The sequence below is a fragment of the Sphingobium sp. B2 genome, assembly GCF_007693735.1.
In the GTDB taxonomy this organism is placed as follows: Bacteria; Pseudomonadota; Alphaproteobacteria; order Sphingomonadales; family Sphingomonadaceae; genus Sphingobium; species Sphingobium xenophagum.
In genome coordinates this window covers 2,888,523-2,944,593 of record NZ_VDBZ01000001.1, presented here as the reverse complement: position 1 = coordinate 2,944,593, position 56,071 = coordinate 2,888,523, and the positions used below count along the sequence as shown (strand labels likewise).

Here is a 56,071-nt window from a genome sequence, read left to right as displayed (position 1 = left end):
TTCGCCCGCTCGACGCTTTCGCTTTCGGTATAGCAACGTAGTTCCGGCGCATTGCCGCTCGGCCGCAGGTGGATGATGTCGCCACTCGCAAAATGAATGCGCAACCCGTCGGTCCGGTCGATGCCATCGGCCTCTCCCACCAATGCGCCAAACAGGCCCGTCAGCCGCGCCAGGATCGCCGCTTCCTCGCCTTCGTCCAGATGCGCGATCAGCGCCCGGCTCTGTGCCGTGGGATAATTCTGCAATCGCTCACTGAACGTATAGCGTTCGGGCAATTGCGCTTGCAGCGCCGACAGTGTCGCGCCGCGCCGCTTCGCATCGACGAGCACCGACAGGATCGGCAGCACCGCGTCCCGCGTTGGCAGCGCGCCCAATGTCCGCGCATTGACTTGGACCGGTGTCGCCAGCAGGAAGCCACCATTAGCCTCATAGCCGCACACGCTTCCCTGCCCTTCAGCCACCAGCACATTCATCGCTTCGATCACGAAGGGCGACCCGATCCGCGTCCGCCGCACGGCGCTGAACAGCCCCGACAGCTCGACCGCGCTATTGCAGCTAACCGGCGTCGCGATCGCCGCAATGCCGAGCGCGCGCGCGCTCAAAATGCCCAATACGTCGCCACGCATCCAAACGCCATGCTCGTCGGCCAACAGTGGACGATCGCTATCCCCGTCAGTGGACAAGATCGCATCCAGTTTGAGGTCCACCGCCCATTGCCGCGCCAGCACCTGATCCTCAGCCCGAACCGCCTCAGTATCGACGGGGATAAACTGATCGGATCGACTCAGCGACACGGCCGTGCCGCCCAAGGCCTCGACCAGCGCGACCAATATGTCACGCCCAACCGCCGAATGTTCGTACACGCCCAGCTTCAGGCCCGCCAGCGCCTGCGTTCTAAAGAAATCGACATAGCGCGAGATATATGCGGTAGAGACATCCACCAGCGGTTCGGCGGGGACCGCGTCGTTCAGCATGTCCTCCGCGTCGAACAGGTCGGGCAGGGCCACGTCCTGCGCCCGGATGGCCAGTTCGTCAGGTTTTAGCACCTCGCCATCGATGCGGTTGAACTTGATGCCGTTGCGATCGTCGGGAATGTGGCTTCCTGTCACCATCAGCGACGGGATGCGCCTGTCGAATCCATAGGCCGCCACGGCGGGCGACGGCACAAACCCGCAATATTCGACCACTCCCCCCATATGCCGCACCGCCGCGGCGCAGGCTGCCATGATGCGCGGACTGGACGAGCGCAAATCGCCCGCGATCGCCACATGGGCGCCGGAGGGAAACTGGCCGATATTGGCCAAATGCTGCAGGAAGGCGGCGGTATAAGCGAAGCAGATCCTATCCGTCATCGCGCTGACCAGCCCGCGCGCACCACTAGTGCCGAACGCAACGCCCGATTTCGCCATCAGGTCGGCAATGGTAACGAATTGAGTCATAAATCTCCGGCGATACAATTGTGTGAACTCTCTACCCGAAGCCGCCGTACTCATAAAGCCGCTCGTCCCACCAACCGGCTCCCGCAATTTATGGCTAATCCCGTTGTATCAGGATGCGCCGGGTTGATCAGGATATTCCGCTCCACCTGTGCCACCATCGACGGAACCAATAATATCGCGCTGCGCTGTTCCTCATACCATGCCTGCTCGAACGCCTTGCAGAGCCGTTCATCCTTTCCGTCCCATTCCAGACGCACAGCAGTCTGGAAGAATTCGTGGCTGGTGACATTGGCGATGGTGATGCGGACATGATGCTGGCTGGGGTGGCAGCACGCTGTTTGCATTAACCAGCTTTTCCAGCATCGCAGTAGAATAATGTTCCGACGTGTAGATGATCGGGCTGGCCAGCACATTCCACCGCCCAAAATCGGGTGGACACCATCGGCGCCACCGATGCGATAGGCCGTTACTATCCGGCGGGTCCGCCCCCCCTGTCACAGGCCCCTGCCATAAGCGACGCGGCCGAGCAGATTGATGACCAGATCCGCGCCCCGACTGGTCGCCAGCGCGAGGTCCAGCGGCGCTTTCCCGTCCAGCATCGGACGCGGGCGGCCCAGAAAATACGCGGGCGCGCTCTGGCACCTTATAGATGTCGAGCGCAAAGCTAAACACCTTGACCAAGCGCGCCAGACGATCGCCCTCCTCGCTCGTCAGCCGCTTAGTGGCGGATTTGCGCCGTCGTTCCAGCGCCTCCTTGGAGATCAGGCGGAATTTGAAGCGCGCATCGCCCGGCGCCACACTGTCGGCCAGATGGTCGAGCGCCGCCACGGGCAACCCGCTCTCGATCTAGGCGGGCAGCGCTAAACGCGACGCGTGAGTCCCGGCCTTCACACCCAGCAGAGCCTCTACCGACGCTGAAACGCGCCGGATGGCAGGGCCGATATATTGGCGCGGACGTCGTTCAGGAACTGATCGACCAATTGGCCCGGCAATGTCCGGGCTATGATATCGTTCTCAACGTCAAGCCTCGGATCGTCGCGCCCGACGCATCGCTGGACGTGATATTTAACTGGTCGGTCTTCACCCATCTCTATCCCGGTGAATTCTATCTCTACACCGTCAATACCTTTCGCGCGTTGAAGCCCGGCGGCAAGATGATCTTCTCCTTCCTCGAACTGGAGGAGCCGGAACATGACCGGGTGTGGAACGCCAATCTAGAGCATTAGGCACAGGCCACCCCGCTAAGCATCTGGACGCCCTTCTGCACCGCGACTGGATTCGCCGTTTCGCTCGCGATGCAGGTTTTGCCGTGCCGCGCTTCACCGACGGGCAGGACGGCATGGATCATCCACCTTTCTGGCAAAGCTTGACAGTACTGGAAAAGCCGGCCTGATCCGCGTCAGTGCAGCATCGGCAGACTCACTCGCTGCAACGCTTCGTCTATATAGCGCATAAACGCCGGGGTGCGCCTAGAGCATCACGCTTGAAATAGGAATCGAGGGATTCCCAGAAGGTCTGGAATGTGATTCACCGTTGTTGGAGGTGGATCATGGGAAAGTCCTATTCAACCGATCTTCGGGATCGGATCGCGGATCACATTGCATCGGGGCAATCGCGCCGCTCAGCTTCCCGTCATTTTGGGGTAAGCCCCAGTTGTGCGGTGAAACTGGCGCAGCGCGTGGCGAGGACGGGATCGGCGGCGCCTGCCCGGCAAGGACGGCCGCCCGGTGAGGGCAAGCTGGCGCCCCACATGACGGTTTTGGTCAGGTGGGTTGATGCCGAGCCGGATATAACCATGCCTGAACTGTCGGCCCGGCTTGCCGCGGCCACCGGTGTTCGGGCGCACCCTGCCTCGCTGTCGCGCGCCTTGCTCAAGGCCGGCTACAGCTTCAAAAAAAACGCTGCTGGCATCGGAATGCGGACGCGATGATGTGGTCCAGGCGCGCCGGGCCTGGCGCGTCTATCGGCAGCCCGCCTTGCGCAAGGAGCCGCATCGGCTGGTGTTTATCGACGAGACCGCAACCACCACGAAGATGACGCGGCTACGGGGACGAGCGCGCCGTGACCAGCGCCTCAAAGCGCGTGCGCCCTTTGGCCATTGGAAAACCCAGACCTTCATCGCAGCCCTGCGCTGCGATGGACTGACCGCGCCATGGGTCATCGACTGCCCCATGAACCGCACGACTTTCGAGACCTATGTCGAAACGCAACTCGCCCCGACGCTTCAACCCGGCGACGTGGTCATCCTCGACAATCTCTCCAGCCATAAAAGCGAGAAAGCCAAGGCGATCCTGAAAGCGCGCGGCGCGTGGTTCCTCTTCACACCGCCCTACAGTCCCGACCTCAATCCGATCGAAATGGCCTTCTCCAAACTCAAGGCACATCTTCGCCGAACAGGAGCCAGAACCATCGATGCCCTCTGGAAGGCTATCGGAAATATCTGCGACATCTACACCCCTGACGAATGCCGAAACTTCCTCAAAGCCGCTGGATATGCGTCCGATTAAAGGCTCGATGCTCTAGCGTCGGGCGCGCGCTGCCAAGCCAGCGCCCCGACGGGGCGCCATCGTTCAATTTCCTGCGCCGTCACGGAATTCGATCCCAGATAGCTTTTGTGCAAACGCCCTACGGGCCAATCGCGCACAGATTTGTTGCCCAGTCGGTCGGCCCAATGCCAAAGCGCATCAGCATTTCCGATAGCACTGCGTCGGCCGTCGGATGCCCCGCCGCCGCCTTTGACCAGTCAATTACCATCATCCCCGGCGATGTCACCAAGACATTGCCCAGATGAAAGTCGCCATGGGTCAGCGCGTCCCCCTCCGGCAGCATTTCCAGATAGGCGATGGCCGCCTGTTGCAGCGTAACCGGTGCCGGACCATAAGCGATGTCGGTCGCCAGCACCTTCTTCAACGGACGCAAGCTCCCTCCTCCGACCCGGTGCATCGCGCCGTGTATGACGCCCATCCGACTCAGCGCCTATCCAGCGCGCATCGGATTGCGATGGATCCAGTCCATCGCCGTCACTCCTTCAAGCCGGGGATAGAAGATGCCCCGCCGCCCGACCCATGTCCTCCCCCCGATCGCCGCTGCTGTCGGCGCGCCGCAGGCACCGGCATGGATGGATGCCTCGGCCTCGCGCGCGATCATCTCATCTGACACGCTGTCGCGGAACAGCTTCAGCGCCTGCCCATTGCCGATATCGAACAATTTCGCGCTCGCACCTTTGGCGACGAAAGAACAATAGGCCGTCAGGTCGTTCATCACGGCCTGTTTTCAGGCCCGGTGGCCATAGTCATGTCCGAGCATAGCGATCCTCATAACGAATGATGTCATCTTCCCCCACATAGGGGCCGGTCTGCACTTCGATGAAGATCATGGGGATGCGGCCCGGATTTTCGATTCGGTGCTGCGCGCCGAGCGGAATATAAATAGACTGATTTTCCGTCAGCACCGACGTGTTGCCGTCAAGTGTGACCTTGGCTGTCCCCTCCACGATAATCCAATGTTCCGACCTGTGGAAATGGCTTTGGAGGCTGAGCGACGCGCCGGGCAGCACGGTGATGCGCTTGACCTGAAAGCGTCCGCCAATGAGCAGGCTTTCGTGCCAGCCCCAAGGGCGATGATCTTTGGGGAAGGTCTCCGCCTGGACCGCGCCCTTGCGTTGCAGTGCTTCGACCACTTGCTTCACGTCCTGCGTGCGGGACTTGTCGACAATCAGGACCGCATCGTTCATCGCCACCGCGACGATATTGTCGAGGCCCAAGCCTATGATTTCCAACCCGTCACTTTCGGATCGCAACAATGAATTCCGGCAATCCAGTGCCGTCGCGGTGCCCGACAGGGCCACGCCCTGTTCGTCGGGCTGCATGTGGCTCCAAACCGCGTCCCAGTCCCCAAGGTCTGACCAACCCGCATCATAGGGGACCACGGACAAATTGTCGGCCCGCTCCATGATAGCAACGTCGATCGCCACATTGTCGACTCTGCTCCATGGCTCTGCCGCCAAGCGCAGGAAGCCCAGATCTGCGTCAGCCTGCTCCACTGCAAGCCGTACGGTTTCCAACATCGTGGGGGCATGGCGCTGGAATTCGGCGATGATGTCCTTGACTGCAAACATGAAAATCCCGGCATTCCACAGGTAACTACCCGTCGCCAGCATCTCTTGCGCGCGGGCGGCATCGGGCTTTTCGACGAAGCTGGTCAGGATGATCGGCTGTCCTGACCCGTCCAGTGGATCAGCGATCTGCAAATAGCCATAGCCGGTTTCCGCTCTGGTTGGCTGTATACCGAAAGTGACCAGATGGCTTCTTTCTATGGCACCCAGACCCTTGCCCACGGCGTCCTGAAAGGCGGCTATATCGGGTACAACATGGTCAGAAGGCGCTACCAGCATTATGGCGTCGGGCTGACGCGCTGCCAGATGCAAAGCGGCGGCCAATATGGCTGGCGCCGTATTGCGACCTTCCGGTTCAATTAAGATGGCATCAGGATCGATGCCTTCCTGTGCTAGTTGCTCGGCAATGATGAAGCGGAACAGTGCATTGGTCAGTACCATCGGCCTGTCTCTTATACACATCTAGATGTGTATAAGAGACAGGCATTGGTCAGTACCATCGGCCTGTCTCTTATACACATCTAGATGTGTATAAGAGACAGGATCGATGCCTTCCTGTGCTAGTTGCTCGGCAATGATGACGCGGAACAGTGCATTGGTCAGGACCATCGGCCGTGCGAAGGTGACATATTCCGTCCCACCCGACAGGCGCCGGGCTACGGACTGAAAAAGGGTTGTGTCGCCCACCAGCGGCACGAATTGTTTGGGATAGGATTTGCGGGACAACGGCCACAGCCGTGTGCCTGATCCACCCGCCAGAATGACCGGAGTAATGCGAATGTCGGAACTGATAAGTCGCGCCCGTGTCATATGATCCTTTCAATAACCCTGACGCCATTTCGTCACCACAATACACCTCTATGCAGAGATTGATTACTCCCCACAATACGCCATTGTCTTGTTCACCTGATCGAGCAATTTTTGAATCAGATCGGTTGGCCCACATTCGTGTTTTGACAGATTCCGCTAAAATTGACGTTCACTTCATCACGTCTGCATATGTTGCGTTGCGAAGGAAAAAGTCAGGTGCAACGCCAAGCGCATTTTCTCATTACCCCGCTTTTTCGATCGGCGCGATTTCAGGCTAAATCGTCCGCAAACGGGCAACGAAGGGTAGGTTCTGAGTTGATCGTGTCCCCCGCTTGCTGCCGAATGTGGACCGCCTCAGGGCATTCGACAAGAGCACGCGTAGCTACAACTATCACATCTTGAAGGCGCCAATTCCGCAAGCGAACTATCTGGCAACCTTGCGCGTTCTGCACATCGAAGGCGGACGCATCGCACGTGTAGAGTGGTCCGGCTGTTTGACCCCTCCAGCCTGTCAGAAGACGAGACCGTCGGGCTGTTCAAGGGCATTTATGACGATGGTCTGGCAGCGCTTGCGAGCAAATTAGGATAAGTAAGAAAGGAGATGGCGAACGGCGGGTTTTATAAAATCCGCCATTCACAGGAGGTCATCCGAACAACGCATTCTGGTCGCGAATTGCCGTATGGGCCGAAGCGATTAATACCAAGACTCTTTGATCAAAACCTGTGCGCCCACTGGCGCAGTTCGATGGTCATGATGCGCCATGGCTGATCGATGAGGCGGTTCCGAGCGAAGCAGCATTGATCGACAATATTGTCGTAGGACGAGAAGATGCGGTTCGAAAGCCAGTTGTCGCGCATAAACTGCCATAGATTTTTGACAGGATTCAACTACGGGCATTTGGGCGGGAACGGCGGTAATGTGCTATTGGTGGGGATCGTCAGTGCGGCGGACATATGCCGCCTAGCCTGATCGAGCATGAGGACGGCATGGGCACCCGGTGCCACCTTCTGCTGATCTCGGCCAGATGCATGCCCCATTGCCTCACTGGTGCAATGGGGCATGACAAGCCCGGCACCTTTTCCTTCAGTAGGACAGATGGCACCAAAAGTCCAGGTTGATGCCCGACGCAGATCGCGGGGTGCTATTAGTCTGGTGTCGGCGGCATCGGGCAAGGCTATGGCCTGTGACGCACTGGTTGTCCGGCCGACGCTGGCGACGCCGCCCTGCTCGGTTTAGCTGCTGGCGGGAAAACGCAGCCAGCGCGGCACCCAGCCCTCAACCTTAGCGCGTCTGTTGCTGCCGGTGAGGCAATCGCGAACGATCTGCCGCTTGGTCTTGCAGGCTTCTCTTGCATTCGCCTCGGCAAAATCCGGTCCTGTTACCTGGGTAATGATCGCGCCAATGACGGTGCGGTCGCGCAGGCCATCGAGCAGCGCGTCGTCCGCCTGCCAGACCTGCGCCATGTCGATGCCAAGCTGCATGCAAGCGGGTCGACAAGAGCTGTCATCGGTCGTGCAATTCTCCGCAAAAGTGGGCTTTGAAAATTCCCTAGTTGGTGGCCCCTTCATCTCATTCTGCCGGGGCTAGCCCCGGCAGAATGAGATGAGCCGACATTGTCCTCATCTCCTTTGCAGACGCGGAGACGGGGCCGATGATCCGACTTGGAGAATTGATGATGATCCTCGAACTACATCGGCAGGGCGTATCGATATCCGCCATTGCCCGACGCACTGGTCGCGATCCCAAGACCATCCGAAAATATATCGAACGGGGCATCGAGGCCCCGGTTTACGGCCCTCGCATGCTGGGTCGACCGAACAAACTGGCACCCTATCTGGAATTTTTGCGTGAGCGAGTGACGGCCTTTCCCGATCTGACGGCGGCGCGCCTGACGCGGGAAATCCGTGAGCTGGGATATATGGGCGCCTATACCGCGGTAAAGCGGTTCCTGGCAGCGATCCGGCCGGGAAACGGGCCTAAGCCCTTTGAGGTTCGGTTCGAGACGCCGCCTGGCGTGCAGGCACAGGTCGACTTTGCCCGGTTCGTCGTCGAATTTACCGATGAGCCCGGCGTCAGCCGGATCGTCTGGCTGTTCAGCCTGGTGCTGGGACATTCGCGCTTCCTGTTTGCGCGCTACGTCATGCATCAGGATCTCCAAAGCCTGTTGCGCTGTCATATGCAGGCCTTTGAAGCGCTCGGCGGCGTCCCGATCGAGATCCTCTACGATCGCATGAAAACCGCTGTGACCGGGGAAGATGATCAGGGCCACATCATCTACAATCGATCATTGCTGGCTCTGGCCGGGCATTATCGCTTCGTGCCGCGCGCCTGCCGTCCCTATCGGGCCAAGACCAAGGGAAAGGTCGAGCGGCCATTCAGCTATATCCGCAAGGACTTTTTCCTGGGCCGGAGCTTCCGCAATCTGGACGATCTCAATGTCCAGCTGATCGACTGGCTCGATACCGTCGCCAACGTCCGTGTCCACGGCACGACGCAGCGGATTATTGCTGAAGCCTTCGCCGCCGAGCAGCCTGAGTTGCAGCTGCTCCCGGCGGGCCGCTTTGACGCTGTTCTGAAGCTGGAGCGCCGCGTCAGCCACGATGGGATGGTCTCGGTCGGCGGCAATTACTACAGCGTTCCCGATCGCACCCGGCGCGTCGTCGAAATCCAGCAGTTGCCCGACAAGATCCGGATCGTAGACCTGGGCCAGGTCATTGCCGAGCACCCGGTTCTTGAGGGGCGCCGGCAGTACAGGATCGATCCTGCGCACCGGACAGGCAGCAGCGGCGCCAAGCGCCGTATCCATGGCAAAGAGGTAATCGCCATCGGTCGTGTAGGCGAGCATGTCACCGTGCGCTCCCTGGCCATCTATCAAGCGATCGGCAGCCAACTGGCGCGGGGAGAACGGCCATGAACCATGGGGGTGCCGCATCCCGCGTCGATAATATCCGCCGCAGCCTGGTCCATCTCAAAATGCCACGCGCCCTGGAGATGCTCGACGCCACCCTGCGCGGCATAGAGCAGGGCAAAATCGATGGCATCGAGGCCATCGACATATTGCTGAACGAAGAACTGTCGCTCCGGGAGAACCGCAGGATCAAGGCAGCCCTGCGCATGGCAAGGCTGCCGATCATCAAGACGCTGGACGGATATGACTTCTCCTTCCAGCCATCGCTCGACCGGAACCGCATCCTGGCGCTCGCTGGCCTGGACTTCATCAACCGGGCCGAGGTGGTGCATCTGCTGGGCCCGCCCGGTACCGGGAAAAGCCATATCGCCACGGCCCTTGCCGTCGAGGCCGTGAAGGCGGGCAAGAGCGTCTACTTCATCCCGCTCGCCGATCTGATCGCTTCACTGACCAAGGCTGAACGCGAGGGCACGTTGCGCGAGAAGATCCGCTTCCTATGCCGATCTTCCCTGCTCGTCGTCGACGAGATCGGGTATCTTCCCGTCACGCCCGGCGGCGGCAATCTCTTCTTCCAGCTCGTCAACGCCCGATACGAAAAGGGTGCCATGATCCTGACATCCAACCGCGGCTTCGCCGAATGGGGTGATGTCTTTGGCGATCCGGTGGTGGCCACAGCGCTGCTCGACCGCCTTCTTCACCACGCTGTGGTCGTCCAGATCGAGGGCTCCAGCTATCGCATGCGACAGCACGCCGACCTCCTGCCCGAGCATGCGCGCATAGCACCGTCCATCAACTCACCGCCCTTGCCGAAACGGCGCGGCCGCCCGCCAGCAAAGGAAAAGCCCGATCTCCATCACGGCTGATCACCGATACAAACCCTCCCGCCAAACTAGGGAATTTTAGATGCCCACTTTTGCGGAATCTTCGGTGCCCGTTGACAAGATCCCCAGGGGCGTCCAGTGTCTCATGTCACCCGAATGGGACGAGACGCGCGGCACGCGCGGCTCGGTGGCGCGCAGGGGCATAGAGCAGGCGCGCGCCAGCGGCGCGAAACGCTACCACCATAGACATAGCATTATACCCTGTGACAGCTTTCCATATCCCGTGGCGTTCATGACTGCCGCTCTACCCCCTCCGGAGCGGCCCTCCCTGAACCTTGGCCCCGCCCTTGTATCTACTCTGCCGGGGCTTCTTTTGCGACCTACATGGTCGCAGGGTATAAATGCCCGGTCCGGCACCGCCGATAGGCAGATATAGGACAAAGACTGGAACCTTTCCGAAGGTCGGCTCCGGACCGAGCTCCTTTAGTTAGCGGAATCAACTATTCTGCTTTGCGTGTCGCATCCAGCCACTGAACGCGGGCATCGAGATGACCAATATACCTAATCTGGCTGATGCGCTAACGGAGGGAGTAATGGTTATCCGGTGCAGTGCAACGAGAGTAATTCAGATCTATTCTTACCGATTTTCAGTCAGGCGCTTGCCTTAGCGCGCAACAAACGACAACGAGCTGCCGTCGCGGAATCGGGTCAAATAGCAATATGCGTTGCCACCATTTTTGTTGACGAGTTTCACCATGGTCGTTCGGATATGCCTCGCCACGAGCTTCAGAACGAAATGGAGAAGGACGACACGACGTTTGCCTCGTCGCAACGGGGCGCGAAGCCTGCGCAGTTCAACTTTTCCCTATCATGACCCTGTTGAACATCAGCCCGACGCCATCCTTCCTTGTTTTATCTTTCGCTTAGCAAGCTGCTCTCAGACGGCAAATGCGCCATTCAAATCCGCTCTGGACAAATGGAATCTGCCGTTTCAAAGTGCGCGAACGTCGATGGAAAACTATGGACGGAAGATGCGCGTGGTAAAAGATGTGGGAAGCTGGAATTAGGCTTAGAGAATTGATTTTGTTATCAAAATCTTAGGGTTGGAGTTTATAATCCCTCCGTCTCCGCCACCCTTTTTCGGACTGAACCGATGATCCGCGCCCGTTTCGGCACTTTGCGCGGCCTGGTCCGCCTGATCCTGTCCTATCCGCAACTGGCGCTGGGCTTGTCCGCCAGTCGCCCGGCTGATCCTGCGCAGGTGCGGCGGCTGGTGTTCGTGTGTCAGGGCAATATCTGCCGCAGCGCCTTTGCCGATGTCGTGGCGCGCGGGGCAGGGCTGCGGTCCGCGTCATTCGGGCTGTCGACCACCACGGGGCGGGCCGCGCATGATCCCGCCATCGCCGCCGCCCGTGCCTTGGGTCATGATCTGGCGCAGCATCGTGCGGTCGACATGGCGGATTATGTGCCGCTGGCGGGCGACCTGCTGCTGGCGATGGAGGTGCGGCAATTGCACCGGCTTGCCGCCGATCCGCGCCTCAACCATCTGCCGCGGACATTGCTTGGGCGGTGGACGGTGCCGGTGCTGCCGCATCTGCACGATCCCTATGGGTTGGACGACCCATATATGGCGACCTGCCTTGCCCGAATCGAGCAGGCGGTCGAGCGGCTGGTCAGCGCTTTCCCCCGCGCACGGCTTTCCTGAACATCTGCGCCAAATCCCGCATCCAGGGGCGGGGATCGGACAGCGTCAGCACATAATAGCGGGTTGCCGGATCGAAAAAGCCCAGCACATAGCCGAGCAGATCCCTGACTGGCCGCCGTTTGAAGAACGGATCGCTGATGCGTCCCGGCGCGATCCACAGGCGTATGAGACGCTTGGTTTCCGGCACCATATAGCGCGCGCGCAGATCATCGCGCGGCGGTGGCGCCGGGTCACGCTGGCCCAGAACGGTACGGCGATAGGCTTCCCAGGCGAAATGCGCGCCACAATGGCGGGCCAGCGGCAGGCTGCCCCAGAAACGGCCATTGACCTCCATCAGCCAATAGCGTCCGCTGTCCGGCTCATAGCGATATTCGACCATCGCCTGCCCGTCCCAGTCGAGCGCGCGCAACAATTGTTCGGACAGCGCCATCTGATCGCCATGCAGGTCCGCCGGTTCGGCCCGGCACAGCGTGGATACGCCTCCTTCGGGGGGCCATTCGTGCAGGCGGCGATGCTGGAAGCGCAACGTTGCCTGTCCCTGTTCCATGTAGAGCATCTGCCCCAGGCCGACGCCCCGGCAATATTGCTGGATCAACGGCCAAAGGCCTACAGGCGCGTAGCGGTCCAGCAGTGCGACCAGCTCTTGCGGCGTGTGGACATATTCGGTCTTGAGCCATTCGAGCCCGGCCTGCTCCAAGATTGGCATTATCGCGGGCGGATTGGCCCATTTGGCGACCAGCGGATAATGCATCGTCGCGACACGGGCGGCAAAATCCTCGCCGATCTGCGGTTGCCAGGTCTGCGGCACGCGCAGGCCAGCCTTGTCGGCAATGTCCAGCGTTCGGAATTTGTCGATGACCTTGGCCAGCCGGTCGGGTCGGGGCACCAATATGTGGCAATCGCCGATCGTTGGGGGCAGCTCCGCCAGTTCCAGCAGGTCCGATTCGGACACGGCCAGCACCGCGCCCGCGCCGGTGCGGGCGATCAGGTCCGGCAACCAGAGCGCGGCAGGGCCGTCGGGGCGCAAATGCGACCGGGTGCAGTGGCGAGAGGCCGCGCCCACGCTGTCCGCATCGCCCGCGACGCCGTGCACGGGCACGCCATGCTCGCCCAGTTCACGCACGACCGTCAGGCCGATGGCGTTTTCCAGACCCAGGACGATGGCGCCGGGCAGGGCTGTCACGCAGGCACCAGCCGATGTTCGTAGCGCCATGTCGACCAGGCCTGCTGGGCAATCCGCAACCCGGTGCGCAGACGACTGGGCGGCACGCGGGTCAGGCTGCGGCCAGCGCGATCGGCCAGATCGTCGGGCAGGTCGTGGAAGCCTGCGCCACGGATCTGCGGCAGGCGGGCCGCCTCCCGGCATAGCGCGACGAACCGCGCCTTGACCGCGCCATTGGGGCGTTGCCGGTCGCGGGACAGCATTTCGAAACTATGGGTGACAATGACGAAGGCATCATGGCCTTCCTGCGCGGCATGGCGCAGCCCCGCGCGCATTTCGGCGGCGGACATGGCGCAGATTTGCGCCGGACGAAAGCGGCCGGGCCGGTCGGATATGCCCGATACCGGCAATTCACTGATACCGTGCAGGCGGCTTGCGCCTATCTCGCCCGGATCGGCATCGATATGGCAGTCATGGCCCAGATAGGCGGGATTGACGCTGCTGTCCCAGGACAGGCCGATTGCCGCAAGGGCGCGCAGCGTGTCGTCATTGGCCCCGAAATTACCCGCGCGAAAGGCGGTGATGGCGGGAGCCCCAGCCTGTTCCAGCAGCTGCCTGGCCAGGCCCAGCAGGACGATCTGGTCCGCCAGCGTGAAATCGCCGATGTTGCGGCCCTGTCGTCCACCGACCGGCGATTCCTTCGCCCAGGCGAGCCATTCGGTGTGGATGTGCATCTGCACTTCATGGCCGCGCTCCACGATCGCGGTGACGATCGGGGCCAGGAAATCGGCGCCGTGGACCAGCGCGGGCAGGGGATCGAGGAAGAACACGCCTTTCAGGCCATGGCGGTCGAGCATGTCCATCTGCCAGCCTATGCCATGCGCCTGCCCCTGCGCTTCGGCCCAGATCGAACGGCGGATATTGTCATCCAGGTCGACGCCGCGCTGCTGGAGCGAGGCGGACAGTGCCGTATCGACGGTGATGAGCAGCGCGGTCATGGGCGATCCGGTCGTGGGGGGAGGCAATTGGACAGCAATAGGGATCAGGAGTTAAGGACCGGTGATATGTCCCCAATATGTCCTCTGGTCCACATATTGGAAAGATAGCATCGGGCCGTCAATCCGCCGCCATCCCTATCCTACGCTGCGACAATGACCACCCCGTCACGCGAGCAGCGAAAATTCCCCGTAATTGCCCTGAAAGAACAGCAAGGGGCTTTCAGGCCGGTCGACTTCCAGCGCGATGACCTTGCCCAGCACGATATAATGGTCCCCTGCCTCGTGGACCGCGTCCAGCGTGCAGTCGATCCAGGCGACGACATTGTCCAATATCGGTGATCCATTGGCCGATACACGGTGCGAGACGCCGGCAAACTTGTCCTCGCCGCGCCCGGACAACTGGCGGCACAGCGCCTGCTGGTCGCTGGCCAGCACATTAACGCAGAATTTGCCGACCGCAGCCAGGCGTGGCCAGCTTTGCGATGTTTTGGCGGGGAAGAAGGCGACCAGCGGCGGATCAAGCGAGACCGAGGTGAAGGAGCCGACTACCATGCCGACGGGCGCGCCCTCCGCCTCTACGGCGGTGACGACGCATACGCCGGTGGGATAATGGCCCAGCACCCGGCGGAAGGTTGCGCTGTCGAAACTGATCACGTCATTCATGCGGACTCTCCCCTGCACCCCATCATGTTTCCTTGCTGCCACAGGATGGGGTGCGATTTTATGTCGATCAAAGCGCAATCCCGCCCGCCGCCAGCACTGCCAGCGTCAGCAGTTCCGATGCATTGGACGCCATCGTCGCAATCTGTACCGATTTTTCCATGCCCACCAGCACCGGGCCGATCATCGACGTGCCGCCCAGTTCGCGCAGCAGCTTGGCCGAGATATTGGCCGATTGCAGGCCGGGCATCACCAGCACATTGGCGGGGCCGGACAGGCGGCTGAACGGATAGCTCTTCATGACCGCCGGGTTGAGCGCCACATCGGCGGTCATTTCGCCTTCATATTCGAAATCGACGCCGCGTTCGTCGAGCAATTTCACCGCGCCGCGCACATTTTCCAGAAACGCGCCGGGTGGGTTGCCGAAATTGGAGTAGGAGAGGAAGGCGACGCGCGGGTCATGGCCCATGCGACGGGCCACGGCGACGGTGCCTTCTGCTATGTCGGCCAGTTCGTTCGCCGTCGGGCGCTCGTTGACGGTGGTGTCGGCCAGGAACACGGTCTTGTCCTTGGCCACCATGACATGGATGCCGAACGGGGTGCGTCCTGCCGCCGGGTCCATCACCCGCTTCACCTCCCGCAATGTCTGCGCATAGGGACGAGTCATGCCGGTGATCATCGCATCGGCCACGCCCATCCTGACCAGCAATGTGCCGAAAATGTTGCGATCGCGGTTCACCATCCGCTCGCAATCGCGGCGCAGATAGCCGCGCCGTTGCAGGCGCGCATAGAGCAGGTCGACCATTTGCGGGACCAGCGGCGAGTTGACGCTGTTGTGCAGTTCGAAACTGTCGGGATCGCGCACGCCCAGCGCCTTGAGCTTGTCGACCACATCGCCGCGACCGACCAGCCCCGGGATGCCATAGCCCAGGTCGCGGAACTGGATCGCCGCGCGCAACACCACTTCCTCTTCCGCTTCGGCAAAGACGACGCGCTTGGGATTGGCCTTGGCCACTTCATAGGCCGTGGTCAGGACCGATGTGGTCGGGTTCAGCCGGCCCTTCAAGGACTGGCGATAGGCGGCCATGTCGGCGATCGGCTTTTGCGCCACGCCGCTGTCCATTGCCGCCTGCGCGACAGCGGACGGCACCACTTCCATCAGGCGCGGGTCGAACGGGGCGGGGATAATATAGTCAGGCCCGAAACTGTGCGAACGGCCATAGGCCTTGGCCACTTCCTCCGGCACCTGTTCGCGTGCCAGTTCGGCGATGGCATGGGCGGCGGCGACCTTCATCGCTTCGTTGATCGTCGTCGCCCGCACGTCCAGCGCGCCGCGGAAGATGAAGGGGAAGCCGATGACATTGTTGACCTGGTTGGGATAGTCCGACCGGCCCGTCGCCACGATCGCTTCGGGGCGCACCGCCTTCGCATCGGGCGGGGTGATTTCCGGGTCGGGATTGGCCATCGCAAAGATGATCGGCTTTTCGCCCATATCCTTGACCATATCCGGCGTCACCGCGCCCTTGACCGACAGACCAAGGAATACGTCCGCGCCCTTCATCGCTTCCTTCAGCGTGCGCGCGTCGGTCCTGACCGCATGGGCCGATTTCCACTGGTTCATGCCTTCGGTGCGACCCTGGTAGATCACGCCCTTGCTGTCGCACATGATGACATTGTCACCCGCCACGCCCAGCGCCTTGATCAGCTCGGTGCAGGCGATCGATGCCGCGCCCGCGCCATTGACCACGACTTTCAGGTCTTTCAATTCGCGCCCGGTCAGCATCGCGGCGTTGATGACGCCTGCGGCCGCGATGATCGCGGTGCCATGCTGGTCGTCATGAAATACCGGAATGTTCATCCGCTCCTTGAGCGCCTGTTCGATGATGAAACATTCAGGCGCCTTGATATCCTCAAGGTTGATGCCGCCGAATGTCGGCTCCATCAGTTCCACCGCCTCGATGAAGCGGTCGACATCCTCGGTCTTGAGCTCAATGTCGATGCTGTCCACGTCGGCAAAGCGCTTGAAGAGCACCGCCTTGCCCTCCATCACCGGCTTGGATGCGAGCGCGCCGAGATTGCCAAGGCCCAGAATCGCCGTGCCGTTGGTGATGACGGCGACCAGATTGCCCTTGGCGGTATAATCATAGGCGGTGGCGGCGTCTGCAGCGATGGCCAGCACGGGCACCGCAACGCCGGGGGAATAGGCCAGCGACAGGTCGCGCTGGGTCGCCATGGGTTTGGATGCGATGATCTCGATCTTGCCGGGGCGTCCGGTCGAATGGAAAAACAGCGCCTCGCGCTCGGAAAATTCCACACTCGACTTGTCGGTCATCACTCATCCGCCCTTTGCTGTCCGTTGCGTCGGCCCTAGCGGCAAGCGCGCCTTGTGGGCAAGTGCGAGAAGGCTTCTTTCCTGCTGTGCAGCTTGGCGCTATCCGGGCTTCATGCCCAGCGCCCCGAACGACATCGCGATCCAGCCCGCCCCCACGCCCATGATGGCGCAATATCTGGCGCTCAAGGCTCAGGCGAATGACTGCCTGCTCTTCTACCGCATGGGGGATTTCTTCGAACTATTCTTCGACGATGCGAAGGCAGCGGCCGCGACGCTCGACATTGCGCTGACCAGTCGGGGCGAACATGGCGGGGTGCCGATTCCGATGTGCGGCGTGCCGGTGCACAGCGCGGAAGGCTATCTTGCCCGGTTGATCAAGGCGGGCCACCGGGTCGCCATCGCCGAACAGACCGAAACGCCGGCGCAGGCCAAGGCGCGGGGCGGCAAGACGCTCGTGGCGCGCGACATCGTCCGCTATGTGACGGCGGGCACGCTGACCGAGGAAACATTGCTCGATTCCCGTCGCGACAACATGCTGGTCGCGCTGGCGCAGGTGGGCGGAGAGGGCGAGGTCGGCCTGGCCGCCGCCGACATCTCGACCGGCCGGTTCGAAACGATGACCTGCCGGCCCGCCGATCTGCCCGCCGAACTCGCCCGCCTGCGCCCCAGCGAGACAGCGGTGGCGGAAGGGGCGACGCTCGACATAGCCGACGCGCATATGTTTGATCGCGCCGCCTTTTCCAGCAGCCGCGCCGAAACCGCGCTCAAACGGCTGTTCGGGGTCGCGACGCTGGACGGGTTCGGGCAGTTCAGCCGCGCCGAACTGGCGGCGATGGGCGGGTTGATCGGCTATCTCGACCATGCGGGCAAGGGGACATTGCCCTTCCTTGCGCCACCCCTGCGCCAGACGAGCGGCGGCCATGTCGCCATCGATGCGGCGACGCGCGAGAGCCTGGAAATTGTCGCGACGATGAATGGCGCGCGGGCGGGCAGCCTGCTGGGCGCGGTCGATCGCACCGTGACGGGGGCGGGGGCGCGGCTGTTGGCGCAGGATCTGTCCGCGCCACTGATGGATATGGGCCTGATCGATGCGCGGCTGGGACTGGTGCAATTGTTCCATGACGATGCGGGGCTGCGCGACCAGTTGCGTGGCGCTTTGCGCGCGCTGCCGGACATTGGCCGGGCGCTGGGCCGGGTCGCGGTGGGCCGGGGCAGCCCGCGCGACCTTGGCCAGTTGCGCGACGGACTTGGCGAAGCGCGCCTGTTGCGGGAGCGGCTGGGACGCTTGCCCGACCAGCCGCTGCTGCTCGCCCGCCTGCTGCCCGCGCTCGATGGCCATGGCGCGCTGGTCGACAATCTGGCGCGCGCGCTGGTGCCTGCCCCGCCTACCGAAACGGCGAGTGGCGGCTATATTGCCGATGGCTATGATCCGGCGCTGGACGAATTGCGCCGCATGGCGGGCGATGGCCGCCGGGCGATCGCCGCGCTGGAGGCGAAATATCGCGCACAAACCGGCATCTCCGCCCTCAAGATCCGCCATAATGGCGTGCTGGGCTATCATGTCGAAGTCCCCGCCCGCGCCGCCGACACGCTGATGCAACCCGACAGCGGCTTTACCCATCGCCAGACACTGGCGGGCGTCGTGCGCTTCAACTCGGTCGATCTGCATGAGGAAGCCGGGCGCGTCGCGCAGGCGGGGGGACATGCGCTGGTCGCCGAAGCGGCCCATCTGGAAGACCTGATCGCCGCCGTTCTGGATCGCAAGGCGGACATTGCGCGCGCCGCGCAGGCACTGGCCCGGCTGGATGTCGCCGCGGCGCTCGCCGAACGGGCGGCGGAGGGCGGCTGGCAGCGGCCCCATTTCGTGGTGGCGGACGGGGCCGGGCCATGCCTGGACATTGTCGGCGGTCGGCATCCGGTGGTGGAGGACGCGCTGCGGCGCGAAGGGCAACCCTTTGTCGCCAATGATTGCCGTCTGGTGCAGGACGACCGGCTATGGCTGGTCACTGGCCCCAACATGGGCGGCAAATCCACTTTCCTGCGGCAAAATGCGCTGATCGTTATATTGGCGCAGGCGGGCGCCTATGTCCCGGCGCAGGCCGCGACGCTCAGTCTGGTCGACCGGCTGTTCAGTCGGGTCGGCGCGTCCGACAATCTGGCGCGGGGCCGCTCCACTTTCATGGTCGAGATGGTGGAAACCGCCGCGATCCTGGCGCAGGCGACCGCCGACAGCTTCGTCATTCTGGACGAGGTCGGGCGCGGCACATCCACCTATGACGGGCTTGCGCTCGCATGGGCGGTGGTGGAGGCAGTGCATGAGGTCAATCGCTGCCGCTGCCTGTTTGCCACCCATTATCATGAACTGACCCGGCTGGCGGAAAGCCTGTCCTCGCTCTCGCTCCATCATGTGCGTGCGCGCGAGTGGAAGGGCGATCTGGTGCTGCTGCATGAACTGGCCGACGGGCCGGCCGATCGCAGCTATGGCCTGGCCGTCGCGCGGCTGGCGGGCCTCCCGGCTGCGGTCCTCAAGCGTGCCAAGGATGTGCTGGCCCGGCTGGAGGCGGGCAAGGCCAGGACGGGCGGCATCGCGGCGGGACTGGACGACCTGCCGCTGTTCGCCGCCGTCGCCGCCCAGCCCGAACCGCTGGTCGATCCGCTGCGCGCCGCGCTTGATGGCATTGATGCCGACGCATTGTCGCCGCGCGAAGCGCTCGATCACATATATCGGCTGAAACAACTGGCCGCGACCAGCGAGCAAGACTAGATAGCCATCATGGTCATGCAATTTCCCGCGCTGGGATCGCGCCGCGCGATCATCGATCGGCGTGCGATTTCCGACAATATTACCGCACAGGCGCAACTGCACCGGAGCGATCCGATGCTGCTGCGCGGCGTGATCGTCAAGGAATTGAAGGCAGCGCTGGACGACGGCCGCGCCGAAATCGCCCGGCGGCTGCATGCCAAGCCCACGCGCGGGCGGGAGTCGGTGACGGCCTTTGCCTTCCTGATCGACCAGATTTTGCGCCTGCTCTATGACGCGACGACGCATCATCTCTACCCGTCGGGCAATCGCAGCACGGGCGAACGGATCGCCCTGATCGCGGTTGGTGGCTATGGCCGGGGCGAAATGGCGCCGCATAGCGACGTCGACATCGGCTTCATCACCCCATGGAAACCGACCGGCTGGACCGAGCAGGTCATCGAATCCATGCTCTATTCGCTCTGGGATCTCGGTCTGAAAGTCGGGCACTCCAGCCGCTCGATTGACGAGACGATGCGGATGGCCAAGGCCGACCTTACCGTCCGCACTGCCCTGCTGGAGGCGCGCTATGTCTGGGGCGACCGGGCGCTGTATGAGGAAACATCAACCCGCTTCGACGCGGAAGTGATGCAGGGCACTGCCCGCGCCTTTGTCACCGACAAGCTGGCCGAGCGTGAAGAGCGCCACAAAAGGATGGGCGACAGCCGCTATGTCGTCGAACCCAATGTGAAGGAGGGCAAGGGCGGCCTGCGCGATCTGCACACATTGTTCTGGATCGGCAAATATGTGAACCGGGTGCGCTCGGTGGCCGAACTGGTCGATGTCGGGCTGCTGACCCAGCTGGAACTGCGCCAGTTTCAGAAGGCGGAGGATTTCCTGTGGGCGGTGCGTTGCCACCTGCACACGATCACTGGCCGGGCGGAGGATCGGCTGACCTTCGACCTCCAGCTGGAAACCGCGACGCGGATGCGCTTTACCGGGCGGCATGGCCGGTCGGGGGTGGAGCGCTTCATGCGCTATTATTTCCTGAACGCCAAGATTGTGGGCGACCTGACGGCCATGTTCCTGGCCCATCTGGACGATCAGTTGGGGGCCAGGGGGCGGCGCTACATCCCCGCCCTGTTTCGCCGACCCAAAAAGCTGGACGGCTTCGTCCTGGAACGCGGTCGGCTGTCGCTGCCCAGCGATGATTTCTTTCAGGTCGATCCGGTCCGGCTCCTGGAAATCTTCGCCGTTGCCGACCGCCATGGCCTGGCCATCCACCCCGGCGCAATCCGCGCGGCCAGCCGCGACGCCGGGCTGATCACCGCCAAGGTGCGCAAGGATCCGCGCGCCAATGCGGCCTTCATGGATGTGCTCACATCCCCGCGCGATCCCGAAACCGTGTTGCGCTGGATGAACGAATCGACCGTTTTCGGGCGCTTCATCCCCGATTTCCGCCGCGTCGTGGCGCAGATGCAGTTCGACATGTACCACCATTATACGGTGGACGAACATACGATCCGCGCCGTTGGCCTGCTGGCCCGGATCGAAAAGGGCGACCTGCCCGGCGATCATCCGCTGGCGACCGAACTGATGGGCAAGCTGTTGTCGCGCCGCGTCCTGTACGTCGCGGTGCTGCTGCATGACATTGCGAAGGGACGGGGCGGGGACCATAGTATTCTGGGCGCAGACGTCGCCAAGCAACTGTGCCCGCGGCTGGGCCTGACCCCGGCGGAGACGGAAACGGTCGCCTGGCTGGTGCGCTATCATCTGCTGATGTCGGCCACCGCCTTCAAGCGCGACCTGGCCGATTACAAGACGATCCTCGATTTCGTCGATGTCGTGCAAAGCCCGGAGCGGCTGCGCCTGCTGCTCTGCCTGACCGTGGTGGATATTCGCGCGGTCGGGCCGGGGGTGTGGAACAGCTGGAAACGGCAGTTGCTGGGCGACCTGTACGAGGCCGCCGAAGAATTGCTGCGGCTGGGTCACAAGCAGAAGGGCCGCAGCGAGCGGGTCGCGGCCAAGCAGGAAGCGACGCGGCAGGCGTTGGGGCTGCCCGATGCGGAGTTTGAACGGCTGCGTCGTCGGCTGCCCGAATCCTACTGGATCGCCGAGCCAGAGGATATTCTGATCCACAATGCGCAGCACATCCTGGCTTCTGCCGATGCGCCCCTGTCGATCGCCGCCCATTATTATCCGCAGCGCGGCGCGACGCTGGTAACGGTCTATGCCACCGACCATCCGGGGCTGTTCTATCGCATCGCGGGCGCCATCCACCTGGCGGGCGGCAACATCATCGACGCCCGCATTCACACGACGCGCGACGGCGTGGCGATCGACAATTTTCTGGTGCAGGACCCGTTCGGCGGGGCCTTTCATGATCCCGACCAGCTGACTCGCATCCGCAACGCGATCGAGGATTCGCTGTCCAACCGCCACCGGATGATCACCAAATTGTCGGCGCGCCCGCTGACCCGGACCCGCGCCGAAGCGTTCCGCATCGTCCCCAACGTGCTGATCGACAACAAGGCGTCGAACCGCTTCACCGTGGTGGAAATCAACGCTGCCGACCGGCCAGCCCTGCTGTTCAGCCTGGCCAATGCGCTGTTCCAGTCGAAGGTCACGGTCCACAGCGCCCATGTCGCCACCTATGGCGAACGCGCGGTCGACACATTCTATGTCACCGACCTGCTCGGCGGCAAGATCGAGAGCAAGGCGCGGTTGCAAACGCTTGAGCGCCGCCTGCTCGAAGCGGCAGGCGGCGAGGTGAATGAAGCGCTGGAGCGGGCTTAGGGTGCGACGCCTTCACATCAATCCGTTCGTTTCGAGCGAAGTCGAGAAACGTTAGTACGCAGTTTCTCGACTTCGCTCGAAACGAACGGAAGTTGGCGTGCGTCTACCCAACTTTAACCCGGCTGCGTCGCGAGCCAGGCCGCGACATCCGCCGCGACCTTGTTCGCCGCTGCGTTGAGCGGCACGCCGATCGTGCCTGCCTCGATCTTGGCGCCGACCGGCACGGTGGCCGTAAAGCGCTGCCGTGCGATCACGGTGCCGCTGCCCTTGGTCAATATCGCGTCATAGGTCACGACCGCGCTGTTGCCCGGCGCATCCAGGCCAAAGGCGACCAGTTCGCCCATCAGCCGCTGGCCAGCGTCGCCCGTATATTGGCCTGGGTCCAGCACGATGCGGTTGCTGGTCGCGGAAATCGTCTCCGCCAGCAGTTTCTGGAACAGGTGGCGCGGCGTGTCGGCCCATTGCACCTTGGTCACATAGGCGATCGAGGTGGGCGACAGCTTCACCGGCACCCGCACCGTATCGAGCGTCTTGGGCGCTTCGGGATCGGCCACGGTCAGGCTTGGTCCCTGCGCGCCGGTCAGCAAGCGTCCCGGCGCGACCGTCTGCGTGGCGCTCAGCGCCAGCAATTGTTCTGGCGGCTTGGCGCCGAAGGAAACGCAGCCAGCCAACAGGAAGGCTGCGGTGAGCGCAACCGTGGCGCTGCGCGTTTGGCGGTTGAACATACGCCTTGTCCCTCTCATCATGGCTTGTAATCCGGCAATTTGGGCGATCCTACCAGCGAACCAGCGCCTTGCTGGTCCAGCTTTTCGGCCACGCCGCGGAAGGCGCGCGACATTTCGCGCAGGTCGCGGACCAGCTGGTTGACCTCCGGCATGGTCTGATTGCTGAAGGCGCGCACGCCCGGCTGGGCTTCGGCAATCGTCTTGTCCAGCGTGTCGATGCTGCGCGTCGCCGACTGAACGCTCTTGCGCAGGTCGGCCATCAGCGGCTTGCCTTCGTCGGTCAGCAGCGAATCGGTCGTCGCGGCCAGCTTGCCAATCTGTTCGGCCGCAACCCCGGTGCGCTGCACCGCGATGCGCGCTTCAGCCAGCGTGGCGGAGATTTCCGGGCTGCGATCCGCCAGCGAACTCGAAATACGCTCGACATTGGCCAGTATGCCGGCGATCGACTGCTGATTCTTGTCGTTCAGCAATTCGGTCAGCCGTTCGGTGAGGGTCGACAGGCGTTCCAGCAGTTGCGGCGCATTGTTGAGCAATTCGCCCAGCGCGCCCGGCTTGGTCGGAATCACCGGCACGCCATCGGGGCAAACCGTCAACGGATTGTTGGCCGGGCAAATGATCGGCGGCGCGCCCTTGACCGCGCCATCCAGCACGATTTCGCTGACGCCGGTAAAGCCCACACCCGCGATCGTCGCGGTCGTGCCTTGCAGGACGGGGGTGCCGTCCTTCACCGAAATGCGAACCTTCACAAATCCGGGATCGCGCTTCCACAGTTCGATCTTTTCGACCTGCCCGGACGGCACGCCCGAATAATTGACGCTCGATCCCTTCGCCAGGCCGTTGACCGACTGTTTGAAGAAGATGTCATATTCCTTATTCTCGCCATCGGACAGGCGCGAAAACCAGAAGGCGGCACCGATGATCGCCGCCAGCAGCAGCAGCGTGACCGTGCCCACAAGCACATGGTTGGACCGGGTTTCCATATCCTATTGCCTTCCATCGGGCGACGTCTGGGCCACCCTATCCTGTTCGCGGTCATGTTGACGGGTAACCGCCGCCGTCGCGGCGCGGCCGCGCGGGCCGTTGAAATATTCCTGAATCCACGGATGATCGGTGGCCAGCAATTCGTCGATCGTGCCGACGGCAATCACCTTCTTGTCGGCCAGAACGGCGACACGGTCGCAGATCGAATAGAGCGTATCAAGGTCATGGGTGATCAGGAACACCGTCAACCCCAGCGTCTGTTGCAACTGGCGGGTCTGTTCGTCGAACGCAGCCGCGCCGATCGGGTCCAGCCCGGCCGTCGGCTCGTCCAGAAACAACAGGTCCGGGTCCAGCGCCAGCGCGCGCGCCAGCCCCGCCCGCTTCTTCATCCCGCCCGACAGTTCCGACGGATATTTGGGACCAGCCTCGGCAGGGAGACCAGTCATCCGGATCTTGTAGGCGGCGATTTCGTCGCGCAGTTCCGCGCCGATATTGGGATAATATTCGCGGATCGGCACTTCGACATTTTCCGCGACGGTCAGCGTGGAAAACAGCGCGCCGCCCTGAAACAGCACGCCCCAACGCTTGCGGATCGCCAGCGCCTCATCGTCGGAACGGCCGATCATCGATTCGCCAAAGACGTGGATTTCCCCCTCGTCCGGGGTCTGAAGGCCGATGATCGCCCGCATCAGCACCGATTTGCCGGTGCCGGACCCGCCGACAACGCCCATGATCTCGCCCTTGCGCACGTCCAGGTCCAGCCCGTCATGCACCACCTGATCGCCAAAACTGTTGCGGATGCCGCGCACCGAAATCGCGATGTCGCTTTGCTCCATCACGGTTTCGATCCGCTCTTCCTCGGCGACGATGTCGTCATGCTCGGCCATCAGTTCCACCCCACCCAGGTAAAGAACACGGCGAATATCGCGTCCAGAACGATGACCAGGAAGATGGCCTGCACGACCGCAGCCGTGGTGCGCAGCCCCACTTCCTCCGCATTGCCCTTGACCTGCATCCCCTGAAAACAGCCGGAAATGGCGATGATCAGGCCGAATACCGGGGCCTTGATCAGCCCCACCCACAGGTCGGTGATCGGCACGACTTCGCGCAGGCGCTGGACGAAGGTGATCGGGGGTATGTCGAGCGCGATGGCGCAGAGGAAACCGCCGCCGATAACCGCCATGATCGACGCGTAAAAGCCCAGCAGCGGCATCATGACGACGACCGCCAGCGTGCGCGGCAGCACCAGCGCCTCCATCGGCGATACGCCGATCGTGCGCATCGCATCGACTTCCTCGGTCAGCTTCATCGTGCCAAGTTGCGCGGCGAACGCGGATCCGGACCGGCCCGCGACCATGATCGCGGTCATCAGCACGCCCAGTTCACGGAAGGTCAGCCGACCGACCAGATTGATCGTCAGCATCTCCATGCCGAACTGGCGCAACTGCACCGATCCCTGCTGCGCGATGACGATGCCGATCAGGAAACTCATCAGGCCGATAATGCCCAGCGCCGACACGCCGACAACCTCGAACCGCTGGACCACGGCATTGACGCGGAACCGGCTGGGGTGGCGGATGATGTTCCAGGTCGCGACCAGCGTGCCGCCGAAAAAGCCCAGCAGGCCCAGCATGGTCGATCCCGCCATGCTGACCGCCTCGCCGATCTGGCCGACGACGCGGCGGATCGCCGGGACATGATCGGGCCGGATCGATACAGGTTCGTCCAGCGCCCCGACCGCGTCGATCAACCGCATCGTATCGTCGCGCCCGCCGGTGATCGGGGCGCTCAGTCGCCTGGCCGTGCGATGCACGGTCCATGCGCCGATCGTGTCGATATGGTCGACCTCCGACAGGTCGATCGCGCTGACAGGGCCCTGCACCGCATCCAGCCGACCGGGCAGGTCATGCAGGCAGGCAACGGCCAGCGATCCGGAAAGTCGGATCACTGTGCCGTCGTCACGCATTTCTTCGGCAAGATCGGCGGCTTTGTTCATGCGATGGGATTACTGGTCCAATATCGGTTGCGCGGCAAGCCGAAACGGCCCAACTGCAAGTCAGAACGAAGGACAAGGGCAAAAGTTTCGGACACGGCATGACGCACCGTCTGGCAATTTACGACATGGACCGCACGGTGACGTTCAGCGGCACCTATACCGGCTTCCTCATTCACATGGCGCGCGCCATGGCCCCGTGGCGACTGGCGCTGCTCCCCTGCGTCGGATTGCTGATGCTCGCTTATGTGGTCAAACTGATCACGCGCCAGCGGTTGAAGGAGCTTAATCAGGCGCTGATGATCGGCTTCAATGTCGAGCGTGCGCGGCTCATGCCGCATGTCGAAACCTATGCCGACAAGGTGGTGGCGACCAATTTGCGGCAGGGCGCGGTGGCCCAGATCGCGCAGGACCGCGCCGATGGCTATCGCCTCGTCCTCGCCACCGCATCCTACCGCCTGTATGTCGAGCCGATCGCCCGGCGACTGGGTTTCGACGCCGTGATCGCCACCGATCATCTTTCGCAGGACTTGCGCTATGTCCGTGCCAAGATTGCCGGTGAAAATTGCTATGACACGGGCAAGCTGCGGATGATCAAGGCATGGATGGCGGCCGAGGCGATCGATCGTGGCCAGGCGCATATCCGCGCCTATTCCGACCATGTCTCTGACGCGCCGATGCTGGAATTCGCCGACATCCCCTTCGCATCAAACCCGCACAGGAAGCTGGCGAAACTGGCGGCGGAGCGCGGCTGGACGCGGGTGGACTGGGTTTAATATCCCCACATCCGTTCGAAACGAACGGAAATATGTGTCTAGCGCATAGCCGTTTTGGCCAGCCCCTCGCAGTCCGCGTCGCGCGCGCGCGGCACCTTGTCACCCGCAATCGCCTTGCCGATCATCTTCAATATGCCCTTGGCCGATCGCGCCTCGGTCGGCACGCGAATATCGGGCTGCTTGATCGTCCCGCCAATCGGCACCATGCCGTTCAGCCGCAACAGGCTGCCCTGCTTGGGTTGACCGCTCGCTTCCAGCGCCATCACCTCGTCCGTCAGGCGGATCGTCCCGGCAATGCGCGTCTGGGCGCGTGACGTGTCGATCAGCACCGGGTTTGCGCGCGCTACGCCATTGCTGACGTCGAAGCGCGCCACCACGCAGCGCAGGACCGCCATCTTGTCCTTGTCCACCGTCAGCCCCTTGCCGACATCCTGTCCCATCAGCGCCGCCGTGCGCGCCGGGATCGATCCGTCGCGCCCGACCAGCGCGATGGTGCCGGACGATCGCCCCACCGCCTGCCGGATCGTGCGGCCCGGTCCATTCAGGGCAACCCGCCCGGCCAGCCCGCCATCGATCCGCGCTTCGGGGAAGAAATCCAGCAACCGCGCCGACCGCAGATTGAGCGCCAGTTCCAGACGTGGCCCACCCTGCCGCTGATCGACCGCCAGGCGGCCCGTCAATATCCCGCGCGTCAGGCCGAGCCGCAGCGGTTCGACCACCAGTCGGCTGCGTTCCAGACTCAATGTGCCGCGCAAGGAACGGAACGGGCTGGAACCGGGCCATAACAGCCTGTCGGCCCGCACATCCAGGCGTCCATCGGTTCGCGCCATGTGCGACAGGTCGATCGCCGTATCGGGGATCAGCCGTTCGCCCAGCTTCGCGCGCTTGGCCGCCGCCTTGCGCTTGCCCTCGTTGGACGACAGATCGTCGAAATCGAACCGTGCCGACGCGATCGCGCCGTCGATGCGCGTGCGGCCATCGCGTTTGCGGATGGTGGCGTGCCCTGCAATGTCGGACCGGCCGATCGTGCCTTTCAGATTTTCGATGGTCCAGTCGGGCCGGTTGCGCACGACCTGCGCCGCCAGCCGCACGGGCTGGGTGCCGGGCAGGCCCGCCTCTATGATCGCATCCAGCACGCGCAGGTCGATCGCATGGCCAGTCACCCTGCCGCGCAAATGGCCGATGTCGAGCGGCCCATCCATCGTGCCGTCGATGGTCATGCCCACGGCCTCGCCGGCAATCTCCGCCTTGAACGGCCAGCGTGCACCCGCCTGATACCCCACGATCGGCGCGCCGCTGGCGGTCACCCTAACCGGATGGCCGCGGACATCGCCCGTGCCCGACAGGCGTAATCCGCTGGCGTCGACCGTCAGCGCCGCGTCGATCGATCGACCGCGCTTGTCGTCGCGATAGGCGATCCGGCTGTCGCTGACCGTCAGGCTGCGCAGGGCAGGGCGCTGCCCCTTGTCGTCACTCGCGCGGCTGCGCTCGCCGCTCCAGCTTTCGCGTCCGTCGGCGGCGCGATAGAAGGACAGGCGCGCATGCGCCAGGTCCAGCCGTTCCAGCACCGGCCCGCCGGTCAGCAGTGCCAGCGCGGAAAAGCCGACCCGCGCCTCGCCAACCCGCGCCAGATCGGTACTGCCCGGCGCCCAGTCGGGCTGCGGCACCTTTATGTCGGTCAGGCGCACGACCGGGTGAAAGGACAGGCTATCCTCGCGCACCATGGAGCCGATCGTGACCCGCTTGCCGATCCGGTCCGACAGGCGATCCTCGATCCGGCCCTTGAACATGCCCCATGGAAATGCCGCCAGCAGCAGGATCAGCAGCCCGATCAGGACAAGCAGCCCGACGCCAATGCGGACAGCCCATCGCGATCCTGCTGTCATCCCCACGGCGCACCCCCTCCTGCAACGGCCTCATCGCCGTGCCGCGCTCAACGCACGACTTGCCGCAGGGTTCAGAGACGAACGGGGGAGGGGAGCGACTCGCCTGCGAAATGGGCGGACAGATTGGCGATCAGCATCTGCGCCATCCGCCCTACCGCCTCGTGCGTCGCCCCGCCGGTGTGCGGGGTCAGCACCACATTGGGCACATCCACCCAGCGCGCGGGGTCGGTCGGTTCGGGGTCGAACACGTCGATCGCGGCTCCCCCCAGATCCCCCGATTTCAGCGCAGCGATCAGCGCGGCTTCGTCCACCAACTGCCCGCGCGCGACATTGACCAGCAGCCCGTCCGGCCCCAGCGCATCCATGATCGCGCTGGAGATCATGCCCCGATTGCTCTCGTCCGCGCGCGCCGCGACAAGCAATATGTCGCTCTGCCGCGCCAGCGCCTCCAGACTGTCGGTACGGGGCCAGGGGAGGGCGGGCTTGTCGCGTGGCCCCCACCAGCTCACCTGCATCCGCATCGCCTGCGCCCGCTCCGCCACTGCAATGCCGATCGACCCCATGCCGATAATCCCCAGCCGCGCCCCACCCATCGACCGGGTGCGCGTCTTGGCTTCGATCGTCCACAATCCTGCTCGCAAATGCCGGTCGCCACCGACGATCCAGCGACGATGGGCGATCATCAGCCCGATTGCATGGTCGGCCACATCCTGCGCATTGGCGTCGCCCGCATGGGTGACCGCAATGCCGCGCGCCTTGGCCAGCGCCAGATCCACCCCGTCATAGCCCACGGTGAAGCAGGCGATCAGCGACAGGCGCGGCATCGCGTCGATCAGCGATCGGTCCAGCGCGAATTCGCCTGCCCATATCACCGCATCCATGCGCGCCAGTTGCGTGGCGTCGGGCTTTTCCCACAGGGGGATGACGTCATGATCGCTTGCCAGCAGTGGCAGCAAGGGGGCCAGCAAGGGCTGGCCCACCAACAGAAGCGGTCGATCCACCTTGTCGCCCATCTCAGCCGATCGCCCGCAACGCCTGAGCAAAATCGGCGATCAGATCATCGGCATCCTCGCAGCCGATCGAGATACGGACCATATTGTCGCCAATCTCCAAAGCCGCCTTGCGCGCGGCCGGCACCGACAAATGGGTCATCGCGGCGGGATGGCTCGCCAGCGTCTCGGTCCCGCCCAGGCTCACGGCCAGCTTGGCAATCTTGAGCGCGTCGAGAAAGGCGAACGCCTCCGCTTCGCCACCTTTCAGGTAAAGCGAGAAGGTCGATCCCGCCCCGCTGCAATGGCGCGCATAAATATCGCGCTGCCGTTCGCTTTCGGGAAAGCCCAGATAGACGATCTTTTCCACCTGCGGCTGGTCCTTCAGCCAGGTGCACACCTTGGCGGCATTTTCGCCCGCCCGGCTCATCCGCAATTCCAGCGTCTCCAGCGACCGCAACAGCATCCAGGCACTATGCGGGTCCAATATGGTGCCGATCGTGTTGCGCATCAGCCGGATGGTGGTGATCAGCGCATTGGACCCCAGCACCCCGCCTGCGACCAGGTCGCTATGCCCGCCGGCATATTTGGTCAGGCTGTAAATCACCAGATCCGCGCCATGGGCCAGCGGTTTCAGCCATAACGGCCCCAGAAACGTATTGTCGATCGCGATCGGCGGCACATGCGCTTCGCCGTCGAACAGGAAGTTGCGCCGCGCGACAACCGCTTCGATGTCGACCAGCACGTTGGTCGGATTCGCCGGGCTTTCCAGATAGATAAGCGCGACACGGCCAAGCCCCTTGGCCTTTTCGATCACTGCGCCAATCTCTTCCTCGGTCGCGCCAGCGGGAAAATCGAGCCACTGTACGCCGAACTTGCCCAATATCCGCCCGATCAGCGATTCGGTCGCGGCATAGAGCGGCGCTGAATGGACGATCACGTCGCCGGGCTGCACCATCGCCAGCAGGGTGGTGGCGATGGCCGACATGCCGCTGGAAAAGAGCAGGGCATCCTCCGCTTCCTCCCACACCGACAGGCGGTCTTCGGCGATTTCCTGATTGGGGCCATTGAAGCGCGAATAGACAAGGCCGTCCGATCCGCCCGGCCGGATACCCGTCACCCCCTCGAAATGCCGCTTGCCCGCCGCCGCGCTCTCGAACGCGAAAGTGGAAGTGAGGAAAATCGGTGGCTTGAGCGACCCTTCCGACAAAGTGGGGTCATAACCATGGCCCATCATCAGCGTCGCGGGTTTCAGCGGACGCCCGTCAATCTCCATGATCGGCGGCTTGGGACGGCGGCGGTTGGATTCGACACCGGTAAGGTCGGCTTCGGTTTCGCCAGACATATATAATCTCCTGCTCGATACGGCGTCTGCTGCGCCGCTCCTGATGGCGCGATGATAACGCAGGGATGGGCCGAAGGGCCAGAGGGTCGCGTAAGAATATTTCATCTTTTGGTATTTTAGTTACCGCGCAGGCGGCGATGCGGACGAAGGCGGTGACACCGGACGGGTGTCTCCCTACATCCTGTTCATGGAAATCCTCCCCCCCGTGCTGGAGCAATGGTTCGCCGCGCGCGACTGGCACCCGCGCGCCCATCAGCGCGCCATGCTCGCCGCCGCGCGCCGGGGCGATCATGCGCTGCTGGTCGCCCCCACCGGCGCGGGCAAGACGCTGGCCGGGTTTCTGCCGACGCTCACCGACCTCATCGAACAGCCGACCGATCGGCTGCACACCCTCTATGTCTCCCCGCTCAAGGCGCTGGCGGTCGATGTCCGCCGCAATCTCCTGACCCCGATCGAGGAGATGGCGCTGCCGATCCGCGTCGAAACCCGCACCGGCGACACGCCATCGGATCGCAAGGCGCGCCAGCGCATCAAGCCGCCGCACATATTGCTCACCACGCCCGAATCGCTCTCGCTATTGCTCAGCTATCCCGATGCGGCGCTGATGTTCGCGGATCTGCAAACGGTCATCGTCGACGAAGTCCATGCCTTTGCCACGCAAAAGCGCGGCGACCTGCTCAGCCTGTCGATGGCGCGGCTCCAGAGGATCAATCCCGGCCTGCGCCGCGTCGCCCTGTCCGCGACCGTCGCGGATGTCGACGCCTACCGGGCCTGGCTCGCGCCCGATGGCGATATCGACACGGTCGCCACGGTGCTGGGCGAAGCCGGCGCGGAGCCGAACGTCACCATCCTCATCCCCCAAGGGCGCGGCCCCTGGTCGGGCCATTCGGGCAAATATGCGGCCAGTCAGGTGATGGCGGAAATCGCCGCGCACCAGACGACCTTGGTATTCTGCAACACGCGTGGCCTGGCCGAACTCATCTTTCAAGAATTATGGTCGGCGAACGACGCCAATCTGCCCATCGCCATCCACCATGGCAGCCTGTCGATCGAGGCGCGGCGCAAGGTGGAAAGCGCCATGGCCGACGGCAAGCTGCGCGCGCTTGTCGCCACCGCCTCGCTCGACCTTGGCGTCGACTGGGGCAATGTCGACTGCGTGATCCAGATGGGGGCGCCCAAAGGCTCCTCCCGCCTGCTGCAACGCATCGGCCGCGCCAACCACCGGCTCGATCAGGCGAGCGAAGCCATCCTGATCCCCGGCAACCGCTTTGAATATCTCGAAGCCCGCGCGGCGCTCGACGCTGTTGAAGCGGGCGAACGCGACGCCGATGATTTTCGCGCGGGCAGCCTGGACGTGCTGGCCCAGCATGTCATGGGTCTCGCCTGCGCCGGGCCGTTCCGTGAAGCGGAGATGCTGGCCGAAATCCAGTCCGCAACGCCCTATAGCGCATTGACGCCCGACGCCTTCGCCTCCGTCCTCCATTTCATCGAAGGCGGCGGCTACGCCCTGCGCGCCTATGACCGGTTCAAGCGGCTGACGCACGATCCTGATGGCAACTGGCGCGTGTCCCACCCGCGTTTCATTCAGCAGCATCGCCTGAATGCGGGCATCATCGTCGATCAGCCAGCGCTCGCCGTCCGTTTCGCCAATGGTCGCAAGCTTGGCACGGTGGAGGAGGGGTTCGCCGCCCAGCTTACCCCCGGCGACAGCTTCTTCTTTTCCGGCATGGCGCTGGAAGTCGTCAGGATGGACACCAGCGACCTGATCGTGCGGGCGACCTCCAAACAGGCCCGCATCCCCAGTTGGGGAGGCACCCGCATGGCCATGTCCACGCGCCTTGCCGAAAGGGTCCGCACGTTTCTGGCACAGCCCGATCAATGGCACCGCTTCCCGCCGGACGTGCGCGAATGGCTCGACATGCAGAAACTGCGCTCCGTCCTGCCGCAACCGGGCCAGCTGCTCATCGAAACCTTCCCGCACGAAGGGCGTCATTATCTGCTCTGCTACAGTTTCGAAGGCTGGAATGCCCATCAGTCGCTGGGCATGTTGCTGACCCGGCGGATGGATGCCCAGGGGCTGATGCCGCTGGGCTTCGTTTCCAATGACTATGCGCTGGCCATCTATGGCCTGAAGCCTGTCACTGATCCCAAAAGCCTGTTTTCCGCCGACATTCTCGACCATGAATTTATCGACTGGGTCGAACAGTCGAGCCTGCTGAAGCGCGCTTTCCGCGACGTCGCCGTCATATCCGGCCTGATCGAGCGCCAGCATCCGGGCAAGCGCAAGACCGGGCGGCAAGTCACCTTTTCGACCGACCTTATCTACGACGTGCTGCGCAAATATCAGCCTGACCATCTGTGGCTGAAGGCTGCCTGGGCCGATGCGCGCGCGCGCATGACCGATGTGGGGCGGCTGGGCGACCTGATCGACCGTGCCGCCACGACCATGCTGCATGTCAGCCTTGACCGGGTCAGCCCGCTCGCCGTCCCGGTGCTGATCCTGATCGGTCGCGAGCAGGTCGCGCAAAGCGCGGCGGAGGACGCGCTGCTGATGGAGGCGGAGGCGCTGGTCAATACAGCCATGCGCGCGGATTAGACAGGCGGGCTGTCGCCTGTGTCCCGCTCACCCCCGCAGCCCTTCAGCACACCATCGGCAAAGGCCACCGCCACCCGGTCTGACCATAGCGCGTCGCTCATGCCGTCGCTGCACGGCCCCTGGCTGATCGTCATGGCGAAGCCGTCGCCGATGTAGCGGATCGTGCGTTTCTCGCTCGCGCGCGCCACTGCAAATTGCATGGGGCCTTGGTCGGGTCGTTCAAGCGTCGCGACCGTTCCGCGCACCGTCACGGCCCAGAACGGCTCGGTGCCGATGGCGCGATAATCGGGCTGCGGCTGCGCTTTCACCGGGGGTGCTTTTGGGGGTGCCTGCGTTTCACGTGAAACAGGAAAGCGATTATTTTTCAGATTCTTGGGCTGCGAAACAGGCGCAGCGATATTCTCCGGCGGCGCGCTGTTCACCACCACCGGCACCGTCTGCATGACCGACGCTGCATCATTGTTCGGCTTACTGTCGCAGCCAGCCAGCCCCGCGCCCATCGCCACGAGGCCAGCCAGCCGCAGCCCGATCATGTCTAGACGTCCAGATTGGCGACGTTCAGCGCATTGTCCTGAATGAACTCGCGGCGCGGTTCGACCACTTCGCCCATCAGGCGGCTGAAAATCTCGTCGGCGACATCCGCCTGCTCGACCTCCACCCGCAGCATCGATCGATTGTCGGGGTCCAGCGTGGTTTCCCACAGCTGTTCCGCATTCATCTCGCCCAGACCCTTGTAACGCTGGATCGCCAGACCCTTGCGCCCCGCAGCCAGGATCGCGGCCAGCAATTCGCTTGGCCGGGTCACCAATGTCGAACCCTTCGCCGCGACCGCTGGCAGATCATCCTCGCCCGCATCCTCGGCCGCCTGCGCAGCCTTCGCACTGACCAGCCGCGACGGCGTCACATAGCTTTGCGATTCCTCGCTCGCCAGCGTGTGCAGCTTGCGCGCTTCGGCCGAACCGACAAAGCCATGCTCGATGACATGATGGTCGGTCACGCCGCGCCACAGCCGCTCGAAATGGAAGCCGCCTTCCTCCGCGATCCGGCCGGTCCATTTGCCCTCCGCATCCTGCGCGCCCATCCATGCAACCGCAGCCGCCAGCCGCTCTGCCTGCGCATCTTGCGACAATTCGGGGTCCAGTGCGCCGGTCAGGCTCAGCGCCTCGATGATCGCGGGATCATAGCGGCGCGGGACATAGCGCATCACCGACCGCATCCGTCGCGCATGATCGACCAGATTCTTAAGGTCATGGCCGGTCCGGCTGCCGCCTGGTCCATCCAGCACCATCGATTCGACGCCATTGTCGACCAGATATTGCTCCAGCGCTGCGTCGTCCTTCAGATATAGTTCGCTGCGCCCCCGCGTCGCCTTGTACAGCGGCGGCTGGGCGATGAAGAGATGCCCGGCCTCGATGATCTGCGGCATCTGGCGGTAGAAGAAGGTCAACAGCAGCGTGCGGATATGCGCGCCGTCGACGTCGGCGTCCGTCATGATGACGATCTTGTGGTAACGCAGCTTTTCGATGTTGAAATCGTCGCGAATGCCGGTGCCCATCGCCTGAATCAGCGTGCCGACTTCCTTGGACGAAATCATCCGGTCGAACCGCGCCCGCTCGACATTCAATATCTTGCCCTTGAGCGGCAGGATCGCCTGATTGTGCCGGTTGCGGCCCTGCTTGGCCGATCCGCCTGCCGAATCGCCTTCGACCAGGAACAGTTCGGACTTGGCCGGATCGCGTTCCTGACAGTCGGCCAGCTTGCCGGGCAGGCTGGCAATGTCCAGCACCCCCTTGCGCCGGGTCAGTTCGCGCGCCTTCTTGGCCGCTTCGCGCGCGGCGGCGGCGTCGATCACCTTCTGGACGATCATCTTGCCATGGGTGGGATTTTCTTCCAGCCATTCGGCCATCTTGTCGGCCATCAGGCTTTCGAGCGGCTGGCGCACTTCGGAACTGACCAGCTTGTCCTTGGTCTGCGACGAAAATTTGGGATCGGGCAGCTTGACCGACACGATCGCGGTCAACCCTTCGCGCATATCCTCGCCGGTCAGCGACACCTTCTCCTTCTTCAACATGCCCGATTTATCGGCATAATTGTTGAGGGTGCGGGTCAGCGCCGCGCGGAATGCGGCCAGATGGGTGCCACCGTCGCGCTGCGGGATGTTGTTCGTGAAACACAGCACATTTTCATAATAGCTGTCATTCCATTCCAGCGCGACGTCGATGGTCACATCGTCGCGGGTGCCGGAAATGGCGATCGGCTCCGGCATCATCGCGGCCTTGTTGCGATCGAGATATTTGACGAAGGCCGCGATGCCGCCTTCATAATAAAGCTCGACCGTCTTGCTTTCCTCATGCCGCGCATCGGTCAGGAACAGGCGCACGCCGCTGTTGAGGAACGCCAGTTCGCGATAGCGATGCTCCAGCTTGTCGAAATCATATTCGGTGACATTCTTGAACGTCTCGGCGGAAAACAGGAAGGTGACCTTGGTCCCCTTCTGCCCCGGCGCCGCCGGACCCAGCACCTTGAGCGGCGCTTCGGCGTCGCCGTTGCGGAACCGCATCCAATGTTCCTGCCCGTCGCGCCAGATGTTCAGTTCCAGCCAGTCGGACAGGGCGTTCACCACGGACACGCCCACGCCATGCAGGCCGCCCGACACCTTGTAGGCATTGTCGTCCGACGTATTCTCGAACTTACCGCCCGCGTGCAGCTGGGTCATGATGACCTCCGCCGCCGACACGCCTTCTTCGCTGTGGATGCCGGTCGGGATGCCCCGGCCATTGTCCATGACGCTGACCGATCCATCGGGGTTCAGGGTGATGTCGATCCGGTCGCAATGGCCGGCCAGCGCCTCGTCGATCGCATTGTCGCTGACCTCGAACACCATATGGTGCAGGCCCGATCCGTCGTCCGTGTCGCCAATATACATGCCGGGCCGCTTGCGCACGGCGTCCAGCCCTTTCAGTACCTTGATGCTGTCGGCGCCATATGCGTTGCTGTTCGGGCTATTCTGGGGTTCGTCGCTCATGCCGAGCATATAGGGAAAGCCTCGCTGAAACTAAAGCGAAACATGGTGCCTTTCCCCGCACGCCAGACCAGTCTATCCCCTGTGCCATGACGCGCGCCATCGCCCTGATTTTTCTGCTCGCCGCCTGTTCCGACAGCCGCGAGGTGCTGGATGAATTGCCCAACAGTTCGCTGGCGGGCGCACCACGCGCCGACGTGTCGGAAAGCCGCATGGACGCGCCGGTCGCACGCGCCGTGACGATTGGGGAGGATGGCCCGCGCCTCGACGCCTGCGGCGGCATGGGACAGGTGCTGCGCACCGGGGCAGGGGGGCAGCCGCTGCGCGCCGCCCCCTTTGGCGATGCGAAGGTGCTGGCCACCCTCAACGAAGGCGATCGCGCCTATATCTGCACCCGCAGCCTCGACCAGAAATGGCTGGGCGTCGTGCTGGCACCGCCGCCTGCCGCCGACAATGGCGCGCAAGCCCCCGATTGCGGCGTCTCCTCCCCCGTCGATCGCAAACAGCCCTATGACGGCCCCTGCGTCAGCGGCTGGGTCGCCAGCGCCTATGTCCGGCTGATCGCCGGTTAAGCGCTAGTGGACCACTAGACCCCGCCCAGAAAGTCCATTTTCCCGATCGGCACACCCGCCTGACGCAGCAGCGCATAGGCCATGGTCAGGTGGAAATAGAAATTGGGCAGGGAAAAGGTCAGCACATGGGACCGGCCGGTAAAGGGAATGTCGGCGCCCGGCACCTTCAACACCACATCGGCATCCTCGCGCCCGTCGATCCGGTCGCGCGGCACCGCTTCCAGCAGCGCGATGGTCTTGGCGATCCGCGCCTGCAACTCGGCAAATGTCTGTTCGGTGTCGGCCATTGCCACCGGCTCCAGCTCGCCCAGCCGCGTCACCGTACCCTTGGCGGTATCGCAGGCGAACTGCACCTGCGCGGTCAGCGGCTTCATGTCGGCGATCAATTGCGCGCCGGTCAGCGTCGCCGGGTCGATCCCCTTTTCGGCGGCAAAGGCAGCACCCTTGTCGAGCAGCGCCGACAGCGCGTTCAGCCCGCGGATGAAGGCGGGCACGGTCAGATCATATAATGCGGTCGCCATGAAGCGTCCCCCTCTCACTGGATGCCGGTGAACACCAGCTTCTGCACGCGCCGGCCGGTATTGACCTCGGTTGCATAGATATTGCCCTCGCTGTCGGTATCAATGCTGTGCAGCCAGGTAAATTGTCCCGCCTGCCGTCCGACCCGGCCGATCGCGCCCAGCACGGCATGCGTCTTGCGCTCCAATATCCAGATGCGCCCGTTCATCATGTCCGCGACATAAAGATAGGTCTGGTCGGGATCGGGCGAAAAGGCGATGTCGGTGACTGTGTGGGTGCCGCCCGTCTCGCCCGCGATCACCAGGTCTCGCACGAACGTCAGGTCGCCATCCTTCCCCCGCTTGAAGAGCTGCGCGCGATTATTGTTGCGATCGCAGACATAGACATGCCCGTCCCTGGTCGGCACGACGCAATGGACGATGTCGGCGAAGGTCTGCGCCTTGGGATCGGCGACCTTGCTGGGGTCGACGGCATGGCTCTGGTCGAACGCGCCCTGCCGCGTCGGCGCGATCGGCGGCCTGGCATAGGCGCCCCAGCGGCCCTTATAGCCATTGGTGCGCGCGTCATATCCGATCACCCGCCGGTTCACATAGCCGTCGGAAATCAGCACCATGCCGTCGGAATGATTGACATCGGACGGGTTGCCCAACTGGTCCGTCGCATCATTGCCGCCGGTCTTGCCGCGCTGGCCGAACGCGCGGATGAAGGTGCCGTCGGCACGGTAATTCAGCACGACATGGTCGTCCTTGCCATTGCCGCCGAACCAGACTGTTCCCGCTGCATCGACGAAGATGCCATGCAGGCTGGCTGGCCACTGGTTGACGCCGCCGACGCTTGGCGCGCTGTCCGGCCCGCCCCAGCCGCCCAGATAGCGCCCGTCGCTGGCAAAATGGACCACAGGCGGGGCTGGCTTGCAACAGACCGCGATCGGCGGGCTTTGCGCCAGGCCCGTGTCGGTCGCGGTCAGGCTGTGCGGGCGATGAACGACCCAGACCGAATCGTCGGGCGCGACCGCCACGCCGCTCACCTGGCCCAGCAGCAGGTCGGCGGGCATGGTCGGCCAGCCCGCATCGAACTTGAACCGCGGCATTTTGGTGCCCGCTGGCGCGACCTGTTCAAAGGCCAGCGGGGCGAGCGCGCGCTCATCGGGCGTCGCTGCGGTCAGGGTCAGTAACAAGGCGGCGGCGAGGAGGGGGCGCATCGGTCGGCTCCGCTATCAGGATGGGGCAGGAGGATCATGCCCGGATAGCCGCCCCGGTCAATCATTGTTCAGGCGATAGCTGCGCGCTCCGGCGCATCTATGCGGAACCAGGGCAGGGCGTGGTGGACGATCCAGCCGATGCTCATGGCATAGAGAATGGTCCCGACGCCCACGGTTCCGCCCAACAGCCAGCCGATCGCCAGCACGCTGATCTCTATGCCGGTACGGACCCATTTGACCGGCCACCCGCTGCGGCGGCAAAATCCGGTCATCAACCCGTCGCGCGGCCCCGGCCCCAACCCCGCGCCGATATAGGCGCCCCCGGCAATGCCGTTGAGCACGATGCCCGCAGCCAGCCAGGTCGCGCGCATCATATAGCCTTCCGGCACCGGCAGCAGCATCAGCGACAGGTCCACCGCCATGCCGATCACGATGATATTGGTCACCGTGCCGATGCCCGGCCGCTGGCGCAGCGGCCACCACAGCAACAGAACGATGGCGCCGACCAGATTGACCGTCATGCCGAAACTTAAGCCAAGCCGGGGCGCAATCCCCTGATGCAGCACGTCCCAGGGATCGAGGCCCAGATTGGCGCGCAGCATCAGCGCCATCGAAAATCCATAGAGGCCAAGACCCCAGAATAGCTGGAATAGGCGGCGGTGCATCATCATGGGCAGGCTTCTTCTTCACAATTGGCCTTTTCCAAAAGGACCATTTCGACATAAATGGCCCTGACCATCCGCCAATTGGATCAAATCATCATGTCCACTTCCTTCCTTCGCCCGCCTTCCCTGCTCCGCCTGCTGGGTGCATGGCGCGCGCAGGACAGCGCCCAGCCCGCCTATCGCCAACTGGCGCAGGCGTTGCGTATGCTGGTGCTCGACGGGCGGGTGGGGCTGAACGTCCGCCTGCCGGGCGAGCGGGAACTGGCCGCCGCGCTTGGCCTGTCGCGCACGACGATCGCGGCGGCGTTCGACCGGCTGCGGGACGAAGGCTATCTGGAAAGTCGGCAGGGGTCGGGCAGCGTCACCCGCCTGCCGCCGGGTCGGGTCGAACCGCCCCAGGCGGACATTGACATGATCACCGGCGGCAATCTGCTCAACTGGACCCATGCCGCGCTGCCCGCTGCGCCGGGCGTCGGCCGCGCGATGCAGGCGGCGGTCGAGGCGCTGCCCGCCTATCTGGGCGATCTGGGCTATGATCCGCTTGGCCTGCCCGTATTGCGGCGCGCGGTCGCCGCCCATTTCGATCGGCGCGGCTGCCCGACGGATGCGGATCAGATCATCATCACCAATGGCGCGCAGCAGGGCTTTTCGCTGCTGCTCCACTGGCTTGCCGGGCCGGGCGATCGCGTCGTGATCGACCACCCGACCTATCACAACGCGATCCAGGCGTTGCAGCGCGCGCATGTCGTGCCGGTGCCGGTCGGCCTGCCGGCCCATGGCTGGGATATTGACGCCATGGACGCGGCTTTTCGCCAGACCGCACCGCGCTTTGCCTATCTGATCGCCGATTTCCACAATCCCACCGGGCGTAGCATGGACCCGGCGACTCGTCGCGCGCTGGTCGCGGCCGCCACGCGCAGCCACACGCCGCTGGTGATCGACGAAACGATGGTGGCGATGGGGCTGGATTTCGCCCCGCCCCCGCCGGTCGCGATCCATGATCCGTCCGGGCGGCAGGTCATCACCATGGGGTCGGCCAGCAAGATTTTCTGGGGCGGGCTTCGGGTCGGCTGGATCCGCGCTGATCCGCAGACCGTCGCGGCCCTTGGCCGCCTGCGCACGACGACGGATATGGCCAGTCCCGTGGTCGAACAGCTTGCCGTGGCGCACCTGATCGACGCAGATGAGGGGCTGGGCGCGCGCGCCGACATGCTGCGCGGGCGGCGCGACCATCTGCTGGCGCTGCTCGAACAGCATCTGCCCCACTGGCGGGTCGAATCGCCTGCGGGTGGCCTGTCGCTCTGGGCCGAACTGCCCCGTGCGGAGGCAACCGCGCTCGCCGCGCTGGCCGAAAGCCTGGGGGTGCGGGTCGCTGCCGGGCCGCGCTTCGGCGTCAGCGGTGCGTTCGAACGCTTTCTGCGCCTGCCCTTCACCCTGCCCGAGGCCCAGCTTGCGATCGGCGTGGAACGGCTGGTCCAGGCGGACGCCCATCTTCACGCACGGACCCCCAGGGGCCGCGACTCGCTGGCGCTCGCGCTGGAGGCGGACCGATTGATCTGAAGAGTCTGTTTCGAAATGCGCCTTTGATGCATCCGCACCGGCCCAAACCCCCAGCCGACCGCCCACAGAGTGTATCCTGAATGGGAGGTCGGGTGGGGGTGAGGGCCGGTGCGGCAACTGAAATGCGCTCTTTCGCGCATTTCGACACAGACTCTAAATGACAGCGCCCGTCAGGCGTCGATGCCGACAATCTGGTCGATGGTGGCAAAGCCGTCGCGCGCCATCAGCGTCTTGAGACCATGATTGATCCGCTTCGCCAGATACGGCCCTTCATAGACCAGCGCGCTATAGAGTTGGACCAGCGACGCGCCTGCGCGGATGCGGGCATAGGCCTGCTCCGCATTGCCAATCCCGCCAACGCCGATCAGCGGCAGCCGATCGCCCAGCAAGCGACGAAAATCGCGTAATTTTTGCAATGACAGGTCAGTCAGCGGCGCACCGGACAGCCCGCCCGTTTCTCCTGCATGGGCCGACCGCAGCGCCGGGCGCGTGATCGTGGTGTTGGACACGATCAGCGCGTCGATCCGGTGGTCGAGGCAGGCGGCGGCAATATCTTCCACATCCGCCGGTTCCAGATCGGGCGCGACCTTCAGGAAAATCGGCGTGGCGCGGCTACCCCGTGCCGCCATCACCGCGCCCAGCAGCTCGTCGAGCGCAGTGCGATCCTGCAAGGCGCGCAGGCCCGGCGTGTTGGGGGAGGAGATGTTGACCGTCAGATAGTCCGCCAGCGGGGCCATGACCTGAACCCCGGTGACATAATCGGCGATCCGGTCGGTCGCATCCTTGTTCGCGCCGATATTGATGCCGATCACCGGCCCTTCCCCCACCGGGCGGCGATAGCGCGCGATCCGGTCCGCCGCCGCGCCCTGTCCGCCATTGTTGAAGCCGAAACGGTTGATCACCGCCCTGTCCTCGACCAGCCGGAACAGCCGCGGGCGGGGATTGCCCGGCTGGGCCAGGGGGGTCAGCGTCCCCAGTTCGGCAAAGCCAAAGCCCAGCCCGTGCATCTTGTGCGCGACTCGCCCTTCCTTGTCATAACCAGCCGCCAGGCCGACCGGGTTGGGGAAATGCAGTCCCGCAACCGTGCTGGCGAGCGCCGGATCGGGCGTCAGCGGGGCCGGAGTCGGCATCAGGCGCAGCGCGGCGATCGACAGATTATGGGCGCGCTCGGCATCCAGAGCGAACAAAAGCGGGCGGATCAGGCGGTATGGCATGGCCGCGCTATGCCAGCGGCGGGGCGGCCCGTCGAGTCGCTGTTGCAGCATGGCAACAGACTCGCCCCACGTCATTTCATAACAGGAAACGTCATGTTTGGGATCGTTTTCGGCGAAAAAATGTCTGATCCGTCCAATAATATTGCCGCGATTCGGGGGTAAAGCGTCCCTGCGACCCGAAGGCTCTTAGGCTTCCAGCCGATGAGACCTTTTCCTGACCCGGCAATGCAAATTGCCGGGTCATTTTTTTGTGCGACGCAACAGAAAACAACAAAAGTTACGATTCATTATCCATCCTGCTTGCGCGGCGGCGATGTTGGCGCATAGTAAATCCCAACTGGGGTAAGAATATGGGGTCGCATAACATCGACAGGACCGGGGGCGGTGTCGCTCTGCCGGACGACCGGGGGCCACTATCCTATACCGTGGCGGCTGCGCAGGGGCCGGTGCGGTTGCGTTACTTTGCCCCACCGGAACATTTACGCGCCTATTTCGGCTCGCTCTATCTGTTCACTGTGTCGGCGGACCAATATGCCGACGCGACCCGTGCCGATGTGCCACAATTGCGCTTCATGCTGAGCGGCGGGGGCCATTATCATTTTCAGGACGGCGTAGCGATGGCGACGCCCGACGTCTGCCTGCTTGGCCCAACCATGGGCGCGACCCGGTTCGAACTGGACCGGCCCGCGCGCGTCGTGGGCATTTCGCTGCTGCCCGCCGGCTGGCTGGCTCTCTATGGCAAGGATGCCAGTCTGCTGGCGGACCGCTTGTGCGACATGGCGGCGGAAAAGGGCGATGCCTATACCCGCCTGCTCGATGATCTGCGCGCGCTGGACGATGATCAGGCGGACGTTATGGCGGCGCTGTGCTGGGCGCGACTGGGCGCAAAGATCAAGCCGCCGCGCCGGGCCATCTGGACGCTGCTCCATGCGGTCGACGCCTGGCTGATGGACGAAGGGTCGCCGCGGATCGAGATATTGGCCGAAACCACTGGCCTGTCCCCGCGCCAGCTCGCCCGGTTGACCAACAAATATTATGGCGCGCCGCCCAAATTGCTGGCCCGCAAATATCGCGCTTTGCGCTGTTCGGCCAAGATCGCGCTCGATCGGGAAAGCTGGCAACTCATGTGCGAAGAAGCGGGCTTTTACGACCAGTCCCACTTCATCCGGGAAATCAAGCATTTCATCGGCCTGACCCCGCACCAGTTGCAGACCGAACCGTCCGCCGTCGCGCAACTGACCCTGCTCCGCCGGTCGCTGGGCGGGGATGTGGCGACGCTCAACCGGCTGAGCTGAGGCAAGGGCAAAGCCAAAAAAGCCTTGATAATTGATGCGGGCGGGACCAAATGCCCAATCAGACGAATTTAGTCTGATTTGAGAATGGTTCGCAACGCGCATGAAATTGTCCAGCTTCGCTGACTATGCCGTGGTCCTGATGTCGGCCGCCGCGCGCCATTGCGGCGCGGCCAAGATGAACGCGACCACGCTGAGCGCGGAAACCGGCATTCCGCTGCCTACCGCGCAGAAGCTGGTGAGCCGCCTGTCTGCTGCGGGCCTGCTCGAATCAAGTCGTGGCACCGGGGGCGGCGTGCGCCTGTCGCGTCCCCCCGCCACGATCACGCTGGCCGACGTGGTGGAGGCGGTCGAAGGGCCGATCGCCATGACCGCCTGTGCCGACACCGGCGCGCATGACTGCACGCTGGAGCAGGACTGCCGCATCCGCCCGCATATGAATGTGGCGAACATGGCGATCCGTTCGGCGCTGGCCGGGGTAACGATCGCGAGTTTGACGAGAGAATTGGCATGACCGAAGTGACGACCAGAGAAGCGCGCAATGCCCAGGCGCAGGAGGCCGCCGATCGTGCGTCCACCTACGAACATGGCTGGGCGTCGAACATCGAACAGGACTTCGCGCCAAAGGGGCTGAACGAAGACACGGTCCGCTTCATCTCCGCCAAGAAAAACGAGCCGCAATGGCTGCTCGACTGGCGGCTGAAGGCTTTTGCGATGTGGCAGACGATGACGCCGCCCGACTGGGCCAAGCTCAACGTCCCGCCGATCGACTATCAGGACGCCTATTATTACGCCGAACCCAAGAAGAAGGTGGAACTGGATTCGCTGGACCAGGTCGATCCCGAAATCCTCGCCACCTACCAGAAACTGGGCATCCCGATTGCCGAACAGGAAATGCTCGCCGGGGTGAAGGGCAGCCGCCGCGTCGCGGTCGACGCCGTGTTCGACTCGGTATCGGTCGCCACCACGTTCCGCAAGGAACTGGAGGAAGCGGGCGTCATCTTCCGCTCGATCAGCGAAGCGGTGCGCGAATATCCCGATCTGGTGAAGAAGTGGATGGGCAAGGTCGTGCCGATGCACGACAATTATTTCGCGACATTGAACTGCGCGGTCTTTTCTGACGGCACCTTCGTCTACATCCCCAAGGGCGTCCGCTGCCCGATGGAACTCAGCACCTATTTCCGAATCAATGCGGAAAATACCGGCCAGTTCGAACGCACCCTGATCGTCGCCGACGAAGGCAGCTATGTCAGCTATCTCGAAGGCTGCACCGCACCGATGCGCGACGAGAACCAGCTTCACGCCGCCGTGGTCGAACTGGTGGCGCTCGATGATGCGGAGATCAAATATTCGACCGTCCAGAACTGGTATCCCGGTGACGCGGACGGCAAGGGCGGCATCTATAATTTCGTGACCAAGCGCGCACTCTGCCAGGGGCGCAATTCCAAGGTCAGCTGGACGCAGGTGGAAACCGGCAGCGCGATCACCTGGAAATATCCCAGCTGCGTACTGAACGGCGAAAACAGCGTGGGCGAATTCTACTCGGTCGCGCTCACCAACAACAGGCAGCAGGCCGACACCGGCACCAAGATGATCCACAATGGCAAAGGGTCGCGATCGACCATCGTGTCGAAGGGGATCAGCGCGGGACGCAGCAACAACACCTATCGCGGCCTCGTCCGCGTCGCGCCCGGCGCGGAGGGCGTGCGCAACTTCACCCAGTGCGACAGCCTGCTGCTCGGCGACCAGTGCGGCGCGCATACCGTCCCCTATATCGAGGTGCGGAATCCTAGCGCCCAGATCGAACATGAAGCGACCACCAGCAAGATCAGCGATGATCAGCTCTTCTACGCCATGCAGCGCGGCCTGGACCAGGAAAGCGCCGTCGGCCTGATCGTCAACGGCTTCGCCCGCGAAGTGCTGCAACAACTGCCGATGGAGTTCGCGGTCGAGGCGCAGAAATTGCTAGGGATCTCGCTGGAAGGCAGCGTGGGATGATGTCGCTCACGCCTCGTGATCAGGCGTACCGCCTAAACTCCCCTCCCCTTCAGGGGAGGGGCCGGGGGTGGGGGCTGTCGGTTGAGCGCCTCGCTCAATTGGATGGCTTCGCTCACGACATGCGTCGTGATCCCACCGAACCGGAAAAGCGCTTATGGACTCGCTTGTCCCGTTCCCAACTCGGTGGCCATAAATTCCGCCGCCAATCAGTCATAGGCCCGTTCATTGCCGATTTCTTTTGTCCGCAAAAGGGGTTGGTCATCGAAGTGGATGGCGACACGCATGATATTTTGGCGGACCTCAAGCGCGATGCAGCATTGAACAGGCTTGGCCTTTCGGTGCTGCATGTCGGCAATGCAGATGTGATCCGCAATCTTGACGGGGTGTGCGAAACGATCCTGCATCGGCTTGAACAGGCGCCGGATCGTTGGGCATACCCCCACCCCAACCCCTCCCCTGAAGGGGAGGGGCTTTCTCCCTCTCAAGGAACAGAATTTTGAGCGACGAAGACGATATTCAGGATGCCCTCGCGGATTTTGCGGAGGATGTTGGCAATGGCCAGTCATGGACCGCCGCGATCCGCATCCTGACCGAGGATTATGAGCTGGAGGACGGCGAGCTGGAACAGCGCGCCCGCGCCGATTTCGGCGATCTCGACACATTCGAGGCCGACAGCCGCGCCGCGCTGGACAAGGCGGACGCCGCCATGACCGAGAAGCTGCGCAAGGACAAGGCGTTCCACAAGGCGAAGGCTCCCAACCTGGCCCGCATGGGTCCGGTCAGCGAATTCGTGGTGGCGCTGCTCGAAAAAGGGCCGCCGGAAGAGAATGTCGACTGGTGGCCCTATATGCCGATCAAGCGGCATATCGACACGCTGTTTCCGGCGCCCGGTGACGTGCGGGACATGGCCTTCTGGACCGCCCGCACGCTCCAGCGCGCGCACGAAGGATAAATGATGCTGACGATCGACCAACTGACCAACGAAATTGACGGCAAGGCGATCCTGAAAGGCCTGTCGCTCCAGAGCCACGCGGGGGAAATCCACGCGAGCATGGGGCCGAACGGCGCGGGCAAATCGACGCTGGCCTACACGCTGGGCGGGCGGCCGGGTTATGAAGTGACCGGCGGCACCGCGACGTTCGATGGCGCTGACCTGTTCGACCTCGACCCGCATGAGCGCGCCGCCGCCGGTCTGTTCCTGGGCTTCCAGTATCCGGTCGAAATCCCCGGCGTCTCCAACCTCCAGTTCCTGCGCGAAAGCCTCAACAGCCAGAAGCGCGCACGCGGGGAAAAGGAACTGAATGGCGGCGAATTCATCCGCCTCGCCAAGGAAAAGGCCGCTTTGCTCGGCCTCGACATGGATATGCTCAAGCGCCCGGTGAATGTCGGCTTTTCGGGCGGCGAAAAGAAGCGCGCCGAAATGGTGCAGATGGGCATTCTCGATCCCAAGCTGGCGATCCTCGACGAAACCGACTCCGGGCTGGACATCGACGCGCTCAAGATCGTGGGCGCTGGCATCAATGCGATCATGCGCAAGCCCGAAAAGGCCGTGCTGCTCATCACCCATTATCAGCGCCTGCTCGACTATGTGAAGCCGGACTATGTCCATGTGCTGGCTGGCGGGCGGATCGTGAAGTCGGGCGGCCCGGAACTGGCGCTCGAACTGGAACGTGAAGGCTATTCTGATGTGGTTGGGGCCGAGGTGGTCGGATAACGGAATATCTGTCCTATCGCGGTGAAATACGGGATAATATACTTAAGTTACAAAGGCTTATGCCGAAATACCGTGCATATGGACGAAGTTGGACGAGTTTGAACCGCAAGGCATTGAAAACAAAGCGATGAACATGTTGGACCTTCCCACCCGCCGCGACGAAAGCTGGCGTTATAGCGACCTTTCGGCGCTCCAGAGCGTCTGGCCGCTGCCCGCGCCGGTGCGAATCGACGTTGCGGCGGGCGAAGCGGCGCATCACCATCTGTTGCAGGACGCAGCCGATGGCGCGACGGCGGTGCATGATTATGTCGTGACCGTGGCTGATGGCGCGCGCTGCGATTTTCACGTCCTCAACATTGGCGGCCAGCTGGGGCGGGTGACGATCGACGTGACGCTGGGCCGGGGCAGCCATTTCGAGCTGGGCGGCGCCATTCTGGGCAGCGGTGATCAGACGTTGGAAATCGTCACCAGCGTCACCCATGCGCAGCCCGACGCGACCAGCGGCCAGACGATCCGCTCGATCCTGAGCGAGCGCGCCACCGGCAGCTATCTCGGCAGGATCGCGGTCGCCCGCGACGCGCAGCGCACTGACGCCTTCCAGTCGGTCAAGGCCATGCTGCTGGATCGCACCGCGACCGCCAATGCCAAGCCGGAACTGGAAATCTATGCCGACGATGTGAAATGCGCCCATGGCGCGACCGTGGGCGAACTGGACAAGGCGGCGCTTTTCTACATGGCCTCGCGCGGGATGGACCCGGCGACCGCCAAGACGCTGCTGTTGCGCTCCTTCGTGGCGGGCGTGTTCGACAGCGTGGCGGACGAGGCGGTGAAGGACAGGCTCGAAGCAGCGGCGATCGCCAAGCTGGAGGCAATGGTATGAACGACGATCAAACATCCGTTCGCCCTGAGCCTGTCGAAGGGTCGTCCTTTTCTTCCAAGGAAGAACAAGGCTTCGACAAGCTCAGCCCGAACGGTGTTTTGAAACTCCGCGCCGATTTCCCCGGCGTCCTCGACTGGCATTATCTCGACAGCGCCGCCACCGCGCAAAAGCCGCAGGCGGTGATCGACGCCATCGCCCGCGCCTATGGCCCCGACTATGCCACCGTTCATCGCGGCGTCTATGCGCGGTCCGCCAACATGACGCTCGCCTATGAATCGGCCCGGCGCAAGGTGGCCGGTTTCATCGGCGCGAAGTCGGACAGCGAAATCGTCTATGTCCGCGGCGCGACCGAAGGGATCAACCTGGTCGCGCAATGCTGGGCGGGCGAACAGCTGAAGGCGGGCGACCGCATCCTCCTGTCCACGCTGGAACATCACAGCAATATCGTGCCGTGGCAGATGGTGGCGGAAAAGGTCGGCGCCCATATCGACGTCGTGCCGCTGACCGATGAAGGCCGGATCGATCTTGACGCGATGCGCGCGATGATCACGCCCCGGCACCGCATGGTCGCGCTCGCCCATGTGTCCAACGTGCTGGGCAGCGTGCTGGATTGCCGCCGCGCGGCCGACATCGCGCATATGGTCGGCGCGCGGATATTGATCGACGGTTGCCAGGCCGTGCCGCGCCTCGCCGTCGACGTGCAGGCGCTCGATTGCGATTTCTACGTCTTTTCCGCGCATAAACTCTACGGCCCGACCGGCATCGGCGTGCTGTGGGCGCGGCAGGAACTGCTCGACGCCATGCCCCCCTATCAGGGCGGCGGATCGATGATCGACAAGGTGACGTTTGAAAAAACGACCTACGCGCCTGCGCCGACCCGGTTCGAAGCGGGAACGCCCCACATCAGCGGCGTGATCGGCCTGTCGGCGGCGATCGATTATGTGCAGGCGATCGGGCTGGACGCGATCCACGCGCATGAATGTGCGCTGGTGGCGCAGGCGCGCGCGGCGCTCGACAATCTCAACAGCGTGCGGGTTTTCGGGCCGGACGACAGTGCGGGAATCCTCTCCTTTGAAGTCGAGGGGGTGCATCCGCACGATGTCGGCACCATATTGGACGAAGCAGGCGTCGCGATCCGCGCCGGGCATCATTGCGCCCAGCCGCTGATGCGCCATCTGGGCGTGGAAGCGACCGCGCGGGCCAGCTTTGGCATTTATAGCGATCAGGGCGACGTCGATGCGCTGGTCGCGGGTTTGGAACGGGTAAGGAAGATCTTCGGATGACCGAGGCGAACAAGATCGTGGTGGAAGAGGTAGAGGCCGTTGATGCCCCGCCCAAGGCACGGGTGGAAGAAGCGCCGCGCCAGCGCGACTATCTGGACGGCTTCCTGGCCGCCAAGCCTGCCGAAAGCCCGGCGGGGGAACCGGGCGGCGATGTCTATGATGGCGTCATCGACGCGCTCAAGGATATTTTCGACCCGGAAATCCCGGTGAACATCTATGATCTGGGGCTGATCTATGGCGTCGATGTGTCGCCCGACAATCATGTCGTCGTCACCATGACGCTGACCACGCCGCATTGCCCCGTGGCCGAATCCATGCCCGGCGAGGTCGAACTGCGTGTCGGGGCCGTCCCCGGCGTCGGCGATGCGCAGGTCAATCTGGTCTGGGACCCGCCATGGGATCCGGCCAAGATGAGCGATGAGGCCAAGCTGGAACTGGGGATGCTGTGATGACGACCGAGACCAGGACCCGCGCCCGCCCCGCCGCCGTCACGCTGACGCCCAGCGCCGAACAGCGCATCGCCGACCTGATGGCCAACGCGCCGGAGGGGACGATCGGCGTCAAGCTTTCCACGCCCCGGCGCGGCTGTTCGGGTCTGGCCTATTCGGTCGATTATGTGAGCGAGGAAGCCAAATTCGACGAGAAGATAGAGACCCCCGGCGGCACCTTCTACATTGACGGCGCGTCGGTGCTCTATCTGGTCGGATCGACGATGGACTGGGTGGAAGATGACTTCACCGCCGGCTTCACCTTCGCCAATCCCAATGCCAAGGGCGCCTGTGGCTGCGGCGAGAGCTTCACGGTCTAGTCTCTGTCTCCGTTCGTTTCGAGCGAAGTCGAGAAACGGTACGCACAGGTTTCTCGACCTTGCCTGTCCTGAGCGCCTGCCTTGGCAAGCAGTCGAAGCGCTCGAAACGAACGGAGGAGTATATTGCCTCATCTATTGATCTTTGGCCTTGGCTATACCGCGTCCCGGCTGGCCGACCGCCTGCGATCGGATGGCTGGCGCATCACCGCCACCCGCCGCCATGCCGACGCAGACACGCTGGCCTTCGATGACGATCCCTCTGTCCGCGCGGCCATCGCCAGCGCCACCCATATCCTCTCCTCCGTCCCGCCCGCAGGTGACGCCGACCCGGTGCTGGCCCGCTACGGTACCGGGATAGCCGCCGCACCGGCGCGCTGGATCGGCTATCTCTCCTCCACCGGCGTCTATGGCGATACGCGCGGGGCGTGGGTCGACGAAGCCAGCCCGGTCGGCACCGGCCGCCGTACCGCCAGGGCGCAGGCTGATCAGGCATGGGGGGCGTTGCGGCCTGATATGCGCCGTTTCCGCCTGCCGGGCATCTACGGTCCGGGCCGTTCGGCGCTGGACCGGGTGCGGACGGGGAAAGCGCATCGCATCGACCTGCCCGACCAGATTTTCAGCCGCATCCATGTCGATGACATTGTCGCGGGGATCAAGGCTTCGTTCGATGGGCCGCCGGGCATCTATAATCTGGCCGACGACCTGCCCTGCGCGCAAAACCGGGTGATAGAGGCCGCCTGCGACATGCTGGGGATGGCCCATCCGCCCCTGCTGACGCTGGAACAGGCCGCGTTGTCGCCCATGGCGCTGGCCTTTTATGCAGAGAACCGCCGCATCGCCAATGGACGCGCAAAACGCCTGCTTGGCTGGTCGCCACGCTACCCGACCTATGTGCAGGGGCTTGCTGCCTGCGACTCGACGGGTGCGTGATTCGCTTCGGCGCAAAGGCGGGCCGCCGATTACCACTTGTTAACCACAGGGGCGCGATAGCGGGCTATCACTTGTCGGGACAGACTGATGGATCGCATCGACTATATTTTCGGCACACTCAGCCAGCGGATGAGCAGCATGAAGCAACCCTGCCGTGCGATGCCAGCATCCGAACCGCTTTCTAGCCTGATCGACAAGGTCAACGCGGCCAAGCAGCGCTATCAGCCCGGCATAGGCCGTTAAAAGCTCAGGGTTCGCCCTTCGATTCCAGCATCCGTCGCTCGGCGAACCATTGTTGCAGCCTCTGGGCCGCACAGCCGGTAAAGCCGTTGCTGCCGATCACCGAACAACTGCCCGGCAGGGTCTGGCGCTGGACCTGTTCCATCGTCGCCACCTGGCTGCCCCAGCCGGGACCACCAGCTACCGGCGGCTTTTCACGCAGCTTCTTGGGAATGCGGTAGCGCTCAGCTTCGGGCCTGCGCGCACACACCACGATTTCGCTGTCATCCTTGCCCTTGGGGCAGGGATCATCGCCATAGACGATCAGGTTGAATATACGGTCGGGCGGCGGTTCAGGCTGCGCCAGCACGGGCGTCGCCGGGATCAGGGCCGCCCCCATCAAGGCCAGGGACATAGACAGACGCATCATCGGAAAATCCTTCATTCGCCCCTGTCATTGCCCGCCTTGCCCGAAAGTGGAGACTCCTTCTCCAGACGCCGTTCGGCGGCCGGACCCGTCAGGGTTGCGATGCGGGCGCCGTATCCTTGGCCTTTTCCTCCGCCACGACCCGCGCCTCGATCGCTTCGCTGTCGGCATCGATGGTGGACAAGCGCTTGGCGCGCTCGGCCTCTACCAGATCCTTCCAGCTGGCATTGTCGAGCGCCTGCCGTTCCGCCTTGGCCAGCCGCGCCAGCTGTGCGAAGCAGCCGGTTGCGCCACCACCGCCGACTGGCGAGCAGCTTTCGGTGCCGGACCGGCCGACATATTCCATCGATCGCACCCGCTCGCCCCAGGCCTGCTTGCTGGGTTCATTGGGATCGCCGCGCAGCGGTTCGGGGATGCGATAGCGCTCTTCCTCCCCCTTGCGCGCGCACACGACAATGTCGTCGCCCTGGCTTTGCGGGCAAGCATCGTCGCCATAAACGATGACAAGGTTGACCTTTTCCGTCGTCGGCGCGGCCGCCGCGGTGGGCGCGCTTGACGGCTGGGCCAGTGCGGGGCCGGCAGCGCCCATCAGCAACAGCGCGGCGATCATCGGTATCCTGGTCATCCGTCGGTCCTTTTCAGATGCGCTTCGACAGCGCGATGGCGGCCCGGCATCCCAAACGGATGGCGCCCGACAAGAGGGGGTAGGCAGGGGCCTGCTGCGCGCCATGCGCCAGCGCGGCATCGCGATGCTCGACTTCCTCTGCCTGAAAATCCGCGATGGCGGTGGAGAGTTCCGGATCGTCGCTGCCCAATTGCACTAATTGTTCGCCATAGTGGCGGTCGATCTCCGTCTCGATCGCGGCGGTACAGGCCATGGCGGCCTTGGGACCGATCGCCGCCGTCACCGCACCCAGCGCAAAGCCCGCCACGTTCCAGATCGGCGCCAGCGCGGTCGGCCGTACGCCGCGCCGCGCGATCATGGCGTCGAACGTCTGGCGGTGGCGCTCTTCCTGCGCGGCCATCCCCGCAATGATGCGCGCATCGGGATGCCGATCGCCCATCACGGCAAGCTGCCCTGCATAGATGCGGGTCGCGCCGAACTCACCGGCCTGATCGACCCGCAGCATCGACGCGCGATCGGCGGGCTTGGGACGGCGACCGGGCCGGGGAAAATCCTGCTTCGCGCTCATGCATTGCGTCCTTTGCGTCCCAGCAACGCCAAGATGGCGAGTGCGCCACCGACCGACAAGAGGCCGTTATAGCCCGCCAGCGATATGCCCAGCAGGCTCCATGGCGCAACATCGCAGCGGGTGATGGGCGTCGCCATGATCTGGGTCAATATGTCGGCCGCATTGCCGCCGGTCGGCGATGTGGAGCAGGCGGTCAGCCCTTCCCACCAGCCATATTCGACACCGGCATGGAACAGGCCGATGGCGCCGCTTATGGCGATGGCGATGGCCGCCAGCGTCGTGAACATCGCGCTGGTCCTCGGATTGCCCTTTGCCGCAAAGGCCAGCAGCGCCAGCGCGATCGCGGCCATATGCGGATAACGCTGCCACCAGCACATTTCGCACGGATGCAATCCGCCCACATATTGCGACGCATAGGCACCGCCCAGCAGCGCCACGGGGATCAGCAGCGCCAGGGCGCGAGCGAGGGGAAGTTTGCTCATCATCCCCGCTTAAACCCCCAGGCACCTTTCGTCATGCTGAACTTGCGGGATTCCCACACCATCCGCTCAGGGCGAACGGGAATGATAGGGACCCCCTTACTTCGCCCCCGGCTTCCTGGCCGCAGCCTGCGCGATGGTTGCGCCCGGCGTGCTGGCCAGGCGACCAATCGTCTTGAGCGCATAGTCGAGCTGGAAATCCTCGACGCCCTTCTTCTTCAATTCCTCGGCCGACATGGCAAAGCGCGGATCGTCCTTGGCATCTTCCTCCAGCGTCTTGTCGTCGGTCTTGATCTCGTTGATCAAATGGCGGCGCAAGTCGCTTTCGCGATATTTGGGGCGGTTCTTGTAATCGGGGTCCGACAGCTGCGGGACGCGGATGTCGGGCTGGATACCCCCTTCCTGCACGCTGCGGCCCGAAGGCGTATAGTAACGCGCCGTGGTCAGCTTGAGCGCGGTGGTGTTCGACAGCGGCAACATCGTCTGCACGCTGCCCTTGCCAAAGCTGCGTTCGCCCATCACCAGCGCGCGATGCTGGTCCTGCAACGCACCGGCGACGATTTCGGATGCGGACGCCGATCCTGCATCGACCAGCACGATCACCGGCAGACCCTTCGCATCGTCACCCGGCTTTGCATAATAGCGTTCGACATCGCCCTTGGCCCGGCCGCGCTGCGACACGATCTCGCCGCGTTCCAGGAAGGCGTCGCTGACTGACACCGCTTCATCCAGCAGGCCACCGGGGTTGGAGCGCAGGTCCAGCACATAGCCGGTCGGCTTGTGGCCCAGCGACTTGTCGATGCTGCGGATCGCCTGCCGTACATCGGCACCGGTATTGGCAGAGAAGCTGACGATGTTGATGACGCCGATGCCGTTCTTCACTTCCCATTTCACCGGCTTCAATTGAATGATCTCGCGCGTCAGCGTCAGGTCGATCGGCTTGTCGCGTCCGGCCCGCACGATCGTCAGCTTCAGGCTGGTGCCCGGTGCGCCGCGCATCTTGTCGACCGCTTCGTCCAGCGTGCCGCCATAGATTAGCTGCCCGTCGATATGGGTGATATAGTCGCCCGCCTTGATCCCCGCACGCCAGGCCGGGGTATCCTGCGTCGGCGCGATCACCTTGACCGCGCCATCCTCCTGCGTGACCGACAGGCCCAGGCCGCCATAGCTGCCCTCGGTCTGGGTCCGCAGATTCTGGAAATCGCGCGCGTCCAGGAAGCTGCTGTGCGGGTCCAGACTGGCCAGCATCCCGTCAATCGCGCCCTTGATCAGCTTTTCATCGTCGACTTTCTCGACATAATCACTGCGGACCTTCTGGAACACGTCCATGAATTCGTCGAGCGCCTTGTAGCTCGACGCCTCCCCATCGGCGAGCGCCGCGGTGGTGGCGGGAATGAGCGCAAGCGCCCCGAGCGCAAGTGCGCCCTGGAGGAAGGTGGATTTCATGGTTGTCCTTGATTCCGGCATCTGCGTTCCATCATAAGCCGATTCGCGTCCCGACGCAAAAGCGCGCTTCGACGAATGTTGCGCAGGGTCGATGAGCGTCAGGTTAATGAGCGCGCGATCCTCATCCCAGCCCCACCAGCGGCACGATGTCGACCGGACGGCCGTTGCGGCGCAGTTCTATGGTGATGGTCGGGCGGCCGGGGCCGGTGATGGCGACCGGCTCGCCCTGCCGCACGCTGTCGCCCACTTGCGCGGTTACGCGATGCAGGCCGGTGATGAGCGTGGTCCATCCCTGGCCATGGTCGATGATCAATATCTGGCCATAGCCGCGATAGGGCCCGGCAAAGGCGATGCGTCCGGCGGTCGGCGCGACGGCCTGCGCCCCCGGCTGCGTCACCAGCGTCAGCCCGCGTGACCGGACGCCGCCATCATTCACCTCGCCCATGCCCGTGACCAGTTGGCCTACGACCGGCAGGCGATAGGGCGGCGGGCCGCGCATCGCCACGGCCCGGTCAGGGGCAGGGGCGCCGGTCTGGTCGGGGCGAGCCGGGCGCAGCAGCGGACCGGGCAGCGCAGCCAGCTTGTCGCGCAGGTCGCTCGCTTCCTCCAGCCGGTCCATCAGGTCGACAATGTCGCGCGCCCGCTCGCCCAGCGCCAGCGCCCGCTCGCTCTCCATCCCCGCATTGCTGCGATAGTCGCGCGCGGCCACCCGCTTCTGCGCCTCCAGCGCGGCGAGTTGGGCCTGTCTTTCCTTGCGCTGTTGCTGGCTGCTGGCCAGCGCATCGGCCGCCTGCTGGGCCGTGGCGCGCAGCGCCCGGCTGCGTTCCAGCTCGGCGCGCAGCCCGGCGGTACGCTGGCGGATCACCGGGAGT

General features: G+C 63.6%; 56 protein-coding genes and 1 pseudogene (2 of these 57 only partly in view). 23 read left to right on the top strand and 34 right to left on the bottom strand.

Annotated elements, in window-relative coordinates; genetic code table 11:
- From FE851_RS14395 to FE851_RS27180, 4 genes and pseudogenes are all read right to left on the bottom strand, one after another.
- On the bottom strand, window positions 1-1,439 hold the 5' portion of the coding sequence (locus FE851_RS14395; protein ID WP_145203440.1) for a phosphomannomutase. The gene continues 55 nt to the left of window position 1, outside the view; only the first 1,439 of its 1,494 coding nucleotides appear in the window; it begins with the start codon at window positions 1,437-1,439; its stop codon lies beyond the left edge, outside the window.
- Window positions 1,440-1,489: 50 nt separating this feature from the next.
- The gene (locus FE851_RS14390) at window positions 1,490-1,783 is read right to left on the bottom strand and encodes an RES domain-containing protein (RefSeq protein ID WP_145203437.1); all 294 of its coding nucleotides are present in this window, start codon (window positions 1,781-1,783) and stop codon (window positions 1,490-1,492) included.
- Between the two features lie 150 nt (window positions 1,784-1,933).
- Entirely contained in the window at window positions 1,934-2,038 is a 105-nt protein-coding gene (locus tag FE851_RS26820; protein ID WP_261370945.1) for an MbcA/ParS/Xre antitoxin family protein, read from the bottom strand.
- A 64-nt stretch (window positions 2,039-2,102) separates the two neighbouring features.
- A pseudogene (locus tag FE851_RS27180) lies at window positions 2,103-2,237 on the bottom strand (antitoxin); the annotation flags it as partial.
- Window positions 2,238-2,353: 116 nt separating this feature from the next.
- On the opposite strand from FE851_RS27180, the gene FE851_RS26815 reads away from it, so the two are divergent.
- Window positions 2,354-2,665, top strand: a complete 312-nt coding sequence (locus FE851_RS26815; protein WP_315850617.1) for a class I SAM-dependent methyltransferase — start codon at window positions 2,354-2,356, stop codon at window positions 2,663-2,665.
- Here the strand turns inward: FE851_RS26815 and FE851_RS26810 are convergent.
- Entirely contained in the window at window positions 2,662-2,787 is a 126-nt protein-coding gene (locus tag FE851_RS26810; protein ID WP_261370944.1) for a hypothetical protein, read from the bottom strand. The genes FE851_RS26815 and FE851_RS26810 overlap by 4 nt on opposite strands.
- Before the next feature lie 201 nt (window positions 2,788-2,988).
- Between FE851_RS26810 and FE851_RS14375 the strand changes: the two genes are divergently transcribed.
- Window positions 2,989-3,946, top strand: a protein-coding gene (locus FE851_RS14375) for an IS630 family transposase (RefSeq protein ID WP_145203434.1) whose coding sequence is annotated in 2 segments (ribosomal slippage) — window positions 2,989-3,311 and window positions 3,310-3,946 — 960 coding nt in all. Because the reading frame shifts where the segments join, the coding sequence is not laid out codon by codon here.
- A 118-nt stretch (window positions 3,947-4,064) separates the two neighbouring features.
- On the opposite strand, the gene FE851_RS26805 is transcribed toward FE851_RS14375, so the two are convergent.
- The 6 genes from FE851_RS26805 to FE851_RS14355 all read right to left on the bottom strand — a co-directional run bounded on the left by FE851_RS26805 (window position 4,065) and on the right by FE851_RS14355 (window position 7,827).
- Window positions 4,065-4,358, bottom strand: a complete 294-nt coding sequence (locus FE851_RS26805; protein ID WP_261370943.1) for an aminoglycoside phosphotransferase family protein — start codon at window positions 4,356-4,358, stop codon at window positions 4,065-4,067.
- Window positions 4,359-4,415: 57 nt separating this feature from the next.
- Window positions 4,416-4,700, bottom strand: coding sequence for a hypothetical protein (locus FE851_RS26800; protein WP_261370942.1), 285 nt, complete (start codon window positions 4,698-4,700; stop codon window positions 4,416-4,418).
- Window positions 4,701-4,731: 31 nt separating this feature from the next.
- Window positions 4,732-6,015 carry a mannose-1-phosphate guanylyltransferase/mannose-6-phosphate isomerase gene (locus FE851_RS14365; protein WP_145203431.1) on the bottom strand — a complete coding sequence of 428 codons (1,284 nt, stop codon included), beginning with the start codon at window positions 6,013-6,015 and terminating at the stop codon, window positions 4,732-4,734.
- Window positions 6,016-6,363, bottom strand: a complete 348-nt coding sequence (locus FE851_RS14360; RefSeq protein ID WP_145203428.1) for a sugar phosphate nucleotidyltransferase — start codon at window positions 6,361-6,363, stop codon at window positions 6,016-6,018.
- A gap of 714 nt (window positions 6,364-7,077) precedes the next feature.
- Window positions 7,078-7,221 (bottom strand): hypothetical protein, encoded by a 144-nt coding sequence (locus FE851_RS27300; protein WP_186378822.1) that lies wholly within the window; start codon window positions 7,219-7,221, stop codon window positions 7,078-7,080.
- Between the two features lie 375 nt (window positions 7,222-7,596).
- On the bottom strand, window positions 7,597-7,827 hold the full coding sequence (locus FE851_RS14355) for a hypothetical protein (RefSeq protein WP_186378821.1): 231 nt from the start codon (window positions 7,825-7,827) through the stop codon (window positions 7,597-7,599).
- Window positions 7,828-8,015: 188 nt separating this feature from the next.
- Here FE851_RS14355 and istA point away from each other — a divergent pair, with 188 nt between their 5' ends.
- The 3 genes from istA (at window position 8,016) to FE851_RS14340 (ending at window position 11,798) form a co-directional block, all read left to right on the top strand.
- On the top strand, window positions 8,016-9,278 hold the full coding sequence (istA, locus tag FE851_RS14350) for an IS21 family transposase (RefSeq protein ID WP_145203421.1): 1,263 nt from the start codon (window positions 8,016-8,018) through the stop codon (window positions 9,276-9,278).
- Window positions 9,275-10,135, top strand: a complete 861-nt coding sequence (gene istB, locus FE851_RS14345) for an IS21-like element helper ATPase IstB (protein WP_145203419.1) — start codon at window positions 9,275-9,277, stop codon at window positions 10,133-10,135. Before istA ends, istB begins: the two co-directional genes overlap by 4 nt.
- A 1,111-nt stretch (window positions 10,136-11,246) precedes the next feature.
- On the top strand, window positions 11,247-11,798 hold the full coding sequence (locus tag FE851_RS14340) for a phosphotyrosine protein phosphatase (RefSeq protein WP_145203416.1): 552 nt from the start codon (window positions 11,247-11,249) through the stop codon (window positions 11,796-11,798).
- On the opposite strand, the gene FE851_RS14335 is transcribed toward FE851_RS14340, so the two are convergent.
- From FE851_RS14335 to FE851_RS14320, 4 genes are all read right to left on the bottom strand, one after another.
- On the bottom strand, window positions 11,767-12,981 hold the full coding sequence (locus tag FE851_RS14335) for a carboxylate--amine ligase (RefSeq protein ID WP_145204443.1): 1,215 nt from the start codon (window positions 12,979-12,981) through the stop codon (window positions 11,767-11,769). The two genes, FE851_RS14340 and FE851_RS14335, sit on opposite strands and share 32 nt — an antisense overlap.
- Entirely contained in the window at window positions 12,978-13,958 is a 981-nt protein-coding gene (locus FE851_RS14330) for a polysaccharide deacetylase family protein (RefSeq protein ID WP_145203413.1), read from the bottom strand. The genes FE851_RS14335 and FE851_RS14330 overlap by 4 nt, the downstream gene beginning before the upstream one ends.
- 165 nt (window positions 13,959-14,123) lie before the next feature.
- On the bottom strand, window positions 14,124-14,621 hold the full coding sequence (locus tag FE851_RS14325; protein ID WP_130751685.1) for a flavin reductase family protein: 498 nt from the start codon (window positions 14,619-14,621) through the stop codon (window positions 14,124-14,126).
- 67 nt (window positions 14,622-14,688) lie between these two features.
- Entirely contained in the window at window positions 14,689-16,950 is a 2,262-nt protein-coding gene (locus FE851_RS14320; RefSeq protein ID WP_145203410.1) for an NADP-dependent malic enzyme, read from the bottom strand.
- A gap of 112 nt (window positions 16,951-17,062) precedes the next feature.
- Between FE851_RS14320 and mutS the strand changes: the two genes are divergently transcribed.
- Together mutS and FE851_RS14310 are read left to right on the top strand one after the other, a co-directional pair.
- Window positions 17,063-19,714 carry a DNA mismatch repair protein MutS gene (gene mutS, locus FE851_RS14315; protein WP_145203407.1) on the top strand — a complete coding sequence of 884 codons (2,652 nt, stop codon included), beginning with the start codon at window positions 17,063-17,065 and terminating at the stop codon, window positions 19,712-19,714.
- 9 nt (window positions 19,715-19,723) lie between these two features.
- Window positions 19,724-22,486: a [protein-PII] uridylyltransferase gene (locus FE851_RS14310; protein ID WP_145203404.1), complete on the top strand. Its 2,763-nt coding sequence runs from the start codon at window positions 19,724-19,726 to the stop codon at window positions 22,484-22,486.
- Between the two features lie 113 nt (window positions 22,487-22,599).
- Here FE851_RS14310 and FE851_RS14305 read toward each other — a convergent pair whose 3' ends face one another.
- From FE851_RS14305 to FE851_RS14290, 4 genes are read right to left on the bottom strand one after another with little or no spacing between them, the layout of a single operon-like run.
- Window positions 22,600-23,211, bottom strand: a complete 612-nt coding sequence (locus FE851_RS14305; RefSeq protein ID WP_145203401.1) for an ABC-type transport auxiliary lipoprotein family protein — start codon at window positions 23,209-23,211, stop codon at window positions 22,600-22,602.
- A 17-nt stretch (window positions 23,212-23,228) separates the two neighbouring features.
- Window positions 23,229-24,191, bottom strand: coding sequence for an MlaD family protein (locus FE851_RS14300; RefSeq protein WP_017183220.1), 963 nt, complete (start codon window positions 24,189-24,191; stop codon window positions 23,229-23,231).
- A gap of 3 nt (window positions 24,192-24,194) precedes the next feature.
- Window positions 24,195-25,079 (bottom strand): ABC transporter ATP-binding protein, encoded by an 885-nt coding sequence (locus FE851_RS14295; protein WP_019053158.1) that lies wholly within the window; start codon window positions 25,077-25,079, stop codon window positions 24,195-24,197.
- Window positions 25,079-26,188 carry an MlaE family ABC transporter permease gene (locus FE851_RS14290; protein WP_019053159.1) on the bottom strand — a complete coding sequence of 370 codons (1,110 nt, stop codon included), beginning with the start codon at window positions 26,186-26,188 and terminating at the stop codon, window positions 25,079-25,081. Before FE851_RS14290 ends, FE851_RS14295 begins: the two co-directional genes overlap by 1 nt.
- Window positions 26,189-26,286: 98 nt before the next feature.
- Between FE851_RS14290 and FE851_RS14285 the strand changes: the two genes are divergently transcribed.
- Entirely contained in the window at window positions 26,287-26,961 is a 675-nt protein-coding gene (locus FE851_RS14285; protein WP_145203398.1) for an HAD family hydrolase, read from the top strand.
- 38 nt (window positions 26,962-26,999) lie between these two features.
- On the opposite strand, the gene FE851_RS14280 is transcribed toward FE851_RS14285, so the two are convergent.
- The 3 genes from FE851_RS14280 to FE851_RS14270 form a co-directional block, all read right to left on the bottom strand.
- Window positions 27,000-28,847, bottom strand: a complete 1,848-nt coding sequence (locus FE851_RS14280; protein WP_145204440.1) for an AsmA family protein — start codon at window positions 28,845-28,847, stop codon at window positions 27,000-27,002.
- Between the two features lie 71 nt (window positions 28,848-28,918).
- Window positions 28,919-29,860, bottom strand: coding sequence for a 2-hydroxyacid dehydrogenase (locus FE851_RS14275; protein WP_145203395.1), 942 nt, complete (start codon window positions 29,858-29,860; stop codon window positions 28,919-28,921).
- A 1-nt stretch (window position 29,861) separates the two neighbouring features.
- Window positions 29,862-31,181 (bottom strand): cystathionine gamma-synthase family protein, encoded by a 1,320-nt coding sequence (locus tag FE851_RS14270; protein WP_145203392.1) that lies wholly within the window; start codon window positions 31,179-31,181, stop codon window positions 29,862-29,864.
- A 187-nt stretch (window positions 31,182-31,368) separates the two neighbouring features.
- Here FE851_RS14270 and FE851_RS14265 point away from each other — a divergent pair, with 187 nt between their 5' ends.
- Window positions 31,369-33,777: a ligase-associated DNA damage response DEXH box helicase gene (locus FE851_RS14265; RefSeq protein ID WP_145203389.1), complete on the top strand. Its 2,409-nt coding sequence runs from the start codon at window positions 31,369-31,371 to the stop codon at window positions 33,775-33,777.
- Here the strand turns inward: FE851_RS14265 and FE851_RS14260 are convergent.
- The gene (locus FE851_RS14260; protein WP_130751695.1) at window positions 33,774-34,310 is read right to left on the bottom strand and encodes a COG3650 family protein; all 537 of its coding nucleotides are present in this window, start codon (window positions 34,308-34,310) and stop codon (window positions 33,774-33,776) included. The two genes, FE851_RS14265 and FE851_RS14260, sit on opposite strands and share 4 nt — an antisense overlap.
- A 2-nt stretch (window positions 34,311-34,312) precedes the next feature.
- Window positions 34,313-36,802, bottom strand: a complete 2,490-nt coding sequence (gyrB, locus tag FE851_RS14255) for a DNA topoisomerase (ATP-hydrolyzing) subunit B (protein ID WP_107125030.1) — start codon at window positions 36,800-36,802, stop codon at window positions 34,313-34,315.
- Between the two features lie 86 nt (window positions 36,803-36,888).
- Here gyrB and FE851_RS14250 point away from each other — a divergent pair, with 86 nt between their 5' ends.
- The gene (locus tag FE851_RS14250) at window positions 36,889-37,371 is read left to right on the top strand and encodes a hypothetical protein (protein ID WP_017183599.1); all 483 of its coding nucleotides are present in this window, start codon (window positions 36,889-36,891) and stop codon (window positions 37,369-37,371) included.
- Between the two features lie 14 nt (window positions 37,372-37,385).
- On the opposite strand, the gene FE851_RS14245 is transcribed toward FE851_RS14250, so the two are convergent.
- The 3 genes from FE851_RS14245 to FE851_RS14235 all read right to left on the bottom strand — a co-directional run bounded on the left by FE851_RS14245 (window position 37,386) and on the right by FE851_RS14235 (window position 39,762).
- A complete protein-coding gene (locus FE851_RS14245) occupies window positions 37,386-37,892 on the bottom strand; it encodes a DUF1993 family protein (protein WP_145203386.1) in 507 nt (168 codons plus the stop codon).
- A gap of 14 nt (window positions 37,893-37,906) precedes the next feature.
- Window positions 37,907-39,091, bottom strand: coding sequence for a hypothetical protein (locus tag FE851_RS14240; protein WP_145203383.1), 1,185 nt, complete (start codon window positions 39,089-39,091; stop codon window positions 37,907-37,909).
- Between the two features lie 68 nt (window positions 39,092-39,159).
- A complete protein-coding gene (locus FE851_RS14235) occupies window positions 39,160-39,762 on the bottom strand; it encodes a YczE/YyaS/YitT family protein (RefSeq protein ID WP_145203380.1) in 603 nt (200 codons plus the stop codon).
- 90 nt (window positions 39,763-39,852) lie between these two features.
- Between FE851_RS14235 and FE851_RS14230 the strand changes: the two genes are divergently transcribed.
- Entirely contained in the window at window positions 39,853-41,316 is a 1,464-nt protein-coding gene (locus tag FE851_RS14230; protein WP_026002479.1) for a PLP-dependent aminotransferase family protein, read from the top strand.
- 170 nt (window positions 41,317-41,486) lie between these two features.
- Here the strand turns inward: FE851_RS14230 and FE851_RS14225 are convergent, their stop codons facing one another.
- Window positions 41,487-42,530 (bottom strand): quinone-dependent dihydroorotate dehydrogenase, encoded by a 1,044-nt coding sequence (locus tag FE851_RS14225; RefSeq protein WP_145204437.1) that lies wholly within the window; start codon window positions 42,528-42,530, stop codon window positions 41,487-41,489.
- Between the two features lie 350 nt (window positions 42,531-42,880).
- Between FE851_RS14225 and FE851_RS14220 the strand changes: the two genes are divergently transcribed.
- From FE851_RS14220 to FE851_RS26180, 12 genes are all read left to right on the top strand, one after another.
- A complete protein-coding gene (locus tag FE851_RS14220; protein ID WP_019053170.1) occupies window positions 42,881-43,825 on the top strand; it encodes a helix-turn-helix transcriptional regulator in 945 nt (314 codons plus the stop codon).
- 100 nt (window positions 43,826-43,925) lie between these two features.
- Complete coding sequence (locus FE851_RS14215) at window positions 43,926-44,336, top strand: RrF2 family transcriptional regulator (RefSeq protein ID WP_017183592.1); 411 nt, start codon at window positions 43,926-43,928, stop codon at window positions 44,334-44,336.
- Window positions 44,333-45,820, top strand: coding sequence for a Fe-S cluster assembly protein SufB (sufB, locus tag FE851_RS14210; protein ID WP_145203376.1), 1,488 nt, complete (start codon window positions 44,333-44,335; stop codon window positions 45,818-45,820). The genes FE851_RS14215 and sufB overlap by 4 nt, the downstream gene beginning before the upstream one ends.
- A gap of 98 nt (window positions 45,821-45,918) precedes the next feature.
- Window positions 45,919-46,320 (top strand): endonuclease domain-containing protein, encoded by a 402-nt coding sequence (locus FE851_RS14205; protein ID WP_261370992.1) that lies wholly within the window; start codon window positions 45,919-45,921, stop codon window positions 46,318-46,320.
- On the top strand, window positions 46,317-46,772 hold the full coding sequence (locus FE851_RS14200) for a hypothetical protein (protein WP_017183589.1): 456 nt from the start codon (window positions 46,317-46,319) through the stop codon (window positions 46,770-46,772). The genes FE851_RS14205 and FE851_RS14200 overlap by 4 nt, the downstream gene beginning before the upstream one ends.
- A gap of 3 nt (window positions 46,773-46,775) precedes the next feature.
- Entirely contained in the window at window positions 46,776-47,534 is a 759-nt protein-coding gene (gene sufC, locus FE851_RS14195) for a Fe-S cluster assembly ATPase SufC (protein ID WP_145203370.1), read from the top strand.
- A gap of 127 nt (window positions 47,535-47,661) precedes the next feature.
- The gene (locus FE851_RS14190; protein WP_026002476.1) at window positions 47,662-48,414 is read left to right on the top strand and encodes a SufD family Fe-S cluster assembly protein; all 753 of its coding nucleotides are present in this window, start codon (window positions 47,662-47,664) and stop codon (window positions 48,412-48,414) included.
- Window positions 48,411-49,697: a cysteine desulfurase gene (locus FE851_RS14185; RefSeq protein WP_261370941.1), complete on the top strand. Its 1,287-nt coding sequence runs from the start codon at window positions 48,411-48,413 to the stop codon at window positions 49,695-49,697. Before FE851_RS14190 ends, FE851_RS14185 begins: the two co-directional genes overlap by 4 nt.
- Entirely contained in the window at window positions 49,694-50,146 is a 453-nt protein-coding gene (locus tag FE851_RS14180; RefSeq protein WP_019053175.1) for an SUF system Fe-S cluster assembly protein, read from the top strand. The genes FE851_RS14185 and FE851_RS14180 overlap by 4 nt, the downstream gene beginning before the upstream one ends.
- Window positions 50,146-50,505 carry a HesB/IscA family protein gene (locus tag FE851_RS14175; protein ID WP_145203367.1) on the top strand — a complete coding sequence of 120 codons (360 nt, stop codon included), beginning with the start codon at window positions 50,146-50,148 and terminating at the stop codon, window positions 50,503-50,505. The genes FE851_RS14180 and FE851_RS14175 overlap by 1 nt, the downstream gene beginning before the upstream one ends.
- Window positions 50,506-50,628: 123 nt before the next feature.
- On the top strand, window positions 50,629-51,435 hold the full coding sequence (locus tag FE851_RS14170; RefSeq protein ID WP_145203364.1) for an SDR family NAD(P)-dependent oxidoreductase: 807 nt from the start codon (window positions 50,629-50,631) through the stop codon (window positions 51,433-51,435).
- Window positions 51,436-51,522: 87 nt separating this feature from the next.
- Window positions 51,523-51,678 carry a hypothetical protein gene (locus FE851_RS26180; RefSeq protein ID WP_165418694.1) on the top strand — a complete coding sequence of 52 codons (156 nt, stop codon included), beginning with the start codon at window positions 51,523-51,525 and terminating at the stop codon, window positions 51,676-51,678.
- A 4-nt stretch (window positions 51,679-51,682) separates the two neighbouring features.
- On the opposite strand, the gene FE851_RS14165 is transcribed toward FE851_RS26180, so the two are convergent.
- The 6 genes from FE851_RS14165 to FE851_RS14140 form a co-directional block, all read right to left on the bottom strand.
- On the bottom strand, window positions 51,683-52,099 hold the full coding sequence (locus FE851_RS14165) for a hypothetical protein (protein ID WP_130751704.1): 417 nt from the start codon (window positions 52,097-52,099) through the stop codon (window positions 51,683-51,685).
- Window positions 52,100-52,172: 73 nt separating this feature from the next.
- Window positions 52,173-52,706 carry a hypothetical protein gene (locus FE851_RS14160; RefSeq protein WP_019053179.1) on the bottom strand — a complete coding sequence of 178 codons (534 nt, stop codon included), beginning with the start codon at window positions 52,704-52,706 and terminating at the stop codon, window positions 52,173-52,175.
- A 13-nt stretch (window positions 52,707-52,719) separates the two neighbouring features.
- The gene (locus FE851_RS14155) at window positions 52,720-53,274 is read right to left on the bottom strand and encodes a demethoxyubiquinone hydroxylase family protein (protein ID WP_017183579.1); all 555 of its coding nucleotides are present in this window, start codon (window positions 53,272-53,274) and stop codon (window positions 52,720-52,722) included.
- Window positions 53,271-53,756, bottom strand: coding sequence for a disulfide bond formation protein B (locus FE851_RS14150; protein ID WP_026002472.1), 486 nt, complete (start codon window positions 53,754-53,756; stop codon window positions 53,271-53,273). The genes FE851_RS14155 and FE851_RS14150 overlap by 4 nt, the downstream gene beginning before the upstream one ends.
- A gap of 96 nt (window positions 53,757-53,852) precedes the next feature.
- Entirely contained in the window at window positions 53,853-55,199 is a 1,347-nt protein-coding gene (locus tag FE851_RS14145; RefSeq protein WP_019053181.1) for a S41 family peptidase, read from the bottom strand.
- Between the two features lie 121 nt (window positions 55,200-55,320).
- Window positions 55,321-56,071 carry the 3' portion of a murein hydrolase activator EnvC family protein gene (locus tag FE851_RS14140; RefSeq protein ID WP_145204431.1) on the bottom strand. Its footprint extends 467 nt past the window's final position, so the window shows 751 of its 1,218 coding nt (coding positions 468-1,218); its start codon lies beyond the right edge, outside the window — the gene reads right to left on this strand; the stop codon is at window positions 55,321-55,323.

What these genes read in the sequence shown, in the direction of transcription:
- FE851_RS14390 (WP_145203437.1), bottom strand. Translation starts at nt 1,783, where the DNA reads ATGCAAACAGCGTGCTGCCACCCCAGCCAGCATCATGTCCGCATCACC.
- FE851_RS26820 (WP_261370945.1), bottom strand. Translation starts at nt 2,038, where the DNA reads ATGCTGGACGGGAAAGCGCCGCTGGACCTCGCGCTGGCGACCAGTCGG.
- FE851_RS26810 (WP_261370944.1), bottom strand. Translation starts at nt 2,787, where the DNA reads ATGATCCATGCCGTCCTGCCCGTCGGTGAAGCGCGGCACGGCAAAACC.
- FE851_RS26800 (WP_261370942.1), bottom strand. Translation starts at nt 4,700, where the DNA reads ATGAACGACCTGACGGCCTATTGTTCTTTCGTCGCCAAAGGTGCGAGC.
- FE851_RS14365 (WP_145203431.1), bottom strand. Translation starts at nt 6,015, where the DNA reads ATGTGTATAAGAGACAGGCCGATGGTACTGACCAATGCACTGTTCCGC.
- FE851_RS14360 (WP_145203428.1), bottom strand. Translation starts at nt 6,363, where the DNA reads ATGACACGGGCGCGACTTATCAGTTCCGACATTCGCATTACTCCGGTC.
- FE851_RS27300 (WP_186378822.1), bottom strand. Translation starts at nt 7,221, where the DNA reads ATGCGCGACAACTGGCTTTCGAACCGCATCTTCTCGTCCTACGACAAT.
- FE851_RS14355 (WP_186378821.1), bottom strand. Translation starts at nt 7,827, where the DNA reads ATGGCGCAGGTCTGGCAGGCGGACGACGCGCTGCTCGATGGCCTGCGC.
- istA (WP_145203421.1), top strand. Translation starts at nt 8,016, where the DNA reads ATGATCCGACTTGGAGAATTGATGATGATCCTCGAACTACATCGGCAG.
- istB (WP_145203419.1), top strand. Translation starts at nt 9,275, where the DNA reads ATGAACCATGGGGGTGCCGCATCCCGCGTCGATAATATCCGCCGCAGC.
- FE851_RS14340 (WP_145203416.1), top strand. Translation starts at nt 11,247, where the DNA reads ATGATCCGCGCCCGTTTCGGCACTTTGCGCGGCCTGGTCCGCCTGATC.
- FE851_RS14330 (WP_145203413.1), bottom strand. Translation starts at nt 13,958, where the DNA reads ATGACCGCGCTGCTCATCACCGTCGATACGGCACTGTCCGCCTCGCTC.
- FE851_RS14325 (WP_130751685.1), bottom strand. Translation starts at nt 14,621, where the DNA reads ATGAATGACGTGATCAGTTTCGACAGCGCAACCTTCCGCCGGGTGCTG.
- FE851_RS14320 (WP_145203410.1), bottom strand. Translation starts at nt 16,950, where the DNA reads ATGACCGACAAGTCGAGTGTGGAATTTTCCGAGCGCGAGGCGCTGTTT.
- mutS (WP_145203407.1), top strand. Translation starts at nt 17,063, where the DNA reads ATGCCCAGCGCCCCGAACGACATCGCGATCCAGCCCGCCCCCACGCCC.
- FE851_RS14310 (WP_145203404.1), top strand. Translation starts at nt 19,724, where the DNA reads ATGGTCATGCAATTTCCCGCGCTGGGATCGCGCCGCGCGATCATCGAT.
- FE851_RS14305 (WP_145203401.1), bottom strand. Translation starts at nt 23,211, where the DNA reads ATGTTCAACCGCCAAACGCGCAGCGCCACGGTTGCGCTCACCGCAGCC.
- FE851_RS14300 (WP_017183220.1), bottom strand. Translation starts at nt 24,191, where the DNA reads ATGGAAACCCGGTCCAACCATGTGCTTGTGGGCACGGTCACGCTGCTG.
- FE851_RS14295 (WP_019053158.1), bottom strand. Translation starts at nt 25,079, where the DNA reads ATGGCCGAGCATGACGACATCGTCGCCGAGGAAGAGCGGATCGAAACC.
- FE851_RS14290 (WP_019053159.1), bottom strand. Translation starts at nt 26,188, where the DNA reads ATGAACAAAGCCGCCGATCTTGCCGAAGAAATGCGTGACGACGGCACA.
- FE851_RS14285 (WP_145203398.1), top strand. Translation starts at nt 26,287, where the DNA reads ATGACGCACCGTCTGGCAATTTACGACATGGACCGCACGGTGACGTTC.
- FE851_RS14280 (WP_145204440.1), bottom strand. Translation starts at nt 28,847, where the DNA reads ATGACAGCAGGATCGCGATGGGCTGTCCGCATTGGCGTCGGGCTGCTT.
- FE851_RS14275 (WP_145203395.1), bottom strand. Translation starts at nt 29,860, where the DNA reads ATGGGCGACAAGGTGGATCGACCGCTTCTGTTGGTGGGCCAGCCCTTG.
- FE851_RS14270 (WP_145203392.1), bottom strand. Translation starts at nt 31,181, where the DNA reads ATGTCTGGCGAAACCGAAGCCGACCTTACCGGTGTCGAATCCAACCGC.
- FE851_RS14265 (WP_145203389.1), top strand. Translation starts at nt 31,369, where the DNA reads ATGGAAATCCTCCCCCCCGTGCTGGAGCAATGGTTCGCCGCGCGCGAC.
- FE851_RS14260 (WP_130751695.1), bottom strand. Translation starts at nt 34,310, where the DNA reads ATGATCGGGCTGCGGCTGGCTGGCCTCGTGGCGATGGGCGCGGGGCTG.
- gyrB (WP_107125030.1), bottom strand. Translation starts at nt 36,802, where the DNA reads ATGAGCGACGAACCCCAGAATAGCCCGAACAGCAACGCATATGGCGCC.
- FE851_RS14250 (WP_017183599.1), top strand. Translation starts at nt 36,889, where the DNA reads ATGACGCGCGCCATCGCCCTGATTTTTCTGCTCGCCGCCTGTTCCGAC.
- FE851_RS14245 (WP_145203386.1), bottom strand. Translation starts at nt 37,892, where the DNA reads ATGGCGACCGCATTATATGATCTGACCGTGCCCGCCTTCATCCGCGGG.
- FE851_RS14240 (WP_145203383.1), bottom strand. Translation starts at nt 39,091, where the DNA reads ATGCGCCCCCTCCTCGCCGCCGCCTTGTTACTGACCCTGACCGCAGCG.
- FE851_RS14235 (WP_145203380.1), bottom strand. Translation starts at nt 39,762, where the DNA reads ATGATGATGCACCGCCGCCTATTCCAGCTATTCTGGGGTCTTGGCCTC.
- FE851_RS14230 (WP_026002479.1), top strand. Translation starts at nt 39,853, where the DNA reads ATGTCCACTTCCTTCCTTCGCCCGCCTTCCCTGCTCCGCCTGCTGGGT.
- FE851_RS14225 (WP_145204437.1), bottom strand. Translation starts at nt 42,530, where the DNA reads ATGCCATACCGCCTGATCCGCCCGCTTTTGTTCGCTCTGGATGCCGAG.
- FE851_RS14220 (WP_019053170.1), top strand. Translation starts at nt 42,881, where the DNA reads ATGGGGTCGCATAACATCGACAGGACCGGGGGCGGTGTCGCTCTGCCG.
- FE851_RS14215 (WP_017183592.1), top strand. Translation starts at nt 43,926, where the DNA reads ATGAAATTGTCCAGCTTCGCTGACTATGCCGTGGTCCTGATGTCGGCC.
- sufB (WP_145203376.1), top strand. Translation starts at nt 44,333, where the DNA reads ATGACCGAAGTGACGACCAGAGAAGCGCGCAATGCCCAGGCGCAGGAG.
- sufC (WP_145203370.1), top strand. Translation starts at nt 46,776, where the DNA reads ATGCTGACGATCGACCAACTGACCAACGAAATTGACGGCAAGGCGATC.
- FE851_RS14190 (WP_026002476.1), top strand. Translation starts at nt 47,662, where the DNA reads ATGAACATGTTGGACCTTCCCACCCGCCGCGACGAAAGCTGGCGTTAT.
- FE851_RS14185 (WP_261370941.1), top strand. Translation starts at nt 48,411, where the DNA reads ATGAACGACGATCAAACATCCGTTCGCCCTGAGCCTGTCGAAGGGTCG.
- FE851_RS14180 (WP_019053175.1), top strand. Translation starts at nt 49,694, where the DNA reads ATGACCGAGGCGAACAAGATCGTGGTGGAAGAGGTAGAGGCCGTTGAT.
- FE851_RS14175 (WP_145203367.1), top strand. Translation starts at nt 50,146, where the DNA reads ATGACGACCGAGACCAGGACCCGCGCCCGCCCCGCCGCCGTCACGCTG.
- FE851_RS26180 (WP_165418694.1), top strand. Translation starts at nt 51,523, where the DNA reads ATGGATCGCATCGACTATATTTTCGGCACACTCAGCCAGCGGATGAGC.
- FE851_RS14165 (WP_130751704.1), bottom strand. Translation starts at nt 52,099, where the DNA reads ATGAAGGATTTTCCGATGATGCGTCTGTCTATGTCCCTGGCCTTGATG.
- FE851_RS14160 (WP_019053179.1), bottom strand. Translation starts at nt 52,706, where the DNA reads ATGACCAGGATACCGATGATCGCCGCGCTGTTGCTGATGGGCGCTGCC.
- FE851_RS14155 (WP_017183579.1), bottom strand. Translation starts at nt 53,274, where the DNA reads ATGAGCGCGAAGCAGGATTTTCCCCGGCCCGGTCGCCGTCCCAAGCCC.
- FE851_RS14150 (WP_026002472.1), bottom strand. Translation starts at nt 53,756, where the DNA reads ATGAGCAAACTTCCCCTCGCTCGCGCCCTGGCGCTGCTGATCCCCGTG.
- FE851_RS14145 (WP_019053181.1), bottom strand. Translation starts at nt 55,199, where the DNA reads ATGAAATCCACCTTCCTCCAGGGCGCACTTGCGCTCGGGGCGCTTGCG.